The organism is Pseudomonas sp. SWRI154 (assembly GCF_014268645.1).
GTDB classification, from domain to species: Bacteria; Pseudomonadota; Gammaproteobacteria; order Pseudomonadales; family Pseudomonadaceae; genus Aquipseudomonas; species Aquipseudomonas marvdashtae.
This window is the reverse complement of record NZ_JABWQW010000014.1, coordinates 56,974-111,351: the sequence shown is the minus strand read 5'-3', so window position 1 is coordinate 111,351 and position 54,378 is coordinate 56,974. Positions and strand designations below refer to the sequence as shown.

Sequence of the window (54,378 nt, the reverse complement as noted above, 5' to 3'; positions counted from 1 at the left end):
CTCGCGGGCTCTTTCTGAAGAACCCCCTGAGGCTGCCAATCAAGGTCGAAGATACTCAGGTAATCAGCACCGAGTTCGTCGCGCACGTAAGTCAGCAGCGGTTCGGTGCGAAAGGCGGCGGCAAAGCTGTACGCCATGTAGCCGACAATGCTGGCGGTATCTTCAGCGGTGAACGGACGCTTGGGAATGCCCAGTACATCGAACTCCAGCGGCCGGGCATGGGTTTGCTGATAAGTGTTGATGCCGTCCAGGTACGCCTGGGTCGCGATCCAGGCCGGGGACTGGCGATCCTGCTCGGCAACGTAGCTGGCGGCGCGCTCACGAATGCGCAGGCTGCGCATCAGCTTGTCGGTGTCGAGCAGTTTCGGCCCGAGGACCTCCGCCAGTTCACCGCGGGCGAGGCGGCGCATGATCTCCATCTGGAACAGCCGGTCCTGGGCATGGACGTAACCGAGGGCGCGATACAGGTCTGTTTCGTTCTCGGCGCGGATATGCGGCACGCCGCGCTCGTCGTAGCGCACCGTCACCGAGCCTTGCAGCCCTTGCACTTGAACCGTGCCCTGGCGGGTGGGCTGCTTGCTGTAGAGGTAGCCGCCCGCGACGATGACGGCGGTGACGACCAGTGACAGGAAGGCGATGAGGGTGCGTTTCATGAAAAATTCCATTTCCTAATTGCCGAAGGTTATCGATAAACAACGTAGAGCATTGATCTAAAACAAACAATAGCCCGTTAAGTGGCTAGATTCCTACAAGAACAAAACTTGTCTTAGGAAGCATCCCGCATGTCTATCGGAATTGCACTACAAGAATAGTGTTGCCGGTGCTTTCATATCTAATCTATAAAAGATGAATGGTTTTTCAATGCATTCTGGTCGGCGATTTGGGGCGCAGGTTAATGATAGTGGTGGAAGTCAGATGATAAGTGTCAAAGAGATAAGGGAAGACTTGGGAAGAATGAAGGCTAACTTATCCGCAAGGGGGCTAAGCTTTGATTTGGATCGGTTTCTTTCTTTATATGACGATGTGAAGTCGCATAAACAGAAGCTCGAGGAAATGCAGTGCAAGCTAAATGCAGTTTCTAAGATTATAAAAGATGGTCTATGGAAGGATGACTCTCAGTCGATGCTCTCCGACGCGTCAGTATTGAAGGGCTATATCCTGCGCGCCAAGGAGTCTTATAACTTGCTAATTGAGGAGTTTGATTTGCTTTCGCAGCAACTGCCCAATTGGACCTCCCCAGACGTACCTGTGGGGAAAACTGATGATGATAATTTAACCATCAAATATAAGGGGCAGATTCCAAAATTCGATTTTTCTCATAAGGACCATGTTCAGTTAGGTCAGGAATTAGATTTAATCGATTTTGATTCGGGTACAAAAGTAGCGGGTTCAAAATTTTATTTTTTGAAGAGTCAGGCTGTCTTTCTCCAGCACGCACTTAAGAGTTTTATTTTTAATAAGGCATTGAGTGCTGGATTCACACCATTGCAAACTCCGGATGTCTCTTTCAATCATATTTTGGAAGGTGTTGGCTTCGCTCCAAAAGGTGACGAAAGTAATACTTATGGTCTTGAAGGTCTGGATAAAAGTCTTATTGCTACTGCCGAGATTTGCGTTGCCGGGATGCATGCTGGGAAAATATTGACGAATCTAGGTTACCTCTGCTCTACATCGCTGAAAGTCATTGTTTTAGGCGTGAGGCTGGCGCTTCCGGGAGATCAAGTAAAGGGCTTTATAGAGTCCATCAGTTTGAGAAATTGGAGCTGTTTGTCATATGTAAACCGGAGGATAGTGTTAAATATCATGACAAAATTCTTGCGTTGCAAGAGGAAATCTATAGTGAGTTAGGCATTCCCTATAAGGTTGTAATAAATTGCACTGGGGATTTAGGAGCGCCAGCATATAAAAAGTATGATATTGAAGCTTGGATGCCAGGGAAAGGCATCGCCGGGGAGTACGGTGAGATTACTTCCGCCAGTAACTGTACCGACTATCAGGCTCGGCGACTGAATATCAAGTACAAAGATTCTGCTTCAAAAATTAATCGGTATGTTCATACTCTTAACGGTACTGCATCTGCGTTGGGCAGAACGATGGTGGCCATTTTAGAAAATTATCAGTGTGCTGATGGCTCGGTGAAGATGCCTGAAGCGCTGAAGCGTTACCTTGACTTTGACCAGATTGCGCCAGTGGTCAACGACTCCCATAGAGCATAAGCCTGGGCGGAGCAAACCCATCTTTTACTTGAGGTGGGTTTGCTCATTTGCTCGACTCAGCCCAAGGACAATAACAGCCCACCGCCAACGTGTGAGTAGCGTCAACTTTCCGGCCGACACTCAAAGCCTCGAGAATCGGTTCGATAAAGCTGTTGCTCGAGTTGCAAGTCAGTCCTTCGCTGTAAGGACCGAAATACGCCAGCTTGCCGCTGCGGTCCCAGATTGCCACGGCGGGGCTGGCGGGGATCTGTCCCGAGCCTGGCAATGCCGCCAGGGCTTTGAGATTGTTCAGAGTGCTCGGCAAGTGGCCTTGGCTGCCGCTTTTTTGTACAGCGAAGAACTCGACGCCCTGGGGTGCGTATTTTTCGATCAACTCGGAGAGGTGCTGCTGATTGCCGACATTGCATGGACAGGCCGGATCCCAGAAATGCACCAGGCGAATTGCGCCCGGGCCGGCCAAATCGGCAGGGAGGCTTAGAGGATCACCGGAAAAGACCGCCGTATGTTGGCTGAACGCCCGCAGGAAACGTCCCTGGAACCAGTCGTAGGCGAACCACAGCATGACGGCGCACCCTAGGGCGAGGAAGCAGGCAAGCAAGGTCGTGCGGTGGGGCGGGCGCATGGAGTCGTTCCTCTGAAGCCGCGTAGCTTGCCATGCCCGGCGCGACAGATGAATATCACACGTCTATAAAGCCTGTTTTCGCGCGATGCGCATTTGCCTGGACTATTGATGCCCGCCTCTTTCGACCCTGATCACCTGCGCGCCAGCCTGCAACCCTTAGCGCATTGGCAGCCGCTGTCTGTACAAGCGCAGGCCTACCAGCATTTTTATGGACTCGACTTTGCGACGCGCACCTTGCGCAGGGGGCTGGGCCGTTTCGAAATACCGGGATTCGAGCTGGTTAGCCAGGTCTGGTGGCCGGAAAAGGCCGTGGCGACGATGTTCGTCTTCCATGGTTACTACGATCACATGGGACTGTACCGGCACCTGATCGAATGGGCGCTGGAACAGCGGTTTGTGGTGATCAGCTGCGATTTGCCAGGGCATGGCCTGTCCAGCGGCGAACGCGCCAGCATCGGCGATTTCGCTGATTACCAAGCGACGTTGCAAGGTCTGCTGAGTGAAGCCCAGACACTGGGTTTGCCGCAACCCTGGCACCTGTGCGGACAGAGTACCGGCGGAGCCATCGTGGTGGATCATGTCCTCAACCACGGCGTGGACAGTCCGGCCCAGGGTCAGGTCATCTTGTTGTCGCCGCTGGTCCGGCCTCGGGCCTGGGGCTGGTCGCGCCTCAGCTATTACTTGCTCAAGCCTTTCGTGACCGGCATCGCCCGGCGCTTCAGCGAGAACTCCAGCGATCCGGATTTCCTGCCGTTCCTGCAGGCCGATCCGTTGCAACCGTTGCGCCTGCCCACCGCGTGGGTCGGTGCGCTGGGGCAATGGATCAAGCGCATCGAGGCGGCACCGAGCAGTTCGCGCCAGCCCTTGATCGTGCAGGGGCAGGCTGACATGACGGTGGATTGGCGGCATAACCTGCAAGTGCTGCGCGGCAAGTTTGATCGGCCACAGGTCTTGATGCTGCCTGAGGGGCGGCATCACCTGGCAAATGAAAGGCTGGCGATGCGCGAAGAGATGTTCGGGTTCTTGACCAAGCGGATGAGTGTGACCGGGCGAAGCTGAAGTTCTACTGCCCCAGGCTTTGCCCCACCGCCAACCCCGCCCGAATCGCCTCCAGGGCCGCTTTGTAATAAGCCTGGCCCTCGGCCGATTCGGCGAAGGTCGCGAATTCTTCCAGCTCGGTATCGCTCAAGTCGCGGTAGACGTACAGCAGCGTGTTGTTCAGGTCCGTGCCGATCTGGTCCATCAGGCGCTGGCGTTGGCCATTCAACATGCCTTGGGCCTGGCCGCCGCCGAGCAGGCCGGGAATCATCGAGCTCAGGCTGTCGGCCGCCACACCGGCGATGGCCAGGCTGACCTCGGCGCCGGCTTCGCGGGCGGGCAGGGCCTGGGCCAAGTGGCCGATGATCAGCAAGCGATTGTCGCTGGCCTGCATCTTGGGCAGGCCCTTGGCATTCTTCGCCAATTGATCGCGGCGGGTGGCCAGTAGCTCGGCTGCGATGATTTTACGGCCCAGCGGCGATTGAAAGAAGGTCAAGGCGGGTGTCGGGTCGGCGAGATTCTTGCGTAATTGCGCTTCGGCGCGCTGGTCCATGGCCTGGGGCGCAAAACGCTGGTTGCTGTTGTTCACCAGCGCCTGGAATACCGCCGGCGGCAGGCTGCTCTGGTATCGCTGCTGCGCGGCGTTCAAGGCGTCATTGAAATGCGCCCGTTGTTCCGGCCAGCCGGCGACCTTGTACAACTGGTCGTAGCTGTCTGCCCAGGCGGGCAACACGCAGAACATCAACAGTGAGAAAAGCAAACGGCGCATAGGGACTCCTGTCAGCAGCCGACTATTCTCCGTGGGGGGCGGGAACTTGTCGAGAATTCGTATCAAGTTCGTACGGCGTTGCTACTTCGGTCGGCCAACCTGCTGCGCGGCGCTGTCGGTTTTTCAGGCACAGGAATACTATGCGCGCCATGCAAATACCTTCTGATCATCCGTTGCTGTTACGTATCGTCGACGACCTGGCCGAGCGCGGTTGGTCGCAGCAGAATATCTTCCTGCCCGATGCGCTGACGCGCGCCCTGGCGACCGAGTGCCGCCAGCGCGCCGCCGAGGGCGAACTGGCTCCAGCTGCCGTTGGGCGCGGACCGTTTTCGGAGATCCGTGAAGGAATTCGGGGTGATCGCATCCAATGGATCGAGCCCGGCCAGGTGCAAGCCTGCGATCGTTATCTGGCGCTGATGGACAGTCTGCGCGAGGCCTTGAACCGTGGGCTGTTCCTGGGCCTGGAGGATTTTGAAAGCCACTTTGCCCTGTATCCGCCCGGCGCTTTCTACCTCAAGCATGTCGACCGCTTTCGTGATGACGATCGGCGCATGGTCTCGGCGGTGCTCTACCTCAACGACGCCTGGCTGCCGGAGCATGGCGGCCAGTTGCGCATGTACCTGGACGAAGGCGTGGAGCATGACGTGGTACCCACGGGCGGCTGCCTGGTGGTGTTCCTGTCGGGGGATATCCCCCATGAAGTCCTGCCGGCCACCCGTGATCGACTGTCCTTGACCGGTTGGTTCCGACGCCGCGGCAACGAGCTGTTCTGAACATGGAAAAGATTCTCGTCAGTCGCTGCCTGCTCGGCCATCGCGTGCGCTACGACGGTGGCGCGAGTGGCCCATTCGACCGGCTCCAGCAATGGCTCGACGAAGGCCGGGTCGTGCCGCTGTGCCCGGAAGTCGCTGGCGGCTTGCCCACGCCTCGGGCGGCGGCGGAGATTCCCGGCGGACAGGGCGCGCAGGTGCTCGACGGTAATGCGGCGGTCATCACCACGGCAGGCGAGGATGTCAGCGCGCAGTTTCTGTCGGGTGCGCATCAGGCGTTGGATCTTGTGCGGAAACACGGCATCCGCATTGCCGTGCTCAAGGCCAACAGTCCGTCGTGCGGAAACCTGCTGACCTATGACGGGACGTTCAGTGGTGTGAAAGTGCCTGGCGAGGGCGTGACGGCGGCGTTGCTAAGGCGCCATGGCGTCCAGGTGTTCAGCGAGTTGGAGTTGGTTGACGCGGCGTTGGCGCTCGATGCGTTGAGCAAAACGTAAAGGCGCACACGACCGCTCTTCGTGGCGAGGGAGCTTGCTCCCGCTGGGCCACGCAGTGGCCCCCAGCATTTTATCCTGACCCACCGCTGTGTCTGGTTTGGGGCTGCTGCGCAGCCCAGCGGGAGCAAGCTCCCTCGCCACAGGATTTGTGGCGTCTATAACTGCTCGGCCAACTGCTCGATCTGTTCCTGTCGCTCGGCTTGGCTCAGTCTTGGCTGGGGATTGAGCGACGACCATTGCGGATACGCCCGGGCCTTGCCCAGGGCCTCGGGCAGCTTGCCTTCGCGCCAGGTCTTGTCCTGGGGCGCGTCGATGCGGATGCTGTCCATCGCCGCATGGCCGCGCTGATTGATCGCTTGCAGCAATTGCCGCTGACGCAAGGCCAGCAGGCGCAGCACGTTGTCGTCCACCGTCAACTCCCGCTGGCCCTTGAGCTTGCCCATCAATCGGTTGCCATAGCTGCGTGCCGTTTGCAGCGCGCCGCCGGCAATCGCCCCGGCCAGGGCGGCGGCGCCAAGGGTCAGGCCACCGACCAGCAAGTCCACACCCGCCCCCGCCGCCGCGCCCGCGGCGATCCCGCCACCGACCCGTACGCCCAACTGTTTGAGTGTGTCGGGATTGAATAGATCATCACCCCAACGGCCATCCAGCAGCGGCAGATCGCTGGCGGCGGCGTCCTGGGGACGGAAGGCATACAGCTTGAGCAAGGCCTCGACGCAACGTTGCTCGCGCTGACGCACTGCGTCGCGCAGCTGGCTGATGGCCTGGCGCTCCAGGTCGGCATCGCTGGCGACGCTGCGTCGGCAGGCGGCGCAGTCGATCAGCAGTTCTGCGATCAACCGTTTTGCGCTCTGCTGGCGAGCCTGACGCTGGGCCTGTTGATCGACGATCAAGCGCTCCAGTGGTTCGCGTGCGCTTTCAAGCAGCAGTGCAAGGCTCTCATAAAGGCGCCGTTCGCCGTCCTCGGGCGGCGCGACGCTGTCGAAACGCACCAGCGCATGCAGGCCCAAACGCGCCAGGGCTTCGCGCCAGTCGGGTTCGCGATGGTGGGCGCTGCTGACGAAGTTGAGTACCGGCAGTAACGGTTTTCCGCAACTGGCGAGGACTTCCAACTCATCTCGGTATTTGGCGAGTACAGGTTCACGGGCGTCGATGACATACAGCCCGGCGTCGCTGGCGAGCAATTGCCGCAGCACCTTGGCTTCCTGTTCGAAGCGTTGCCTGGCCTCGCTGCCGTCGAGGAAACGCGCCAGGCGCGCCGGGCCGTCCAGGCGTTCACCGGGTCGTTCCAGGCGTTCGAGATAATCGAGCAGGGCGATAGCGTCTTCCAGGCCCGGGGTGTCGTAGAGCTCCAGCAACGGCTGGCCATCCACTGATAGGCGGGCACCTTCGACGTGCCGGGTCGTGCTCGGGCGGTGGGACACCTCGCCGAAGCCGACGTCCCGCGTCAAAGTGCGCAGCAGCGACGTCTTGCCGACATTGGTGTGGCCGACGACGGCGAGTTTCAATGGCTTGATGGAGTCAGTCATGGCCGGTCTCCAGCCAGTTCAACGGCGCACAGTCGGCGAACGGCAACTGCAATTGTTGCAGCGCGTTGTGCCAGTCCCCCAGGCGCTCGCCATCCAGCGCTTCGCCGGGCGGCGCCTGCAGCAACCAGACGCGGGTGGCGCTGGCGCTGCGCGCCAGTTCGGCGATCAACGCCAGGCTGCCGCGGTCTGGCGAGCGCCGGGGATCACAGGCAATCGCCAGACGCGCGGGTGGAAAGCGCGACAGTTGTTCGAGGAGTTTGTGGCGCGACTCGCGGCTGTCGAGGATGCCGGCGTTTTTCACCGAGTCCGGCAGCTTCGGCGGCCAGGGCCGATCATCCAGCTCGATCGCCACCAGCAGTGCGCCGTCACTCTCCATGGCACCGACGGCGCTTTCGATTTGATGCAACTGCGCGGGCGCGGCGTCGTTGACGCCCAGGCGTTCGCTGCTGGGCATCAGCCGTTCACGCAACTGGGCGTAGCCGGGCAGGTTCAAATCCAGGCGCAATGTGGCGCGACCGCGTCGCCAGCGCCACAGGCACAGCAACGCCAGGCCCAGGCGCGGCAGCAGGCCATAGACCAGCAGCACGCCGACCAGCCAGGCGGCCCAGGCCTGGCGGGCGCTTTCGATGTTCAATGCAGCGTCGCCGCTGGCGCGGATCATGTCCACCGTCGGCACGCTGAAACCCAGCAGTGCCGGCAGTGCGCCGAGGGCCTGGGTCATGGCGACGAATGTTTCGCTGCCCAGCAGGGTGGTTTCCCAGACGAAGCCATAGCGCCGGGTCGCCATCAGCATCAAGACGATCACCATTGCGCTGAGCATGGCCAGCAACCACAAACCGTTGACCAACACCCCGAGGGCCCAGCGATTGAGCTTGTGCCGTTGCAGCAACAGCAGGAGGGCCGGTGCCAGTTGGGCAGCCTTGGCGTCGCGGGCGAGTTTTTCGCTGAGCCACAACCACAGGCGACCCAGCGCAGCACCTTGTTCCCCTGCGAATATCAGGCCCAGCACCCAACCGATGAGCAGCACCAGATTCAATCCCAACAGACTGCCCAGGGCCCAGAACACGTTGACCGGCGCGCGTCCATCGCCAAGGGCTGCGAACCCCAGGCCGGCGCCGCTGACTGTGGCGAGCACCGCCAGCACCACTAGCGCCAGCCGCGCCCCTTGCAGCCAATGGCGCAGGGCCTGGACGAGGCCATCGCGTTCGGCCAGCGAGCGGGCGCGGTGGCGGATACGGTTGGACAAATCGCCTCCCGCCGCGCGGGCCAGGCGATTGGCTTCCTGGTCTTCAAGCGGGCCGGCGTGTTCTTCACGCAGGCGTACCGTCTCGGTCAACCAGAGGTTTTGCAGTTCAGTCACGAGGGCTTCCGTTGCTCGAATGAGGAATCAGCATAACCGCTGTGGCGCCAGTCCGGGCCTCTGGTATTCTCGCCGTCATGAAAAAAACTCTTCCCTTAAGCCTGATCGCAGCCCTCGGTGATAACCGGGTGATCGGCATCGACAACAGCATGCCCTGGCACTTGCCGGGGGACTTCAAATATTTCAAGGCCACCACCCTGGGCAAGCCGATCATCATGGGACGCAAGACCTGGGATTCCCTCGGCCGACCGTTGCCGGGGCGCTTGAACATCGTAGTCAGCCGCCAGCCGGATCTGATGCTTGAGGGGGCGGAAGTGTTTTCCACCCTGGAGGCAGCGGTGGCACGGGCCGAAGCCTGGGCGCGGGAGCAGGGCGCCGATGAGCTGATGCTGATCGGCGGTGCCCAACTCTACGGGCAGGCATTGGCACAGGCGGATCGGCTTTACCTGACTCGCGTGGCGCTGAGCCCGGAAGGGGATGCATGGTTTCCGGAGTTCGATCCGAGCCAGTGGAGGCTGGTCTCGAACCAGTCGAACCCGGCCGAAGGGGACAAGCCGGCCTACAGCTTCGAGGTGTGGGAGAAGCGTTGAGTCAGGCGTAGACCTTAGATCGTTCCCCACGCTCTGCGTGGGAATGCAGCCCGTGACGCTCCGCGTCACTGGACGCGGAGCGTCCCTTGAGGCATTTCCACGCAGAGCGTGGGAACGATCAATCTCCGGTGCCGCCGGTCAAGCGTGCACCAGTTCTCCATGTTCGTCAGCTTCCAGCAGCGCCTTATCGGTCTGCTGCATCACCTGGCTGGTAATCGCCCCGGCGGTGATCGAACCGCTGACGTTCAACGCCGTACGGCCCATATCGATCAGCGGCTCGACGGAAATCAGCAGCGCCACCAGCGAGACCGGCAGGCCCATGGCCGGCAGCACGATCAGCGCGGCAAAGGTTGCGCCGCCACCGACCCCGGCCACCCCGGCCGAACTCAACGTCACGATCGCCACCAGCGTCGCGATCCACACCGGGTCCAGCGGATTGATGCCCACAGTCGGCGCGACCATCACCGCCAGCATCGCCGGATAGAGCCCGGCGCAACCGTTCTGGCCGATGGTGGCGCCGAATGATGCGCTAAAGCTGGCAATTGCCCTGGGAATGCCAAGGCGGCTGGTCTGGGCTTCGATGCTCAGGGGAATGGTCGCGGCACTGGAGCGGCTGGTGAAGGCGAAGGTCAGCACCGGCCAGATCTTGCGGAAGAAACGCAGCGGGTTGATCCCGGCGGCGGACACCAGCAGGCCATGGACCAAGAACATCAACCCCAGTCCCAGATACGAGACCACAACGAAGCTGCCGAGCTTAATGATGTCCTGCAGGTTGGAACCGGCCACCACTTTAGTCATCAATGCCAGCACGCCGTACGGGGTCAGCTTCATCACCAGACGCACCAGGCGCGTCACCCAGCTCTGCAAGGTGTCGATGGCGTTGATCACTTTCTGGCCTTTCTCGGCGTCATCCTTGAGCAGTTGCAACGCCGCGACACCGAGGAACGCGGCGAAAATCACTACGCTGATGATCGATGTCGGCTTGGCCCGAGCCAGGTCGGCAAAGGGGTTTTGCGGAATGAACGAAAGCAGCAATTGCGGGATATTCAGGTCGGCGACCTTGCCGGCGTAGTCGCTCTGGATCACTTGCAGGCGCGCCAGTTCCTGGGTGCCCGCCACCAGGCCCTCGGCGGTGAGGCCGAACAGGTTGGTCAGGCCGATGCCGATCAACGCGGCGATGGCGGTAGTGAACAGCAGCGTGCCAATGGTCAGGAAGCTGATCTTGCCCAGGGACGAGGCGTTATGCAGGCGGGCCACGGCGCTGAGGATCGAGGCGAAGACCAGCGGGATCACGATCATTTGCAGCAACTGCACGTAGCCGTTGCCCACCAGGTCGAACCAGCCGATCGAGGCCTTGAGCACCGGGTTGCCGGCGCCATAAATCGTGTGCAGGGCGATACCGAACACCACGCCCAGCACCAGGGCCAACAGCACTTTCTTGGCCAGGCTCCAAGTGCGGTGACGGGTTTGTGCCAGGCCGAACAGCAAGGCGAGGAAAACCAGCAGGTTGAGGATCAGCGGCAGATTCATCAAAAGAGACTCCGATAAGACGTGCCAGTCGCCTGAAGCCGCGACTGTGAGCCGGGAAGCCTAACAGCCTGATATGTAATGAATTAATACTAAAAAGGCATGTTGATTGTCGTTTATGGAATAAGGACCTGGCGTTTGCGGGTATGCCGCTGGCGTGATCAGGACGCAAGCGGTCGCGGCTGGGCGAGGACTGTCACGCGCATTTGTTAGCGTCGAGCTCTTTGAACCCGGGAGAAATGCCGATGAAGCTCGCACCTCGTTTTCTCGCTGTCGTCTTGAGCCTTGGCCTCGCTGGCCAGGTACTCGCCACCGAACTCAAGCACTGGCCGGCAGAGCAGGCCAAGGCATTGGACGCGATGATCGCGGCCAATGCCAACAAGGGTAACTACGCGGTGTTCGACATGGACAACACCAGCTATCGCTACGACCTTGAAGAGTCGTTGTTGCCGTTCATGGAAAACAAGGGCCTCATCACCCGGGAGACCTTGGACCCGTCCTTGAAGTTGATGCCGTTCAAGGACACGGCCGACCACAAGGAAAGCCTGTTTAGCTATTACTACCGTCTGTGCGAATTGGACGACATGGTCTGTTACCCGTGGGTGGCCCAGGTGTTCTCCGGCTTCACGCTCAAGGAGCTCAAGGGCTATGTCGATGAGTTGATGGCGTCCGGCAAACCGGTGCCGACCACTTATTACGATGGAGACAAGGTGGTCCAGTACAACGTCAACCCGCCGAAAGTCTTTACCGGCCAGGCCGAGCTGTACAACAAGCTGATGGAAAACGGCATCGAGGTCTATGTCATGACCGCCGCTTCCGAGGAACTGGTGCGCATGGTCGCCTCGGATCCTAAATATGGCTACAACCTCAAGCCGCAGAACGTGATCGGCGTGACCACGCTGCTCAAGGACCGCAAGACCGGCGAGCTGACCACCGCCCGCAAGCAGATCACCGCGGGCAAATATGACGAGAAGGCCAACCTTGGCCTGGAGTACACGCCCTACCTGTGGACCCCGGCGACCTGGATGGCCGGCAAGCACGCGGCGATCCTGACCTACATCGATGAATGGAAAAAGCCCGTGCTGGTGGCGGGTGATACGCCGACCAGTGACGGCTATATGTTGTTCCATGATGTAGACGTGGCCAAGGGCGGTATCCACTTGTGGGTCAATCGCAAGGATAAGTACATGAAGCAGATAAACGAAATGATGGCCAAGCACGCGGCGGCCCAGGCCAAGGAAGGGTTGCCGGTGACGGCGGACAAGAACTGGGTGATCGTCAAGCCTGAAGATATCCAGTAACCCGGATCAGTTACCACTTCCGTGGCGAGGGAGCTTGCTCCCGCTCGGCTGCGAAGCAGTCGTGAACCGGCGGGTGCGGTGTTTCTGATGCTCCGCATTTGCCAGGTTTTAGGGCCGCTTCGCAGCCCAGCGGGAGCAAGCTCCCTCGCCACGGGAATATCGTTGGTCCAATAAAAATGCCCCGCACTTGGCGGGGCATTTTTATTATCGCTGTCGACGCTTACAGCCCGTCGAGCATCGCCTTGTTGCGCACCGCGCCTTTGTCGGCGCTGGTGGCGAGCAGGGCATAGGCCTTGAGGGCTGTGGTGACTTTGCGCGGACGCACTTCCACCGGCTTCCAGCCTTTCTTGTCCTGCTCGGCCCGGCGTTCGGCCAGTTCTTCATCGCTGATCAACAGGTTGATCGAACGGTTCGGAATGTCGATCAGCACCTTGTCACCATCGCGCACCAGGCCAATGGCGCCGCCCGCGGCGGCTTCCGGCGAGGCATGGCCGATGGACAGGCCCGACGTGCCACCGGAGAAACGGCCGTCGGTGAGCAATGCGCAGTCTTTGCCCAGGCCCTTGGATTTCAGGTAGGAGGTCGGGTAGAGCATTTCCTGCATGCCCGGGCCGCCCTTCGGGCCTTCGTAGCGAATGATCACGATATCGCCAGCCTTCACTTCATCGGCGAGGATGCCGCGCACGGCGCTGTCCTGGCTTTCAAAGATCTTGGCGTTGCCTTCGAACACATGGATCGACTCGTCGACGCCAGCGGTTTTCACCACGCAGCCGTCCAGGGCGATGTTGCCGTACAGCACGGCCAGGCCGCCTTCCTTGGAGTACGCATGCTCGACGCTGCGGATGCAGCCGTTTTCACGGTCGTCGTCCAGGGTCTCCCAGCGGGTCGACTGGCTGAATGCGGTTTGCGTGGGGATGCCCGCCGGACCGGCCTTGAAGAAGTGATGCACGGCCTCGTCGGTGGTCTGGGTAATGTCCCACTTGGCGATGGCGTCGGCCATGGTCTTGCTGTGTACCGTCGGCAGGTCTGTATGCAACAGGCCGCCACGGGCCAGCGACCCGAGGATGCTGAAGATCCCGCCGGCGCGGTGCACGTCTTCCATGTGGTACTTCTGGATGTTTGGCGCGACCTTGCACAGTTGCGGCACGCTGCGAGACAAGCGGTCGATGTCGCGCAGGTCGAAATCGATCTCGGCTTCCTGGGCGGCGGCCAGCAAATGCAGGATGGTATTGGTGGAACCGCCCATGGCGATGTCCAGGGTCATGGCGTTTTCGAACGCCTTGAAGTTGGCGACATTGCGCGGCAATACCGACTCATCGTTCTCGCCGTAGTAGCGCTTGCACAGCTCGACGATGGTCCGGCCGGCCTGCAGGAACAACTGTTCGCGATCGCTGTGGGTGGCCAGCGTCGAACCGTTGCCCGGCAACGCCAGGCCCAGGGCCTCGGTCAGGCAGTTCATCGAGTTGGCGGTGAACATGCCGGAGCAAGAGCCGCAGGTCGGGCAGGCGCTGCGTTCGTACTCGGCGACCTTCTCGTCGGAGGCGCTGGAGTCGGCGGCGATCACCATGGCGTCGACCAGGTCCAAGCCGTGGCTGGCGAGCTTGGTCTTGCCGGCTTCCATCGGACCACCGGAAACGAAGATGACCGGGATGTTCAGGCGCAGGGCGGCCATGAGCATGCCAGGGGTGATCTTGTCGCAGTTGGAGATACAGACGATGGCGTCGGCGCAATGGGCGTTGACCATGTATTCGACCGAGTCGGCGATGATCTCGCGGCTCGGCAACGAATACAGCATGCCGTCGTGGCCCATGGCGATGCCGTCGTCCACGGCGATCGTGTTGAATTCCTTGGCGACGCCGCCGGCGCGTTCGATTTCACGAGCGACCAGTTGTCCCAGATCCTTGAGATGCACGTGGCCCGGTACGAACTGGGTGAAGGAGTTGGCAATGGCGATGATCGGCTTCTTGAAGTCGTCATCCTTCATCCCCGTGGCGCGCCACAATGCGCGGGCGCCGGCCATGTTGCGGCCATGGGTGGATGTCTTGGAACGATAATCAGGCATGGAGCACTCCGGGCGGCTAATCAGGTACTTATCAGGTATCAATGGGGAAGTGAGCTTCTGTTGACGTCCGGAACACCCGGGATTGGCGGTGTGTCCGGAAGTGGCCGATGACTGTGCAGGATCGCTGCGCGCCTCAGCATGAGCTCATAAACCCGCCGGGGATGAATGGCGATGAATGTCGCGATTCTACACCGCTGGCGCCAGGATGAAATGACGCAAAGCGCTGATCGAGACCAATGTCGCGCCTGGAATGACGACTGGCAGCGTTCAGCCGCAAGATAAGCCGAACGGCATCGACCGGGGAAGTGCTCGCTATCGATCAGCGGGGCAGGGCCGTAGCCCCGTCCCGCCCGGCCTCAGCTATTAGGTAACAACCGGCAAGTGATGCTCTTGATATAGCGGGTTTCGGCGATTGCCGGGTGCACCGGATGGTCTGGTCCCTGGCCGCCGCGTTCGAGCAGTTGAATGTTGCGGTCCAGGTGACGGGCGCTGGTCAGCAGGATGTTCTGCAGATCGTCTTCGGGCAGGTGCATCGAGCACGACGCGCTGACGAGGATGCCGTCTTTGCTGAGCAGGCGCATGGCTTGCTCGTTGAGGCGGCGGTAGGCGCCTTCGCCGTTCTTCAGGTCTTTCTTGCGTTTGATGAAGGCCGGTGGGTCGGCGACGATCACGTCGAAGCGCTCTTCGCTGGCCTTGAGTTCCTTCAGGGCTTCGAAGACGTCGCCTTCGATGCAGGTCAGCTTCTCGGCGAAGCCGTTCAGCGCGGCGTTGCGCTCGACACCGTCGAGGGCGAAGGCCGAGGCGTCGACGCAGAACACTTCACTGGCGCCGAACGCTGCGGCTTGCACGCCCCAGCCGCCGATGTAGCTGAACAGATCCAGTACACGCTTGCCCTTGGCATACGGCGCCAGGCGTGCGCGGTTCATGCGGTGATCGTAGAACCAGCCGGTTTTCTGGCCTTCCATGACCGGCGCTTCGAACTTCACGCCGTTCTCTTCCAGCGCCACCCACTCCGGCACGAGGCCGAACACGGTCTCGACGTAGCGGTTCAGGCCTTCGGCGTCGCGGGCGGCGGAGTCGTTCTTGAACAGGATGCCGCTGGGTTTCAGCACCTGGGTGAGGGCGGCGATCACGTCCTCCTTATGCGCTTCCATGGTCGCGGAGGCGATCTGCACGACCAGGATGTCGCCGAAACGGTCGACCACCAGGCCCGGCAGCAGGTCGGAATCACCATAGACCAGGCGATAGAATGGTTTGTCGAACAGCCGCTCGCGCAGGGACAACGCTACGTTGAGACGATGCACCAGCAGCGACTTGTCCAGTGGCAGCTTCACATCTCGGGACAGCAGGCGCGCGCAGATCAGGTTGTTGGGGCTCATCGCAACGATGCCCAGCGGCTTGCCGCCTGCAGCCTCGAGGATTGCCTGGTCGCCGGCCTTGAAGCCGTGCAGCGGGGTGGCGGCCACGTCGATTTCGTTACTGTAGACCCACAGGTGGCCGGCGCGCAGGCGACGGTCGGCGTTGGCTTTGAGGCGCAGGCTAGGCAGGGACATGACGTCGCTCCGGAAAAAAGAGCGGGAGTATACCGTGTTGCGGAGATTGGCGGGCTTGAAGGACGATCGGTGGCCTGTATCGGATCCATCTTTAAGGGTTAGAATCCTTGCCTGGCCCAGAGTGCGTACCCATGTCCAAAGAGCTTACCGCCGAACAGATCCAACAGTCCCTTCAAGGCATCAGCGTGCCGCCCCAGCCGCAGATCATGGTGGATTTGCAGATGGAGCAGTACATGCCCGATCCGGACCTGGAGACCATCGCCAAGCTGATTTCCCAGGATCCGGGACTCTCGGGTGCCTTGCTCAAGATCGTCAATTCGCCCTATTACGGCTTGAGCAACAAGATCACCTCGATCCAGCGCGCCGTGAACCTGCTGGGCAGCCGCTCGATCATCAACCTGATCAATGCGCAATCGATCAAGGGCGAGTTGCACGATGATGCGATCGTGGTCCTGAATCGCTTTTGGGACACCGCCCAGGACGTGGCTATGACCTGCCTGACCCTCGCCAAGCGCGTCGGTCTGCAGAACGGTGACGAAGCCTACGCGCTGGGGTTGTTCCATGATTGCGGCGTGCCACTGATGCTCAAGCAGTTCCCCACGTACATGAGCGTGTTGGAGGAGGCCTATGCCAACGCCAGCGCCGAATGCCGCGTGGTGGATACCGAAAACCGCGTGTTCAACACCAACCATGCGGTGGTCGGCTATTACACATCCAAGTCCTGGCGCCTGCCGGATCATGTCAGCCAGGCCATCGCCAACCATCACAATGCGCTGGCAATTTTCAGCGACGAGTCTTCGCGCAATAACAGCCCGCTGAAGAACCTCTTGGCGATCCTGAAGATGTCCGAAAACATCTGCGCGTCCCATCGGGTATTGGGCAATCAGACCGAAGATCGCGAGTGGCAGTGCGTCGGGCCGCTGGTACTCGATTACATAGGGTTGTCGGAGTACGACTTCCAGACCCAGAAACAGGAAATTCGCGACCTGGCCACTCGTTGAGTGCCAACCGTCGCCTGACTCGAGAACCCCATGCCAGAACTGCCGGAAGTCGAAACCACTCGTCGCGGAATTGCGCCGCACCTTGAAGGGCAGCGGGTCAGCCGCGTGCTGGTGCGCGATGGCCGCTTGCGCTGGCCTATTCCGGAAGATCTCGACGTGCGGCTCTCGGGGCAGCGCATCGTTCAGGTGGAGCGGCGCGCGAAGTACCTGTTGATCAATGCCGAGGTTGGCACGCTGATCAGTCACCTCGGCATGTCCGGCAACCTTAGGCTGGTTGAAATCGGCATGCCCGCCGCCAAACATGAGCATGTCGACATAGAGTTGGAGTCCGGCCTGGCCTTGCGCTATACCGATCCTCGGCGCTTTGGGGCGATGCTCTGGAGTCTCGACCCGCTCAACCACGAACTCCTGATTCGCCTGGGGCCGGAACCGCTGACCGACCTGTTTGATGGGGAGCGACTTTTCCAGCTTTCGCGCGGGCGTTCGATGGCGGTCAAGCCGTTCATCATGGACAACGCGGTGGTGGTTGGCGTCGGCAACATCTATGCGACAGAAGCGCTGTTTGCCGCCGGGATCGATCCGCGTCGCGAGGCGGGCAGCATCTCTCGGGCGCGTTACCTGAAGCTGGCGATCGAGATCAAACGCATCCTCGCCCATGCCATCGAGCGTGGCGGGACCACGCTGCGGGACTTCATTGGCGGCGATGGCCAGCCCGGTTATTTCCAGCAGGAATTGTTCGTGTACGGGCGGGGCGGGCAGTCATGCAAGGTTTGCGGCACGGGGCTGCGGGAGATCCGCCTGGGCCAGCGTGCGAGCGTCTGGTGTCCACGCTGCCAGAGCTGATTCGTCCTACGGTCTATAGTCAGTAGTCATACTGTCTAGCCGAAGGATCGCCCCCATGAATCTGCTTCGACCTTTAGTTCTGGCACTCTCGCTGAGTGTCGGTATGCCTGTCCTGGCAAACACTGAGAGCGGTGACCCGCGCTATACCATCCAGAATCCGCCTGCCTTCGCCATGATCGGCGACTTGCTGATTGCCCGTCCGTTGCTACTCGCGGCCACCGTGATCGGTGCCGGGGCGTTCGTCGTATCGTTGCCGTTCACCGCGTTGGGTGGCGGAGTTGGCGACGCGGGGAAGGCGTTGGTGGTTGACCCGGCGAAAGCCACCTTCGTACGCTGCCTGGGGTGTATTGGAGAAGGGTTTGAGCGGCAGGAGTGAGCCCTGTAGGCTCGTCCGAAAACTCAAGCCTTGCCGGTAATCTTGCGGTATTTCTCCATCAGCTGTTCTTCCGTCTCCGGATGAGCCTCGTCTAGCGGGATGCAGTCCACCGGACAGACTTGCTGGCACTGGGGTTCGTCGTAATGGCCGACGCACTGAGTGCACAGGTTCGGGTCGATGACGTAGATTTCCTCGCCTTGGGAAATGGCTTCGTTCGGGCACTCGGGTTCGCAGACGTCGCAATTGATGCAGTCGTCGGTGATGATCAGGGACATGCAGACTCCGGCCGGGGCGTTGGGCCCGGGCAGTTGAAAACGAATAGGCGCAATTGTGCCGCAATCAAGAGCGCAGTGCACGCAGGGGCGATGGGCTGCGCCTGCTTGGCGGTCTGGCCGCGAAGTGAGTCGCGACCAGAGAGGGCTATTTCTTGAAGCGCAGGGTCAGCGCATCGGCCACGGCTGGGTGCACGAACTTGGTGATGTCGCCGCCCAAGGCCGCGATTTCACGCACCAGGGTCGAAGAGATGAAGGAATAACGCTCCGACGGCGTCAGGAACAGGCTCTCGACGTCCGGCGCCAATTGTCGGTTCATGTTGGCCAGTTGGAATTCATATTCGAAGTCCGATACCGCGCGCAGGCCCCGCAGGAACACGTTCGCGTTCTTTTCCTTGGCGAAATGCGCCAGCAGCGTCGAAAAGCCAACCACTTCCACGTTGGGCAGATGCTTGGTGACCTCACGCGCCAGCTCCACACGTTGTTCCAGCGGGAACAGCGGGTTTTTCTTCGGGCTGGCGGCGACGGCAATGATTACATGGTCGAACAGGCGCGAGGCGCGTTCGACCAGATCGCCATGGCCCTTGGTAATAGGGTCGAAGGTACCTGGGTACAACACTCGGTTCATCGCGTCGTCCTGGCGGGAGTCCGTTGGGGAGTCGGATGGTATCGCAGCCTTCTCGGTCGGCCAAGTCGGCTGTTGGGTAAGAACGCACTATAGACGTTGCGAATATTCGATATTTTCATGTTTTTTCCAACCGTTCGGCCAGGGCAGTCGCCAGTTGCGCGGTCAATCCATAGACCGACAACTGCGGATTGGCGCCGATGCTGGTGGGAAACAGCGAGCCGTCGTGGATCGAAAGATTGTCCAGTTGATGATGACGTCCGAGGCTGTCGGTCACCGCGGTCTTTGGCTCTTCGCCCATTGCGCACCCGCCCATGACATGGGCGCTGCCCAGGCGGGTGCGGTACAAGGCAAGGTCGAGTTCGTCGATCAGCATGCGAGCTTCGGCCAGGGTTTTCACATACCGCGCATCACTGTGCATTGGCATGACTGCCCGGGCTCCGCCGGCGAACTGGATCTCGGCCATGCTGTGGAATGCCCGGCGCAAGCCGTCCCAGGCATACGGCGAAACGTGGTAGTCGAGCACCGGCGTGCCGTCGCTGCGCAATTCGACGCTGCCGCCAGTGCTGTCCGGATGAAAGCCATCGCGTAGCAGCGCCAGCATGGCATGGGTATGAGGCAGTTGCGCCATGTGCAGGGCGTTTTCGCCGCCGAACCCGCCCAGCAGCGTAGCGGCAAGGGCCGGGTGCAGGGGTGGGACTTCGAGCTTGTAGGACATTTTGCCGGAGACGCCGTCCTGCCATTGGAAATGATCCGAATAAATTGACTGCGGCGCGCCGTAGAACGGGTTGATGACTTCGTCGAATTGCCCGGCGGACATGTTCACCAGATGCAGGAAGGTGCGCTTGCCAAGGCGTTTATGCGGGTCCGGCGCATCGGAGCGCAGCAGCAGGGCTGGGCTGTTGATGCCACCGCCGGCCAGTACGTAATGCCTGGCCCTGACGGTGATGCGCCGCCCGGTGGGCGCTACGCAGCGCTCGTCCATGGCTTGGCACTCCAGGCCGGCGACCGCATCGTTCTTGATGACGAGGCGCTCAACCCGCGCCAGGTAAAGCAGCGCGCCGCCCTTGTCCAACGTGGCGGGTATGGTGGTGACAAGCATTGATTGCTTGGCGTTGGTCGGGCAGCCCATGCCGCAGTAACCCAGGTTCCAGCAGCCGCGCACATTGCGCGGGATGACGTGCCAACTGTAGCCCAGGCGTTCACAGCCTTTGCGGATCACGTCGTTGTTGGCATTGGGTGGGATCAACCACGGCGCCACGCCGAGGCGCTGTTCCATCCGCTCGAACCAGGGCGCCATCTGCGCCGGGTCGTGCCCCTTGACGTTGTGCTCGGCCGCCCAGTGGTCGAGGGTTTGCGCCGGCGTGCGGAAGCTGGAAGTCCAGTTGATCAACGTCGTGCCGCCCACTGCCCGGCCTTGGAGAATGGTAATGGCGCCGTCCTTGCTCATGCGACCAAGGCCTTCTTGGTACAGGCTGGTATAGGCTTGGTCTTCGAGCAGCTTGAAGTCATGGCTGGTCTTGAGCGGGCCTTCCTCGATCAGCAAAACGTTGAAGCCGGCGGCGCTGAGAATTTCCGCCGTGGTGCCACCGCCGGCGCCGCTGCCGATAATTGCCACGTCCGCTTCCAGCGTCAGGTCCTCGGACAATTGCGCGCCGTTGTAGGTGGTCCAGCCACGGGCGAGGCCTTCGCGGAACGGGTCGAGTACGGGCATGCTCGGGCTCTCTTGTTGGCATGGGGTTGCGATGGGGCATTTTCAGGAGGGGCGTGCCTGGCTTTCAGATCGCTGGCGGCCCCGGATACCCGCAGTGGGCCCAGGACTCGGGCCGGCTGTACCAGGCCATCATGACCATTTGCAGCAACGAGCTGTGACCTTGGCGCAGCAGGCTCAGCGAGCTGTTTTCCCAGCGCGACAGAAAATCTTGGATGTCATGGACGCTGGCGTTTTCCCACGCGCCCCAGACTCCAGTCAGCGGTCCGCGGGTTACTCCCAGCGTGAGTACGTCGAATAACTGGCGCGTGAGCTTGAGCATGGACGGCGACAGATGCGCCAGTCCACGATCCAGGCTTTGCAGCGTGGCACCAGCGGCGGCGGGGATTGTTCCAGCCGCCACGGCGGCGTCCAGCATCACTGGAATGACGGCGTGCAAAAATGGCAGGTCGCTATCGCGCAGGGCCAACAATCCATTGGCCGGCTGACTGGACGAGCAACCGCTCAGGCTGGCGCCCACACCAACGGTTGCCAAAAAAGCGCTGGCGCCCAGGCTTAATTGCAGCAGGCCGCGTCGTGACAGGGCGGGCGTATCGGTCAGGCTTGGGTTCATTATTGTTATTACCCGGGAGACCATCGTTAGCGGATGAACAGCTTTTGGATCAGCTTCTGCAGCGGCTTGCCATAGGGCGGATAAATCAGCTTCGCGGCGTTGAATCGTTGTTTGGTCAGCACGCTCTTGGCCTTGCTGAAGGTCAGAAATCCCTCGTGGCCGTGATAATGCCCCATCCCCGAGGCGCCAATGCCGCCAAACGGCATGTCGTCCTGGGCCACGTGCAACAGGGTGTCGTTCAGGCATACGCCGCCGGAATGGGTGTGTTCGAGCACGCGATTCTGTTCGGCCTTGTTGTAGCCGAAGTAGTAGAGCGCCAGCGGACGTGGCCGCTGGTTAATGTAGGCAAATGCCTGGTCGAGGTGCTCGTAAGGCACGATGGGTAGCAGTGGCCCGAAGATTTCGTCCTGCATGACGGTCATGTCATCGGTGACGTTGAGCAAAAGGCTGTGGGCCATGCGTCGGCCCTGGCCCTGGTCGAACAACTCGATCAACAGCGCGCCCTTGCTGGTGGCATCGCTGATATAGCCGTTGAGTCGCGCCAGTTGTCGTTCATTGATAATCGCGGTGTAGTCCGGATTGTCGCTCAGCGTCGGATAGAACCCGCGAACGGCCTCGCGATATGCCTCGACAAACGCCCCGACACGATTCTGGGGGACCAGCACATAATCCGGCGCCACACAGGTTTGCCCGGCATTGAGGGTCTTGCCGAAGGCGATGCGCTCGGCGGCGTCCTTGAGTGGCACGTCGTCTGAAACGATGGCGGGAGATTTGCCGCCGAGCTCGAGGGTCACGGGGGTCAGGTTTTCAGCGGCGGCACGCATCACGTGCTTGCCGATGCTGGTGGCGCCAGTGAACAGCAGGTGGTCGAACGGCAACCTGGAGAACGCGACGCCGACATCCGCCTCGCCAAGCACGACGCACACCAGATCCTGGGGAAAGATCCGCGCCAGCAATTGCTTGAGCAACAAACCAGTGGCGGGGGTCGATTCGCTGAGCTTGAGCATCACCCGGTTACCCGCCGACAACGCCCCCACCAAGGGACCGATGGCCAGGAAAAGTGGATAGTTCCACGGCACGATGACCCCGACCACGCCCAGCGGCTGATAGACCACTTTCGCCGACGCCGGCTGGAAGGCGAGGCCGACCTTGCGCCGGGAAGGCTTCATCCAACCCTTGAGGTGTCGGCTGGCGTAATGAATGCCATGCAGGCTCGGCATCAGCTCGGCCAGCAACGTTTCGTCTGCGCTGCGGTGGCTGAAATCCTCGCTGATGGCATCGATCAGCGCCTGCCGTTCGTTGCTCAACAGTTCACGCAATGCCTTGAGCCATTGCAGGCGTTGTTCGGCCGGTGGCATCGGGTGAGCGGTGTAGGCTTGGCGCTGGGCGGCAAAGAGTGCTTGGAGTTCGTCCAGGTGCTGTTGAGACTCGTGCAAATATGCTACGTCGGCAGGCATGGCGGCACCGGATAATTGTTATAGTCGCTGCTTTCTAGAGTTTATGCTCTAAAAAGTCAAATGAGCGGTGGAAAATGGCTTGGGTTTTATCCTGTGTCCGATAGGTCGTAAGATGCCCTTCAATTACTTTTTCATTAAAGCCCAAGCCATGGCCCCACGAATAAAAACCAGCGAGCGCATCGTGCAGAACAGCCTGGAGTTGTTCAACCGGCAGGGCGAGCGCAGCATCAGCACCAATCACATCGCCGCCCACATGGACATGTCCCCGGGGAATCTCTATTACCATTTCCCCAACAAGCAGGCGATTATCGCCGTGCTGTTCAGTGAATACGAAAACCTGGTGGACAGCTTCCTGCGCCCGCCTCAGGGGCGGCTAGCCACGGTGGACGACAAGCGTTTCTATCTGCAGGAACTGCTATCGGCAATGTGGCGCTACCGCTTCCTGCATCGAGATCTGGAGCATCTGCTCGACAGTGACCCCGAACTTGCGGCGCGCTACCGACGGTTTTCCCAGCGCTGCCTGATTCATGGCACCGCTATCTACGAGGGCTTTGTTGCCGCTGGCATCCTGGAGATGGACCGCGTGCAGATCGAGTCGCTGACGCTCAACGCCTGGATCATCCTGACCTCCTGGGTACGGTTCCTCTGCACTACCCGGGAAAACTCCAGCCATCTGAGCGAACAGGCCATCAAGCGTGGCGTGTATCAAGTGCTCGTGCTGGAGGCGGGTTTCGTGACCGATCAAGCCCGCGAAGCGGTGAGTGCATTGTTCAAAGAATATTATGTCCCCCTGGCCCAGACCCTGGAGGAAGGGCAGTAGGATCGGACCCTCTGAACCCGTTACAGGAGCTCATCATGCCCATCGCCCAACTCATCAGTCCCCAAGGCCTTGAACAGAGGCGAACAGATCCCGGGCTGGTGATTCTCGATTGTCGTTTTGCCTTGGAGGATCCGGACTACGGCCAACGCAGCTACGCCGAAGGCCATATTGCCGGAGCGTCGTTCGCGGACCTTGAGCGGGATCTGAGCGGGCCGGTGATCAAGGGTGTGACCGGGCGCCATCCGCTGCCCGATCCTGAAGCCTTGATAGCGCGCCTGCGTGCCTGGGGCATCGGCAATGACAGCGCCATCGTGCTGTACGACGATGGTCCCGGCGCCTATGCCGCCCGGGCTTGGTGGCTGCTGGTGTGGCTGGGCAAGCGTGACGGTGTCTACATCCTGGATGGTGGTCTCAAGGCCTGGCACTCGGCCGGCTTGCCGCTGAGTCTCGATCCACCTGCACGTCAGCCTGGGACGTTCAGCGGTTCGGCGGACGCGAATCTGCTGTTCGACGCCGAAACATTGCAACAGCGCCTCGGCCAGTCGGACATGACGCTGCTGGATGCACGGGCGCTGCCCCGTTTCAAGGGCGAAGTCGAGCCGATCGATCCGGTCGCCGGGCACATTCCAGGTGCGCAATGCGCGGCCTTCACCGACAACCTCGGCACGGATGGACGATTCCTCCCGGTCGATCAGCTCAAGCAGCGCTTCGCTACAAAGCTGGGCGATCGCTCACCGACCGAATTGGTGGCCTATTGCGGCTCCGGCGTGACGGCCTGCCACAACCTGTTTGCCCTGTGCCTGGCTGGGTATCCGTTGGGCAAGTTATATGCGGGGTCCTGGAGCGAGTGGATCAATGATCCGCAGCGGGGCGTTGCGAAGGGCGAGTAATGCCATGCGAGGCCAAGCTGGCCAGCCATTCAGGTATGCGTCGTTCGAGATAGTAGTCCGGACGCCGCAATGTTCCGTCGACAAATCCGACATGTCCGCCCTGGGCATGTAATTCGAGTTGGGTGGAGGCTGACAGCTCCGCCGGTTCGGGCAAGCTGTGGGGGAACACGAACGGATCGTCGGCGGCCTGGATAAGCAGGGTCGGGGTTCTTATCCCGGTGATGAAATAGCGGCTGGAGGCGCGACGATAATAATCAGCCGCATCCGAGTACCCGTGCAGCGGCGCGGTCACTCGGCCATCGAAATCCCAGAACGTGCGCATGTTGTCCAGCGAGCCCAGCGCGGCCAGGGCGGCAAGCCCTTCATGACGCCCGTCATGTTGGAATTGACGCTGTTTGTTGCGCACGTAGGCGAGCATTTCTCGCATGAAATGAGCTTGGTAGAACTTGGAAAACCCTTGCCCGATGCGGTCGGCGCATTGATCCAGACGGAACGGCACTGAAACCGCCACTGCTCCCTGCAACTGACTGTCGTTGCCGGTTTCCCCCAAATGCTTGAGCAACACGTTGCCGCCGAGTGAATAACCCACCGCGAACAACGGTGCCAACGGCCGCCGGGCCCGAAGGTGAGCGATAGCGGCGGCCAGGTCTTCGCTGACGCCCGAATGATAGCTACGGGGCAACAGGTTGGGTTCTCCCGAGCACCCGCGCCAGTTCAAGGCGACGCTGGCCCAGCCCTTAGCGCCGAGCGCTCGCTGCAGGCCGGCCACATAGGGCGAGTTGGAGGAGCCGGTGAGCCCATGGAGTACTAACACCAATGGTGCGTCGGCACTGTGCGGGCCGTGCCAGTCGAGATCCAGGAAGTCACCGTCTTCAAGCCACAGCCGTTCGCGCTCGCGTTCGATGTGGACCGTCTTGCGCCAAAGCGGCCCCCATAGCGTCTGCAGGTGTGGATTAGCCAGGCCGAAGGCCGGTGTAAATCTTTGGCTGGACATAGAGAAGTCTACAGGCACGTCGGATCTCGTCATTTCAAGCATAGGCGCCAGGCGTGGAGGTGCGCTTGGCGCGGCAGCTCTAAATTGCCATAAAGGCCTGCGCGACGCGACATCTGTTCTGTGGAAGGGGATCGGTCGACGGTGGCACTGGCGCTGGCAAGGGTTGCTGCTCGACCGTGGGGCCCACCGTCACAACGTGCCAGGCGTCGGCTTCGAAATGGCGGTTCAGTGTGTCCTTTATTTGCCTGGGGGCCAGTGTCTGCATCTGTTGGACGGTGTAGTCCAGATCCAGCGGCAGGTCATCTCGATTTATCCTGACCAATTGATCGAGAATCTGTGCATTGTTGGCGCTGTCATGAGCAATCGAACTCCGCATCCGGCCTTTCAGTTGGTCAACTTCCTGTTGCGTTGGCCCGCCGCGCAGATAGTCGGTGAACATTGAACGCACCAACGCCTGAGTGCCTTGGTTGAAGTGTGGACTGGTCCGAAGTGAGATGATCGCCAGGGCGCCATCGGCCCAGTCCCAGTGCAGGATCTCGGTGCCATACACCAGGCCGCGCTTTTCCCTCAGCTCCGTCATTAACCGGTTCTTGAAAATCATGTTCGCCGCATCCAGCGCAAGATAGTCGGCATGCTTGCGCGGCACGCTGGGCTGGGCGAGCAGAAGTTGGGTTTGTTGCTGCGCCCGTTCCAGATGGCTATTGGTTGGCGTGCCAACCGAGGAGGGGGCGTTGGGACCGTCGGCCTGGCTGGTGCCGGGCAAGGCGCTGCTGATTTGTTGGCTGATCAGTTGGGCCTGTTCGAGCGTCAGGTCGCCGACCAAGGTGACCTGCGCCGTCGCAGCCGAGTAGGCTTGCCGATGGAAGTCCTGTACCGCTTGGCGTGTCAGAGCGTCCAGCGCCTCGTTCGTGCCGAACATCGGTTGGGCATAGGGGTGCTTGGGGGCCAGTTGTTCCTTGAGGTGTTGGTGCGCGATGTCCGTCGGGTTCTGTCGGTCACGCAGAAGTATGTCTTTCGCCTCGTTTTTCACCCTTGCCAATGCTTCATCACTGAGCAATGGGTTGCCCAATATTTGCGAAAACAACCGCAGGGCTGGGGTGCGCTTTTCCGTTTCGCTCAAACTGCGCAAGGAAAATGCGCTGCGTTGCGAATCTATCCCCATGCCGAGCCTTGCCCCCAGGCTCTGAAAGGTGTCGATGATCGCTTGATGGCTTTCCATGCCTGGCACGCCTTCGTTGAGCATGCTGTAGGTTACGCCGGCGAGGCCGGGGATAGTGCTCCGGGCGCTTCCCGCCTCGAAGCTGACATGGACATCGAACATCGGCGATGCCGTCGTACGGACGAACAAGACCTTGCTGCCTGCTGTTGTCTTCCAGCCCTTGACGGCCAGGGGGCGCGGCTTTGCTGCGACGATGCCAGGTTCAAGCAGCGATTGCAGGCGCACAGTGGAGCCATTCGAAACGGTATCGGCCAAGGCTTGCGCGCAGCAACCCAACAGTGCGATGCCCAGCATCGCAAGACAGCCAACCTGAGCTGATTTATTCATGGGTTTGCTCCCCTTGAATGTGCGCTATGGTCAGGCGATCACGGGTCAGATAGGTCGCGGCGGCTTGTCGGATGTCATCCGGGGTTACTTTTTTCAGCTCGGCAATTTCGTCGTTCATCAATCGCCAGGGCAGTCCGTTGCTCACCAAGGAGCCGAGGAAATGGGCCTGGCCCTCTATTGAGTCCTGGCCGTAAATGTTTTGTGCGATCAGTTGCGTGCGGGCACGTTCCAGTTCATCAGGCGCGGGGGGATCGGTTCGTAGCTTGTCAAGTTCTTGCCACACGCGCGCCTCGGCGTCATTGAGCGAGCCGGTGTAGGCATTGGAGATACGGCCGTCGATCAACAGAAGAGCGTCGCCACGTCCCAGCCAGTTGTAATGGGAGGATAGGGCGGAGAACAGCGGAGTCTTGAATTGAAGCTGCGATTGCAGTCGGGCGCTGCTTGAGCCTGCCAGTAGCATTTGGAGCAAGCGCAAGGCGTACACGGTCCGAGGAGGCTCAGCGGTCACCAGCACCGGGACATTGAATGCCATGAGAAATTGCGTAGCGGAGTCGGGTACGTCGAGGATGAGCCTGCGTTCGCCGGGTCGGTCCAGCTCCAGCGGTGCCCGCGACGCGGTGAAAGGACGGGCGGCTACCGCCCCAAAGTAAGTTTGTGCCAGCAGCTTGACTTGCTCAAGCGTGACATCGCCAACCACGACCAACACGGCATTGCCGGGCGCATAGCGGGTTTGATACCAGTCGCGCAAGTCAGCAATGTCGAGTCGCCGCAGGTCGTGCATCCAGCCGATGGTGGGCGTGCGGTAGCCACTTGAAAGATGGGCCAGGCTAAGAAAGCGTTCCAGGGCCAGCTCTCCGGGGTGGTCCTGGTTCTCGCGCCGTTCCTCCTGGATGACGGCAATTTCCGGCAACCAGTCTTCGGCGCGCAGGTGAGCGGTCGACATGAGGTCTGCCATCAGTTCGAACGCGACACCCAGGTGACGAGGCTCAAGGGTTTGATGATGTACGGTGAAATCTTCCCCGGTAAAGGCATTGTATTGGGCGCCCAGGGTATCCAGGGTTTTCATGGCCTCGCCCGCACAACTCTTGTGGCTACCTTTGTAAACCATATGTTCCAGCGCGTGAGACAGTCCCGAGCGGCTCGGCGCTTCGTCGGCCGAACCGACTTTAAACCAGAGTTGCGAGCTGACCAGAGGAGCACGATGATCTTCGCGCACGACCACTTTCAGGCCATTGTCCAGGGTGAACTCGTGGGTGGGGGGAGAATCGGCTACCGCCACTAGCGGTACCAACCAGAAGAAAAGCAGCATCCTGCTGCGAAAAACGTCCATGGGTAAAATCGTCCTCAGTGGTTCACAAAATTGTGTCACTCACTGTGGCGTTTCCAGGATGGCGGCGTGCGGTAACTAAGTACCGCACCTTCCAAGCGTTTTTCGGTTCACGCGGGTGCGACTGCTCCAGCGGTGCGTTGCCAGAGCGCGTAGAAGACCCGGCCGGATTTCTGCTCGCGATGCAGGCGCCAATTGCTCGGCATACCGAGTGTCGAGGGCGCTGTTTCGCTTTCGGTGTAGACCCATGCATCGTCCGCCAGCCATTGTCGGTCTTCAAGCAAGGCGCACACGGCAGGCAACAGATTCTGATTGAAGGGCGGGTCGAGGAAGACGAGGTCGAAGGGCGTCGACGGTTGACCTTCCAGATAGCGCAACGCATCGGCCGTCTGCACTTGGCCGACGGTGCAACGCAGGGTGCCCAGGTGTTCTTTCAGGCTGGAGACCGCCAGGCTGCTGGCATCCAGCGCCTGCCCCATGGCGGCGCCACGGGACAGCGCCTCAAGGAACAGCGCGCCGCTACCGGCGAATGGGTCGAGTACCCTGGCACCTGCTACGTAGGGCGCGAGCCAGTTGAACAAAGTTTCACGAACCCGGTCCGGGGTCGGGCGCAAGCCTGGGGCATCCGGGAAGCTCAAGCGTCGGCTGCGCCATTCGCCGCCGATGATGCGCAACTGGTTCACTCCGTTGTGCACGGGTTTCTTGCTGGAATTGGATGGGCGGGCCATTAGTGCTCCGGGACCCCGAGCGGCTGCTCGGCAGGTTTGTCAGTGGGGGCCGGCAACGGCTCTTGCGGCACGGTCGGGCCAGCGGTGACGATGACCATCTTGTCCGTGCTCAGGTGTTTGTTCAGTGCTGCCTTGACTTGCTCGACCGTCAGCTCCTGCGACTGGCGCATGAAATCTTCCAGGTAGCTCAGCGGCAAATCGTAGAAGCCCATGGCACCGAGCTGGCCAACGATGTCGGCGTTACTGGCGGTGGATAACGGAAAGCTCCCGGCCAGCTCGCGCTTGGCATCGTCGAGTTCCTTTTGGGTCGGGCCGTTCTTGAGGTAATCGGCGAATACGTCCTGCACCAGCTTGAGCGTGCCTTCGCTCATCTGCGCACGGGTTTGCAGATTGATCATGAACGGGCCGCGGGCCTGCATGGCGGTGAAGCCGGAATAGACGCCATAGGTCAGGCCGCGTTTTTCACGGACTTCGGTCATCAACCGCGTACCGAAACCACCGCCACCGAGGATCTGGTTGCCCAGGGACACGGCTGCATAGTCTGGATCGTCCCGATCGATGCCCAGTTGCGCGAGCATCAGGTTGGTCTGCTTGGATGGGAACTCGATGTGGTGGACGCTCGCTTTCGGCTCCACCGGTGGCGGTGTTTTCGCCAGCGCGGGGCCTTTGGGCAGTGCGCCGGACACCTGGTTGGCGATGGCTTCGGCCTCGGCACGGGACAGGTCCCCCACCAACGCGATCACGGCGTTGCCAGCCGCGTAGGCCTTGGCGTGGAAAGCCTGGGCCTGGGCCAGGGTGATCGGCGGAATGCTTTGCGCGGTGCCGTCGCTGGAATGGGCGTAGGGATGATCGCCATACAAGCGCTTCATCAATTCCAGGCCCGCCAGTTTGCCGGGGTTCTGCTTCTGGTACTCGAAGCCGGCGAGCATCTGGTTCTTGATACGCGCGAAGGAATCGGCGGGAAAAGTCGGCTTGCCGACCACTTCGGCAAACAGTTTCAACGCCGGCTCACGCTTGTCCGCCGCGCTGAGGCTGCGCAGCGAGGCCACCGCCATGTCTCGAAAGGCACCGTTGCCAAAATCCGCGCCAAGGCTTTCGAACCCTTCGGCGATGGTGCCGACGTCCTTGCCAGCCACACCTTCGTTAAGCATGGCGTTGGTCAATTGCGCGAGCCCGGGAACGTCGCCGTCCTGGCTGCTGCCGGCAGCGAAGGTCAGGCGCAGGTCGAACATCGGCAACTCGCGGGCCTCGACGAACAGCACCTTGGCACCGTCAGCGGTTTTCCAGGTTTGTACGTTGAGCTGGCGACGGCTGGGTGGCTTGCCGTCCAGCTCGGCCAGTGATTGCAGCTTTTTACCGGACTTGGCGTTGTCCAGGGCCTGGCTGGCGGTGACGTCAGTGGCCGGCAGCAAATAGAACGCCAGCGCTCCAGCCACCGCGATGAATGCCAGGGAGATCAGGGGCCCCCGGCGCGATAAAATGCGCTCACTCATGAGCTTTCTCCTCGGGCAGGACGTGCGCGACGCTCAGGCGCGAGCGGGTGAAATACCGCTGGGCTGCCTTCTGGATGTCTTGCGGGGTCACGCTTTGCAGTTCGGCGAGTTCGGTGTCCATCAGCTTCCAGGACAAACCGACTGTTTCCAGCTGGCCGATGGCAGTGGCCTGGCTGGTGATCGAATCACGTTCGTACACCAGGCCGGCGATGACTTGGGCGCGCACGCGCTCCAGTTCCGCGGCAGTCGGGGCGGTGGTTTTCAATTGTTCGAGCAAGCGCCACAAACCGGCTTCGGCCTGGGCCAGGGTCTTGTTCTTTTGGGTGTTGGGCGTTGCCGACAAGGTGAACAGCGTATCGCCACGGGTGAAGGCGTCGTAATTCGACGAGCCGCCGGAGACCAACTCTTCGCCACGCTCCAGCTGTGCCGGAATCCGTCCGCTGTAGCCGCCGTCCAACAGGGCCGAGATCAGCCGCAGCGCGTTGACCGAAGCCTTGTCCGTGGCGGTGGCGATGCTTGGCACATTGAAGGCGAGCATGACACTCGGCAGTTGGGTCTGCACATGCAGGGTAATCTTGCGCTCGCCAGGCTCGGCGAGCTCCAGGGGGATTTTCGCCGACGGCACGGCGCGCCGGGCAATCGGGCCGAAGTAGCGCTGGGCCAGGGTCTTGACCTCGTCCGGCGTCACGTCGCCGACCACCACCAGGGTGGCGTTGTTCGGGACGTACCAGGATTGGTACCAGTGGCGCAGTTCCTCGACCTTCATCCGCTCCAGGTCGGCCATCCAGCCGATGGTGGGCGTGTGGTAGCCGCTGGCCGGATAAGCCATGGCCTTGAAGCGCTCATAGGCCTTGGACATTGGCTTGTCGTCGGTGCGCATGCGGCGCTCTTCCTTGATCACTTCGATCTCGCGGCTGAACTCCTCCGGCGGCAGGCGCAGGCTCGCCATGCGGTCGGCTTCCAGTTCGAAGGCCACGGCCAGGCGATCCCGGGCCAGCACTTGGTAATAAGCAGTGAAATCGTCGCTGGTGAAGGCGTTTTCCTCCGCGCCGAGGTCACGCAGGATCAGCGATGCCTCGCCGGGGCCGATCTTGTCGCTGCCCTTGAACATCATGTGTTCCAGCGCATGGGACAAACCGGTCTGGCCCGGCGTTTCGTAGCTGGATCCGACCTTGTACCAGACCTGGGAGACCACCACCGGGGCGCGATGGTCTTCACGCACCACGACCTTGAGGCCGTTATCGAGGGTAAATTCGTGGGTGGGTTGGGGATCGGCAGCCAAGGCTGGGAAGGGCAGACAAACCGTGCAGAGCAGCAGGCCTGCGGCGCAGCGGGCAAGAGCATTCATTCGTGTTTAAACCTGTTGGGCTGCCTGCCGGGTCTTAGCCTCAGCAGGCGAGGAGGTGCTAGGATAACGGTCCGTTTTACTGGCGGCCACGCCTATCGGGTCTTTTATCGGCCCAAGGTTGTTTGAGTTCCGTGCAAAAGCGTTGGGTTTGTTCGTGGATGCCCGCGTTTTCGCCGATGATGTCTTGCCAGTCCTTCGAAAAATCGAGGTTGAAGTGTCCTGGCGACATTTCGACAATCTGTTGCGCGTGAACAAGCTGGATGAAACACAGTCTGTTCAGCATCGAATATTTATCACCGAGGCGCCCTCAAGGCGCGTCGCTACCGTGAGATAGCCGTCCTCCATGTTTGGTTCCAACGACGACAAGAAGACCCCAGCTGAGGCTGGCGAGAAAAAAAGCCTGTTCGGATGGCTGCGCAAGAAGCCGCAGGAACCCGCTGTCGAACAGCCGCAACCTGAGCCCGCCGACGAGTCGGTGGTTGAAGAGGCTGCGCCCATTGTCCTGCCGATCGCCGAGCCGGTGCTGCAACCGACCCAGCCTGAATCCGAGCCTGAAGCCGAACCGGTGGTCGAGCAACCGTTGACCCCGCCCGCCGGACAGACACTCTGGCCGGCCTTGCCGGTCGCGGAGGAACCCGTCGCGCTGGTCGAGGATGCCCAGGCCGCGCAGGTCACTCCACCGATTCCGGCCCCGACGCAATCGGTCGAGACGTTGATTGCCGAGGCGCCGGCTGTCGACATCGCGCCTGCCGCTGTCCAACCGGTTCCTCAGCCAGAGTCTTTCCCAGCCGAGGTTCCCGCGCCAGACGAGTCCCCGCGCCCCGCCGAAGAAAACAAAGTCGGCTTTTTCGCCCGTCTCAAGCAAGGCCTGTCCAAGACCAGCGCCAGCATTGGCGAAGGCATGGCCAGTCTGTTCCTGGGCAAAAAAGTCATCGATGACGAATTGCTGGAAGACATCGAAACCCGACTGCTGACCGCCGATGTTGGTGTCGAAGCCACCTCGGTGATCATTCAGAGCCTGACCCAGAAGGTTGCGCGTAAACAGCTGACTGACGCTGATGCGCTGTACAAATCCCTGCAAGGCGAACTCACCAGCCTGCTCAAGCCGGTGGAAAAACCGCTGGTGATTGCCTCCCAGAACAAACCGTTCGTGATCCTGGTTGTCGGCGTCAACGGCGCCGGCAAGACCACCACCATCGGCAAGTTGGCGAAGAAGCTGCAGCTCGAAGGCAAGAAAGTCATGCTCGCCGCTGGCGACACCTTCCGCGCCGCGGCGGTCGAACAGCTGCAAGTATGGGGCGAGCGCAACAAGATCCCGGTGATCGCCCAGCACACCGGCGCGGATTCCGCTTCGGTGATCTTCGACGCCGTGCAGGCTGCCAAGGCCCGTGGCATCGACGTGCTGATTGCCGACACGGCCGGTCGCTTGCACACCAAAGATAATTTGATGGAAGAACTTAAGAAGGTCCGCCGGGTGATCGGCAAGCTCGACGCCGACGCGCCTCACGAAGTCCTGCTGGTGCTGGACGCCGGTACTGGCCAGAACGCCATCAACCAGGCCAAGCAGTTCAACCAGACCGTCGAGCTGACGGGACTGGCCCTGACCAAGCTCGACGGCACCGCCAAGGGCGGGGTGATCTTTGCGCTGGCCAAGCAGTTTGGCCTGCCTATTCGATACATTGGCGTGGGCGAGGGCATCGATGACTTGCGCACCTTTGAAGCCGAGCCCTTTGTCCAGGCGTTGTTTGCCGAGCGGGAGCATTCATGATTCGTTTCGAACAGGTCGGTAAGCGCTATCCGAACGGTCACGTCGGCTTGCATGAGCTGAGCTTTCGGGTCCGTCGGGGCGAGTTTCTATTTGTCACCGGCCATTCCGGCGCCGGTAAAAGTACCTTGCTACGTTTGCTGCTGGCGATGGAGCGGCCTTCCACTGGAAAACTGTTACTGGCCGGGCAGGACCTGAGCACCATCAGCAACGCGCAGATCCCCTATCTGCGGCGTCAGATCGGCGTAGTGTTCCAGAACCACCAGTTGTTGTTCGATCGCACGGTGTTCAACAACGTGGCGTTGCCGCTGCAGATCCTTGGCCTGTCCAAGGCCGAGATCGTCAAGCGCGTCGATTCGGCCCTGGAGCGCGTGGCCCTGTCGGACAAGACCGACCTGTACCCTGGCGATCTGTCCACCGGCCAGCAACAACGCGTCGGCATCGCTCGCGCCATTGTCCACCGCCCGGCCTTGCTGTTGGCGGATGAACCCACCGGTAACCTCGACCCGCGATTGGCGGCGGAAATCATGGGCGTATTCGAAGACATCAACCGCTTAGGTACCAGTGTGCTGATCGCCAGTCACGACTTGGCATTGATCGCACGTATGCGTCACCGCATGCTCACTTTGCAGCGCGGTCGATTGATCGGTGATGGGGAGGCCGGCGTATGAGTGCGACTCGCAGCCCTAAAGTGGCCGAACGCGTGGCCCCCAAGGGCACCGATCCGCAGCCGCCGAAGAAAAAGCGCGACGATGACGACGGCCCGGATTTCGCCACGCTGTTGCGCGCCTGGGTAGAAAGCCATCGCGCCAGCCTGCTCGACAGCTTGCGGCGCCTGGGCAAGCAGCCCATCGGCAGCTTTTTTACGTGCATGGTCATGGCGGTGGCATTGAGCTTGCCGATGGGCCTGTCACTTCTGCTGAATAACGTCGAGCGCCTAGGCGGTTCCTGGCAGCGTGCGGCGCAGATTTCCCTTTATTTGCAACTGGACGCGACATCGGGCGAAGGCCAGGCGCTGCGCGAGCAGATCAAAGGCATGCCGGGCGTAGCCGATGCCGAATACGTGGGGCGCGAGCAGGCGCTTGAAGAGTTCCAGCAACAGTCCGGCCTGGGCGAAGCCCTCAAGGAACTGCCGGAAAACCCTCTGCCGGGTGTGGTGCTGGTGACGCCGAACGAGGTCGACAAGCCCACTCTTGAAGCATTAAGACAAAGACTTTCCGAGTTGCCGAAGGTACAGCAGGCGCAACTTGATCTAGTCTGGGTCGAGCGTCTGGCGGCGATACTCAAGCTCGGCGACCGGTTTGTCTTCGGCCTGACGGTGCTTCTGGTGTCTGCATTACTTTTGGTGATAGGTAATACCATTCGTCTTCATATTGAAAACCGCCGCACCGAGATAGAAGTGATTAAACTCGTCGGCGGTACGGACAGTTATGTACGCAGGCCCTTTCTTTATATGGGGGCGCTGTATGGCTTCGGTGCCGGCATTCTGTCCTGGGGTGTGTTGGCGTTCGGCCTGGATTGGTTGAACGATGCGGTTGTGGGACTGGCCGGTTTGTACGGCAGTGATTTCGCACTGGCCGGTGTGCCAGTCGCCGACGGTCTGTCGCTCTTGCTTGGCGCGGTGCTGTTGGGTTATATCGGTGCATGGATTGCGGTAGCACGCCACCTGCGTGAGCTTGCTCCAAAATAGTATTTTTTGCGCGTATTGACCTTTCAGTTTTTGTGGGAACTTGTCCTACGGTTCCCGGTCAATTTTCGCAGTGCTGAACTGCACGAGTTATGTGAGTCGGAGGTTTTTTCGTATGACCACTTCTTTGCAACCTGCTTATGCCCTGGTCCCGGGCGCGAACCTCGAGGCCTATGTGCACACGGTGAACAGCATTCCATTGCTGACGCCCGAGCAGGAGCGTGAACTGGCCGAGAGTCTCTATTATGAGCAGGATCTTGAGGCGGCTCGGCAGATGGTGCTCGCCCACCTGCGTTTTGTCGTACATATCGCCCGCAGCTATTCCGGCTACGGGCTGGCCCAGGCCGACCTGATTCAGGAAGGCAACGTTGGCCTGATGAAGGCGGTCAAGCGTTTCAACCCGGAAATGGGTGTGCGCCTGGTGTCTTTTGCTGTGCATTGGATCAAGGCGGAAATCCACGAGTTCATCCTGCGCAACTGGCGCATCGTGAAAGTCGCGACCACCAAGGCCCAGCGCAAGCTGTTCTTCAACTTGCGCAGCCAGAAAAAGCGTCTGGCCTGGCTGAACAATGAGGAAGTCCACCGCGTGGCGGAAAGCCTCGGCGTGGAACCTCGGGAAGTTCGCGAGATGGAAAGCCGCCTGACCGGCCATGACATGGCTTTCGACCCGGCCGCCGAAGCGGACGACGACAGCGCTTTCCAATCGCCGGCCAACTATCTGGAAGACCACCGGTACGACCCGGCCCGTCAACTGGAAGATGCCGACTGGAGCGACAACTCCAACACCAACCTGCACGAAGCGTTGGAAGTGCTGGACGAACGTAGCCGCGACATCCTTTACCAGCGCTGGCTGGCCGAGGAAAAAGCCACGCTGCACGACCTGGCGCAGAAGTACAACGTGTCGGCCGAGCGGATTCGTCAGCTCGAGAAAAGCGCGATGAACAAGCTCAAGACATCCATCGCAGCTTGACCTGCGACAGCGGCAATAAAAAACGCCCCGATCAGTAATGATCGGGGCGTTTTTTATTTGTGCCATGTGTGAACGGGACGCGGAGCGTGGGAACGATCAGGTTACTGCGCCCAAGGCGCCCGCCGCGCATGATCGAGCCCCAGCAAATAGCTGTCGCCTCCCAACTGGCTCATCTGCTGGCGAATCCAGCTCGCTCGCCGCAGTACATACGGGCTCGGTCGGCTGGCGTTCCATACTCGCGGGTTGGGCAGCACTGCCGCCAGCAGGCTGGCCTGTTGCCGGGACAAGGCGTCGGCGCTTACACGGAAATGATGCCGCGCGGCCGCCTCCGCCCCGAACACACCGTCGTCCCACTCGACGCTGTTGAGGTACACCTCAAGGATCCGCTGCTTGGGCCAAAACACTTCGATCAGCGCGGTGAACCAGGCTTCCAGGCCTTTTCGCAGCCAGCTGCGTCCCGACCACAGGAACAGGTTCTTGGACACTTGCTGGCTGAGGGTGCTCGCGCCACGGATCGAACCGCCGCGCCCGTTATGGGCAAATGCGGCCTGGATCGCGCTGATGTCAAAGCCCCAGTGCTCAGGGAATTTCTGATCCTCACCGGCAATCACCGCCACTTTGAGACTGTCGGAAATCTGGTCCCAAGGCTGCCAGTCACGCTGCAGGTCGATCGGCTCGCCGCCGAACCAGGATTCAACCTTGCGCTCGATCATCAGCGCGGTGAACGGTGGCGGCACCACGCGAAGCAGCAGCACCAGCACAACGCTGCCGACGGCGAACCAGAGCAGGGCTTTAACGAATCGTCGAAACAATGTACGCAGCATAGAGATGGCTTGGCCGAACCCGTCGAGCGGGCCATTATACAGACCCTGTCCACCGAGTCTGATTGGAGTTCCCATGTTGCGTAGCTTTCTGATGCTGGCGGCGTTTTTCGGCTTCACGGGCGTGGCGCTGGGGGCATTCGCCGCCCATGGCCTGAAAAACCGCCTGAGTGCCGATTACCTGGCGATATTCCACACCGGCGTGACCTACCAACTGGTCCATACCTTGGCATTGCTGGGCGTTGCGTTGCTGGCCACGCACATTCCGGGTCGTATCGTCACCTGGGCCGGGATTTCATTTGTGATCGGCATCCTGCTGTTCTCGGGCAGCCTATACCTGCTGACACTCACGGGTATCAGCAAGCTGGGCATCATCACGCCCCTGGGCGGCGTAGCCTTTCTGATCGGCTGGTTGTGCCTGGGCATCGCGGCGTGGCGCTTGCAACTTACCGCTTGAAGCTTGCGACTCGTAGCTTGTAGCTGACCAAGGGGCTTGGGTCACCCAGACTGATCGGGCTAGAATGCCAGCCCCTAAAAATGATGGCGGCATCCGGCATGCGCATTCAGTTGAACGGCGAACCCCTTGATCTGCCCGACGGTGAAACCGTTGCGGCCCTGTTGGCCCGTCTGGACCTCACCGGACGCCGCGTCGCGGTGGAGCTCAATCTGGATATCGTCCCGCGCAGCCAGCACGCCGAAACCACGTTGAACGACGGTGATTTGGTCGAAGTGGTCCACGCCATTGGCGGCGGCTAGTCGTCTCGGTTTCGCAGCCTTTCGCAAGAACCTCACCCCAACAGAGGATTTCCCATGAGCATCGTTCGTAGCGACAAGCCCTTCGTCCTGGCCGGTCGTACCTACCAGTCGCGTTTGCTGGTAGGCACCGGCAAATACCGCGACATGGAAGAAACCCGCCTGGCCATCGAAGCCTCGGGCGCCGAGATCGTGACCGTCGCTGTGCGCCGGACCAATATCGGCCAGAACCCGGGCGAACCGAACCTGCTGGATATCCTGCCACCGGATCGCTACACCATTTTGCCGAACACAGCCGGTTGCTTCGACGCCATCGAAGCCGTGCGCACCTGCCGCCTGGCCCGTGAGCTGCTCGACGGCCACAACCTGGTGAAGCTGGAAGTGCTGGCGGACCAGAAAACCTTGTTCCCCAACGTGATCGAAACCCTCAAGGCCGCCGAGACCCTGGTCAAGGAAGGTTTCGACGTGATGGTCTACACCAGCGATGACCCGATCATCGCCCGTCAGTTGGCGGAAATCGGCTGTATTGCGGTCATGCCGCTGGCCGGCTTGATCGGCACCGGCCTGGGAATCTGCAACCCGTACAACCTGCAGATCATCCTGGAAGAAGCCAAGATCCCGGTGTTGGTAGATGCCGGTGTCGGCACCGCGTCCGACGCCACCATCGCCATGGAGCTGGGTTGCGAAGCGGTGTTGATGAACTCCGCCATCGCCCACGCCCAGCAGCCGATCCTGATGGCCGAAGCCATGAAACACGCCATCGTCGCTGGTCGCCTGGCGTACCTCGCCGGCCGCATGCCGAAAAAACTCTACGCCAGCGCGTCCTCGCCGCTGGATGGTCTGATCAAGTAAGAGCCATTGATGACTGAATCGAACGACACGCCAGTCCTGCCGGAAGACGGCGAAGAGCGCCAGCACCGCCGCATCAAGAGTTTCGTGATGCGCGCCGGGCGCATGACCGAAGGCCAGCAACGCGGCCTGGAGCAGGGCGCACCGCTTTATGTCCTGCCGCTGGCCGATGCGCCGGTGGATTTCGACCAGGTGTTCGGCCGCTCGGCGCCGCGCTCGTTGGAGATCGGCTTCGGCATGGGCCATTCGTTGCTGGAAATGGCCGCCGCTTCGCCGGAGCAGGACTTCATCGGCGTGGAGGTTCACCGTCCCGGCGTCGGTGCGCTGCTCAACGGCGTACTGACCCAAGGGCTGACCAACTTGCGGGTCTACGATTGCGACGCCATCGAAGTGCTCAACCGCTGCGTGGCCGACAACAGCCTCGACCGGTTGATGCTGTTCTTCCCGGATCCCTGGCACAAAAGCCGGCACCACAAGCGCCGTATCGTCCAGGCGTCGTTCGCTGAGTTGGTGCGCAGCAAATTGAAGGTCGGCGGTGTGCTGCACATGGCCACCGACTGGGAACCTTATGCCGAGTACATGCTGGAAGTCATGAATGTCGCCCCGGGCTACCGCAACCTGGCCGAAGACGGCAAGTGCGTACCGCGCCCGGCCGAGCGGCCGATCACCAAGTTCGAACGTCGTGGCGAACGGCTCGGGCATGGGGTATGGGATTTGAAGTTCGAGAAGTTGGCTTAAAGAAACGCCAGTGTGATGATCGCCCCACGCTAGCGTGGGGATGATGAAAAATGGCGATTTTGTTGTTCGTAAACTAACCTGTAAAGCCCAGGCATTAATTGTCCATTTTTGCCTCTGGTCCAGAGTCGTCCGATACACCAGCCTTGCAGTCGACAGCCGGTTTTTAGTCAGTGGCAATTCCTTAGCTGAAAGGAGTGACCAATGATTCAAACAACCGAGTTTTTCTTGCCCCAGCTACCTCGGCTGTTGTCCTTTGCCTATCATCCAAATGCGGCCCAGATCGAGTTCGCCTCCAATGGTTGGGTGCGGCAGATGCTGACGGACTGCTTTGTCGGCGAGAGTGAACTGTTGCGTTTTCTGCGCGAGCGCAATGGTCTCTACGGTTCGTTGACTGTGCCCAAAGCCAGCGAACAACGGGCTCGCGATGTTGCTGACTGGTATCAGTATGTAACTGTCATTGATACTTTAATATTGCAGATCCACAACCCACGTGAGCTGTTCACGGCGATTGTCGGCGATTTCAACTCCGATGAAGTTGATGATCGTCAATCTTATATCAAGGCTGCTAATAACCTATGGCGACGTATCAGCCCGGGATTGAGCAAGGCACAGCTCAGCAGGTTTTTGACGAGTCTTGAGGTGTTTCTGCGCGGTTGCGCGTCCGAGATTGATGTCCAGTCGACTATTAAGCCCTTCGATTACGAGGCCTGCATGGCCTTGCGGATGGAAAGCTTTGGCTGTGATTTCATCGAGTTGTTGACTGAATACGGCGCCGAAGTCGACATGAGCGACTGGCGTGATGAGATGAATAATCTGCGCTTGCATTGTCGGCGTCAGATGATCCTTGTCAATGATCTGTTGTCTTGGCGCAAAGAGCGTTTACATGGCGAAAAAATCAATCTGGTTCGAGTCCTCATTGAGCACGAAGGGTGTGATTTGCAGAGCGCGGTAAATCGCTTGGTGGTTTTGGTCGAATATCATGAGAGAGCTTATATTTCCGTCCGGGATGAGATTCTGTCCGGGACGCTGGGTAAGCGCGGCGACGTGAGAAAGTATCTGCTCGCTATCGACCATCTGATAGCTGGGAGTCAGGAATTTGAATACATGACTCCGCGCTACTTTGGAGACGGTTCAGTGTGGGATGGGAGTACGTTCGGCTGGGTCGATCTTGAGGCCGAAGTAACCCGTTTGCGTGAGCATCCGAATGCTCGCCATTCGCCTAATCTCTGACTGAGTCTCGATTTTGACAACGTGGTGCTTCAGCTATTGTCGCTTCAGACGCCCAGGATCAGCGACGATCCGCCACCACGCCAATCAACACCAGCACCACCAACAACACCGGCGCCAGGCTGTAGTTGTTGAACTGGCTCAAGCCCCGGACGATCCACGGCGTGGCGTAGATCAGTGCGGCGCCGCTGCCGATCATGCACAACAGGGCGATCAGCGGGACGCGCAAGGCGCCGGCGATGCTGCCTAAGCGTTGCTCGACCCAGCCCTTGATGTCAGCACCAAACAGCACCAGCAGGCAACCCACCAATGCCAGGGATATTTCCGACAGATTGCTTCGGCTCCAGCGGGACACGGTGGCGAGCAGGTCGAGTACCAGATCCATTCGTTTTCCTTGTTTGATCAGCTCAGAAATTTTTGCAGCAAGTCATTGAGAAACAGCTGTCCGCGCTCGGTCGCCGCCAGACGTGACGGTTCGACCTGCAACAACCCACTTTGTTCGGCCTCGCGCCGGCCTTCGGCCAGGCTTTCAAGGGGCAGGCCAGTGCGTTGCGGATAAAGCTGCGCGTCCACGCCCTCTGTGAGGCGCAGCGCGTTCATCAGGAACTCGAAGGGCAGCTCTTCGTTGGCGAGCTGTTTTTCACCGGCGAGGAAACGTTTGGCCGGGTTGAGATAGTCCTTGGGCAAGCGGGTCTTCCAGGTTCGCACGATGCGCCCGTCCGGATGACTGAGCTTGCCGTGGGCGCCGGCGCCGATGCCGATGAAATCGCCGAAACTCCAATAGTTGAGATTGTGCCGTGCCGCGCGCCCAGGCTGGGCATACGCCGAGACTTCGTATTGGGCGTAGCCGTGTTCGGCGAGCAGCGCTTGCCCGGCCTCCTGGATATCCCACAAGGTGTCGTCTTCCGGCAAAGTCGGCGGCTGGTTCCAGAACACCGTGTTCGGCTCCAGCGTCAGCTGGTACCAGGACAAATGGGTCGGCTTCAAGGCGATGGCCTGGCGCAAGTCGCTCAAGGCATCGTCCAGGGACTGATCCGGCAGGCCGTGCATCAGGTCCAGGTTGAAGTTATCGAACCCGGCCTGGCGGGCCATGCCGGCGGCGCGTACCGCTTCGTCGCCATTGTGGATCCGGCCCAAGGCTTCGAGCTTGGCCTGCTGGAAACTCTGGATGCCGATGGACAGGCGATTGATGCCCAGCGCCCGGTACGCGACGAACTTCTCTTGCTCGAAGGTTCCGGGGTTGGCTTCCAGGGTGATTTCAATGTCTGGGGCAAAAGGGACGCGCGCCTCGACACCTTGAAGCAATCGCCCCAAAGCCTGGGCGCTGAACAGGCTTGGGGTGCCGCCACCGAAGAAGATCGAGCTAAGTTCCCGGCCATATACAGCATGCAGGTCCTGGTCGAGATCGGCGAGCAATGCGTCGACGTACTCCTCTTCCGGCAGCTGCGGGCTGGCGGTGTGGGAATTGAAATCGCAATAAGGACATTTGCGTACGCACCACGGGATGTGGATGTACAGCGCCAGGGGCGGCAGCACTGGCAGCGAACCCCGTGGCGTTTGTGCACCGCCGTGGATCAGCGGTGGCGGAGCATCATTGATCATTGCAAGCCCAGGCGTTGACGCAGCAGGGCCATGGCGCGGGCGCGGTGGCTCAGTTGATTCTTTTCCACGGGCCCCAACTCAGCGCTGGAGCAATTGCGTTCCGGCACCCAGAACAGCGGGTCGTAGCCGAAACCGTGTTCTCCGCTGGCTTCGGTGAGGATGCGCCCGTGCCACAAGCCTTCGCAGAGGATCGGCAGCGGATCGTCGGCATGCCGCACCAAGGCCAGGACACACACGAACTGCGCCCCGCGCTCGGCTTCGGGCACGTCCTTGAGAGCTTCGAGCAGCTTGGCGTTGTTCGCTGCATCGCCTTTGCCATCAGCGTAACGGGCCGAATAAATGCCCGGCGCGCCGCCAAGGAAATCCACGGCCAGCCCGGAATCGTCGGCCAGCGCCGGCAAACCCGAGATACGCGCGGCATTGCGAGCTTTGAGAATGGCGTTCTCGACGAACGACAGACCGGTCTCTTCCGGCTCCACCTGGCTGAATTCGCCAATCGAGCGCAGTTGCACCGACCCGCCAAGCATGGCCTGGAGTTCCTTGAGTTTGCCGGCGTTGTGGCTGGCGAGCACGAGTTGGGTAAGGTTCATCATTGGCCCGGGAAGAGTTCCTGGTTGAAGTTGATCGTGTTGATCTTGTCACCCGTCTGCACCTTGATTTCAAAGGTGCGGGTTTCCTGCTGGTCCACCGGATACTGGGCGATGTAATAGATCGCGCCTTGTTCGGTGACCTGGCGGAAGGTGAGGGGGACTGTCTTACTGGTCAGGTCCTTCACCGTGCCGCTGACTTGGGCGATCAGTGGCTTGCCACCCTTGATCACCGAGATATTGATCACGCCTTGGTTCTTGCTGCGGATCAGCTCGGCGGCCTTGGCAATGTCGGGCGTCAGGAAGGTGGAATTGAATGTGTTGTAGTGCACGGTAACGTCACCGAACACTTCCTTGCGCTCGGCCTTGATGACGTCAGCCGCCATGGCGCCCGCGCTCAGGCAGGCGGTGATCAAAAAAAGTGCTAGGCGTTTCATGTCGTGCTCCTGAAAAGGCTGATGTTCAGACGGCGACCTGATGATCGGACAGGCCTGGGCTGCTGACTCGATAAATGCCAATTTCACCTAACAGATTAGGCCATAGCTTGCTTGCCCACCCGTGCCGGTGCTGCTGGTCCACCGCCAGGCGGTTGATGACCCGGGCTTCGCGCTCACGGCACAGCGCTTCGAAATCTTCGAAGGTGCAGAAGTGGATGTTCGGCGTGTTGTACCAGGTATAGGGCAGGAATTCCGAGACCGGCATGCGTCCCTTGCTCGCCAGATACCAACGGCAGCGCCAGTGACCGAAGTTGGGGAACGTGATGATGCATTGGCGTCCGACCCGCAGCATTTCGTCGAGGATCTTGTCGGGGTAATGCACGGCTTGCAGGGCCTGGGTCATGACCACGATATCGAAGCTGTTGCTGGCGAAGTTGCCCAGGCCCTTGTCCAGGTCCTGTTCGATGACGTTGATGCCCTTGGCCACGCATTCGGCGATGTTGTCCGGGTCGTTTTCCAGGCCATAGCCGGTCACTTGCTTGTTGTCCCGCAGCCAGGTCAGCAGTTCGCCGTCGCCGCAGCCCAGGTCGAGCACGCGGCTGCCGGCGGGGATCCATTCCTGGATGATGTCCAGATCGGCTCTCATGGCGTCCTCACAGCGTAATACGGTTCATATAGTTGCCGAACGCCTGCAAATAACGCGGGATCGGAATCAAAAAAGCGTCGTGGCCTTGGGGCGCGTCGATTTCCAGGTAGCAGACGTCTTTGCGCGCGGCCATCAGCGCGTCCACCAGTTCCCGGGAGCGGGCCGGAGAGAAGCGCCAGTCGGTGGTGAATGACATCACGCAGAATTTGGCCGTGGCATTGGCGAAGGTTTTCGCCAGGTTATCGTCGAAGTTCGCCGCCGGATCGAAGTAGTCGAGCGCCTTGGTCATCAGCAGATAGGTGTTGGCGTCGAAACGCCCGGAGAACTCTTCACCTTGATAACGCAGGTAGCTCTCGACCTGGAACTCGACGCTGTGGAAGTCGTAGTTGAGCTTTTCGCTCTTGAGGCCACGGCCGAATTTTTCGCCCATGGAATCGTCGGACAGGTAGGTGATGTGCCCGACCATCCGCGCCAGCATCAGCCCGCGCTTGGGGATCACGCCGTGTTCCTGGAACGAACCGCCATGGAACTCCGGATCGGTGAGGATCGCCTGGCGCGCCACTTCGTTGAAGGCGATGTTCTGTGCCGACAGCTTGGGCGCCGAGGCGATTGCCAGGCAATGGCGCACGCGCTCCGGGTAGGTGATGGTCCATTGCAGCGCTTGCATGCCACCGAGGCTGCCGCCGATCACCGCTGCCCATTGGCCAATGCCGAGGCGGTCGGCCAGGCGCGCCTGGCTGTGCACCCAGTCTTCCACTGTCAGCACCGGGAAATCGGCGCCGAACGGCTTGCCGGTGTCCGGGTTGAGGCTGCTGGGGCCGGTGGAGCCGTTGCAGCCGCCGAGGTTGTTCAGGCTCACCACGAAGAACTTGCTGGTGTCGATGGGCTTGCCGGGGCCGATGCAGCTGTCCCACCAGCCGGGCTTGCGGTCGTCGACGCTGTGGTAGCCGGCGGCGTGGTGGTGCCCGGACAGGGCGTGGCAAATCAGCACGGCGTTGCTCGCCGTGGCATTGAGGGTGCCGTAGGTTTCGTAGATCAGGTCATAGGCTGGCAGCGAACGACCGCAGGCCAGGGCCAGGGGCTCGCTGAAATGCGCCATTTGCGGCGTCACCAGACCAACGGAATCGGGGGGAAAGGCAGCTGGCATCGACCCTGCTCTCGTTGAAATGAGGCGTAAGTCTAAAGATCGCTGTGGCAAGCGGCAAGCAAAGGGCGGCGCTGATTGGCCGCCGCTTTACCCGTGGCGAGGGAGCTTGCTCCCGCTGGGGCGCGAAGCGGCCCTGAAAACTGCCGCCCGGGGCTGTCAGGAAGACGATGGCGCCTGGTTTGGGGCTGCTTCACAGCCCAGCGGGAGCAAGCTCCCTCGCCACAGGAAACTGCGGTGTGCTTTAGATCAGCAAACGCAGGATCTCCGGCATCATGGTCATCGCCGCCAGGTTGTTGATCACCAGCATGTCGATCAGCTTGAGCACCATGAATGCCAGGATCGGCGAGATATCCAGGCCGCCGAGGTTCGGTACGATTCGGCGGAACGGTGCCAGGGCCGGCTCGCAGATCTGGTTCACCAGCTCGGCGCCCGGGTTGTGGCTGCCCGGCGCGACCCACGACAGGATCACGCTGATGATCAGGGCGAAGAAGAATATCTTCAGAAACAGCGCGGTCACGCCAATGAGCGACCAGATCAGCAGTTGCAGCGGGTTGCCGGTGGTGCCGTAGGTCAGCAGCAGGGTCAGGGCCATCAGCGCCAGTTGAATAAGGATCGCCAATACCAGCGACGACATGTCCAGGCCGAACAGGCTAGGGATTATCCGGCGCAGCGGCTTGAGCAGTGGCTGGGTCGCCTTGACGATGAACTGACACAGCGGGTTGTAGAAGTTGGCGCGCACCAGTTGCAGCACGAAACGCATCAGCACGATCAGCAGGTACAAGCTACCAAGGGTTTGCAGCACGTAGACCGCTGCAGTGTTCAATCCAATCATGAATGGCTCCTTATTGGCCCAGTTGTTCGGCCATTTCGGCCGAGCGGTGCGCGGCGGCGCCGAGTGCTTTTTCCACCAGGGCTTCGAAGCCCCCGGCCTGGAATGATTTGATAGCGGCTTCGGTGGTACCGGCCGGAGAGGTTACGCGACGCCGCAACTCAGCGGCATCGACATCGCTGGACGCCGCCATGTGCGCGGCGCCGAGAGCGGTCTGCAAAGTCAACTGGGCGGCGACCTCGCGGGACAGGCCGAGCTTTTCGCCTGCGGCCGTCATGGCTTCGATCAGCAGGAAGAAATACGCCGGGCCCGAGCCGGAGACCGCGGTGACTGCGTCCAGTTGTTGCTCGGTGTCCAGCCACAGCGCAAGGCCGACGGCCGATAGCAGTTCTTGCGCCTGCTGGCGTTGTTCGGCGGTTACCTGTTCGGTGGCGAACAGGCCGCTGACGCCCTGGCGCAGCAGCGCGGGGGTGTTGGGCATGCAGCGCACGATCGGCTGGGCGCCGAGCCATTTATTCATGCTCGCGCAAGTAATACCCGCGGCAATCGACACCACCAGTTGATGGGGCTTGAGGTTCGGACGAAGCGCCTCGCACACGACTTTCATCGCTTGCGGCTTGACCGCCAGGACGATTACGTCCACGCCCTCTATGGCTTGGGCGTTGTCGGCGAAGGTTTCGATGCCGTGCTCGGTGCTCACCCGCTTGCGGGTCTCTTCACCCGGATCGCTGGCGCGAATCCGTGAAGCATCAAGGCCCTTGGCCCGAAGGCCGCCGATCAGGCTGGCGGCCATGTTGCCGGCGCCGATAAAGGCAATACGCGTGTTGCTCATGACGGGTCCTTATAAAGAGATGAGTGAGTCAGCTGGGCGCTTGACCGTAGTCGCGAGCCCCAAACAGGGCCGTGCCGATGCGCACCCAGGTGGCGCCTTGGGCGATGGCGGATTCGAGGTCATGGCTCATGCCCATGGACAATGTGTCCAGCGGCAGGTCCAGGCTGGCTTGCAAGCGCTGGACGGCGGCAAAAGCTGCATCCTGTTCGGCGCGATCGTCGGTTGGCTCGGGAATGGCCATCAGCCCGCGTAACTTGAGGCGTGGCAACGCATTGATGGCGCTGGCGAGGGCGGGCAGGTCCGCTGGCGTGCAGCCGGATTTGCTAGCTTCGCCGCTGACGTTGACCTGGATGCAGATATTCAGCGGCGGCAGGTCGGCCGGGCGCTGCTCGGACAGGCGTTGGGCGATTTTCAGGCGATCCACGGAGTGCACCCAGTCGAAATGTTCGGCGATAGCGCGCGTCTTGTTCGATTGAATGGGGCCGATGAAGTGCCAGATCAAGGGCAGGTCGGTGAGTTCGGCCTGTTTGCCCAGCGCTTCTTGCAGGTAATTCTCGCCGAAGTCCCGCAGGCCGGCGGCATAGGCCTCGCGCAGGGCCTGGGCGGGCTTGGTCTTGCTCACCGCCAATAGCTGGACGCTGTGTCCGGCGCGTTGGGCGGCCTGTTCCGCGGCATGGATGCGCGATCTAACCTGAGCAATGTTGTCTGCTATCGTGGTCATAAAGAAAGGCCAGCGGTCTGAGGTTCGCGGCATTCTACTGGAATTGAGGAGCGCTATGGATATCACTGAATTACTGGCGTTCAGCGCCAAACAGGGCGCATCGGACCTGCACCTGTCCGCCGGGCTGCCACCGATGATCCGTGTCGATGGCGACGTGCGGCGGATCAACCTGCCGGCACTGGACCACAAGCAGGTTCATGAGCTGATCTTCGACATCATGAACGACCGCCAGCGAGTGGATTACGAGAAGTTTCTGGAAACCGATTTTTCCTTCGATGTGCCCGGCGTGGCGCGGTTTCGGGTCAATGCCTTCAACCAGAATCGTGGCGCCGGGGCAGTGTTCCGGACCATTCCGTCGAAAGTCCTGACCATGGAAGACCTCGGGATGGGCGAGGTGTTTCGCAAAGTGACCGAGGCCCCTCGCGGGCTGGTGCTGGTGACCGGGCCGACCGGTTCAGGCAAGTCCACCACCCTGGCGGCGATGATCGATTACTTGAACAGCCACAAGCACCATCACATCCTCACTATCGAAGACCCGATCGAATTCGTCCATGAACCGCGCAAGTGCCTGATCAACCAGCGCGAGGTGCACCGCGACACTCAAGGTTTCTCCACCGCCCTGCGCTCGGCGCTGCGAGAAGACCCGGACGTGATCCTGGTGGGGGAAATGCGCGACCTGGAGACCATCCGCCTGGCGCTGACTGCCGCCGAAACCGGGCACCTGGTGTTCGGCACCCTGCACACCACGTCGGCGGCCAAGACCATTGACCGGGTGGTGGACGTGTTCCCGGGCGATGAAAAGTCGATGGTTCGCTCGATGTTGTCGGAGTCGTTGCAGGCGGTGATCTCCCAGACGCTGGTCAAGAAGATCGGCGGCGGACGGGTCGCGGCCCACGAAATCATGCTGGGAACCTCGGCGATCCGAAACCTCATTCGGGAAGACAAGATCGCGCAGATGTATTCGTCGATCCAGACTGGCGGCTCGTTGGGGATGCAAACGCTGGACATGTGCTTGAAAGACTTGGTGACCAAGGGGCTGATCAGCCGCGAGCATGCCCGGGAGCGGGCGCGTACGCCGGATAATTTCTAGAGGGGCAGGGGCGGTAGTGCAATCCCAGTGGCGAGGGAGCTTGCTCCCGCTGGGCCGCGAAGCGGACCCAAAATAATTGGGCCCACAGATATCATTGGTCTGTTTGGGGCGGCTGCGCCACCCAGCGGGAGCAAGCTCCCTCGCCACGGGAGGCCGGTGATCAGCGCTGGACGACGCGCAGCGTGTTCGGTTCTTTCGGCAGTACGCGCTTGGCAACCACGTAGTGGGTGTTCCAATACGGCTTGTTCAGCGTGTCGATGGTCACCGACTTGCCTCGGCGCGGGGCGTGAATAAAGCGGTCGTTGCCCAGGTAGATGGCCACGTGGTTGACCCGGCGGCTCTTGAGCTTGAAGAAGATCAGGTCGCCAGGCTTGAGGTCCTTGCGCTCGACTTTCTCGCCGTGACCGGCAGCCATCGCATTGGACGTGCGTGGCAGGTCGAACGTGGCGTCGTTGAAAGCGTACTTCACCAAACCACTGCAATCGAAACCTTTGCTTGGGCTACTTCCGCCCCAACGGTAAGGTGTGCCGAGTACATTCACGGCGCGGCTCAGGACATTGCTGGTCGTCTTGGTCGCCATGGGTGGCACCAGTCGGCTGTGGGCGGTGCTTACACGCTGGACGCTTTGCTTGTTCTTGCTCGAGGGAGCAGAAACATGGGATTTCGGGGTATAGCCGTTGACGTTGGGAAGACGTTGCTCACGATTGGTGGCGTGGGCGGCCAGTGGCAATAATAGGCAAATGGTTAGCCATGTCTTGAAAAATGGACGCATTAGGCAGGGCTCTTGAAGGTTAGCGCGCAACTTTATAACAGCTTTTTTTGCTATCCCGAGGCCGTTTGTCGATTCGAAACCCAGCGTAAACCCGGCAAAATGGCGACAATTTGACCTGATTGTCCGACAGAGTCCCGTATCACGGGCGTTTGCGCGACGTGAGTCGCTCAGGACCGCTTGTCGGCGAGACACAAAAAAGTCACAAAAAGTCCGAACAAATTTTTCTATCGAGGCAAAAGAGGCCATTCATGAACAGCTATCAGCAGGGTGCAATCCGCGATACCCACAGCAAAGTCATCGGGTATCTGCTGTGGATTTTGGGTTTTACCGGTGCTCACCGCTTCTATTACGGCAAGCCGGTAACCGGCACGATCTGGTTCTTCACCTTCGGGCTGCTGGGCATCGGTTGGCTGATCGACTTGTTCCTGATTCCAGCGATGGACCGCGAAGCGGACCTGCGTTTTACCCCGGGTCCGATCGAGTACAGCGTGGCGTGGATACTGCTGACGTTTCTCGGGGTGCTGGGCGTGCATCGCATGTATCAGGGCAAATGGCTCAGCGGCATCCTCTATCTGCTGACCGGCGGGGTGTTTTTCCTGGGCGTGCTGTATGACTTCTGGACGCTGAACGATCAGGTTTCGATTCGTAATGCCCAGAAGCGCGGGGCTTTCCAGTAGGACGGCCGATCGAGTCGCCTGCGTTCGCGCAGCAGGCGACTCGATTTTTCAGGCCTGGTGGGTGATCCGCCCATCCATCAGGGTGTAGCGCACCGCACCCGGCAGGCTGTGGCCGAGGAATGGGCAGTTGTCGCCCTTGGAGCGCCAGGCCTCACCGGCCACGGTGGACGCGCTAGGGTCGAACAGCACCAGGTCCGCCGCGGCGCCCACCGCGAGTTTCCCCGCCGGCAGTTGCAGCGCCTGGGCCGGGCCGGCGCTCAGGCGCGCCAGCAAGGTCGGCAAATCCAGCAAACCGTCTTCCACCAGCGTCAGGGCCAGCGGCAGCAGCAGTTCGACGCTGCTGATGCCCGGCTCGGTGGCGCCGAACGGGGCCAGCTTGGCATCGCGCTCGTGGGGTTGGTGATGGCTGGAGATGGCCGTGATGACGCCGGACTTCACCGCCTCGCGCAAGCCATCGCGGTCGGCACGGGTGCGCAGCGGCGGCTGGACGTGGTAGACGCTGTTGAAATCGATCAGCGCTTCGTCGGTCAGGATCAACTGGTATAGCGCCACATCGGCGGTCACCGGCAAACCGCGGGCCTGTGCCTGGGCAATCAACGCCGCGCCGCGGGCACTGGTCAGTTGGCTGAAATGGGCACGCACGCCGCTTTGCTCCACCAGCAGCAGGTCCCGGGCCAGGGCCACGGTCTCGGCGGTTTCCGGAATGCCCGGCAGGCCGAGGAAGCTGGCGGTCGGGCCTTCGTGGGCCAGGCCACCTTCGGCCAAGTCATGATCCTGTGAGTTGAAAACCACTGTCAGCCCGAACGTCGCGGCGTACTCCAGTGCGCGGCAGAGGGTGCGGGCGTTGCGAAAACTGTTCAAGCCGTTGCCGAACGCTACGCAACCGGCGTCGCGCAAGGCGATCAACTCAGCCAATTGCTCGCCTTCCAGGCCTTTGCTCAACGCCCCGATCGGGAAGACCTTGGTGTTGCCGGCTTCCCGAGCGCGGTCGAGGATCAGTTCGGCCACCGCCGAAGTGTCCAGCACCGGCTTGGTCTGCGGCGGGCAACACAGGCTGGTTACGCCACCAGCAGCGGCGGCCCGGGTTTCGCTGACAATGCTGCCTTTGCGGCTGTAGCCGGGCTCGCGCAAGGCGACGTTCAGGTCCACCAGGCCGGGAGCGGCCACCAGGCCTTGGGCGTCGAGGATGTCGACCGCGACGAAACCGACCGGCGCCGCGCCAAGGGCGACGATCTTGCAGGCATCTATATGGATGTCAGTCACTTGATCCAGGCCACTGGCTGGATCGATCACGCGTGCGCCGAGAATGCTGAGCTTCACTGGGCGTTCTCCTGGTCGAATTGGCGCTGGGCCGTTTGCCCGCTCATGGCCATGGACAGCACGGCCATGCGGATGGCGATGCCGTAGGTCACTTGGTTGAGGATCACCGAATGCGGTCCGTCGGCCACTGCCGATTCGATCTCCACGCCGCGGTTGATCGGTCCCGGGTGCATGACGATGGCGTCCGGCTTGGCCCCGGCCAGGCGCGCCGTGGTCAGGCCGAACAGGCGGTAGAACTCGCCTTCGCTGGGCAGCAGGCCACCGGTCATTCGCTCGCGTTGCAGGCGCAGCATGATCACCACGTCGACATCCTTGAGGCCTTCGGTCATGTCGGTGTAGACCTTCACGCCGTATTGCTCGACGCCGATGGGCAGCAGGGTTTTCGGCGCGATCACGCGGATGTCCGGGCAGCCGAGGGTCTTGAGGGCCAGCATGTTGGAGCGGGCCACCCGCGAGTGCAGGATGTCGCCGACGATGGCCACCGACAGGTTTTCGAAGCTGCCCTTGTGCCGACGGATGGTCAGCATGTCGAGCATGCCTTGGGTCGGGTGCGCGTGACGGCCGTCGCCGCCGTTGATGATCGCCACCTGGGGGCAGACGTGTTCGGCAATGAAGTGCGCCGCCCCGGAATCACCGTGGCGCACGACGAACATGTCAGCGGCCATGGCTTCGAGGTTGCGCAGGGTGTCGAGCAGGGTTTCACCCTTGCTCGCCGAGGACGTGGACACGTTCAACGTGATCACGTCCGCCGAGAGGCGCTGCGCGGCCAGTTCGAAGGTGGTGCGGGTGCGGGTGGAGTTTTCGAAGAACACGTTGCACACGGTCTTGCCGCGCAGCAACGGGACTTTCTTCACCGCCCGGGCACCGACTTCAAGGAAGGAGTCGGCAGTGTCGAGGATTTCCGTCAGCAGCTCGCGGCGCAGGCCGTCGAGGGACAGGAAATGCCGCAGTTGGCCCTGATCGTTGAGCTGCAGCGGGCGCTTGGTTTCGAGAGGCGTCATCGCGATGGACTCTTACAAGGGCAGTTAAAGGGCAAGGTCTTGCAGTTCGAGTTGCAGCGGCGACGGGCCGGAGAGCTTGACTCGCTCATCGGCGGCCAGTGTCAGCGTCGCGCCGACCACGTTCGGTCGGATCGGCAGCTCGGCGGCATCCAGGTCCAGCAGGCACACCAGGGTCACGCTGGCCGGGCGACCGTAGTCGAACAGTTCGTTCATCGCGGCGCGGATGGTCCGGCCGCTCATCAATACGTCGTCGATCAACACCAGGTGCTGGCCTTCGATCTCGAACGGCAGCGCCGAGGGGCGTACCTGCGGGTGCAGGCCGTTCTGGCTGAAGTCATCACGGTAGAAAGACACGTCCAGGGTGCCCAGCGGCGAGTCGCTGCCCAGTTCATCGAGCAAGGCCTGGGCGACCCAGACGCCACCGGTGCGAATGCCGATATAGCGCGGCTCGCTGATGCCACGTTGTTCCAGGTGCGCCGTGAGACGGATCGCCATCTGGCTGATCAGTTCGGCAGGATTGGGCAGGCTCATGCTGGCTCCTTCAGGTTCCCGGGCCGGTGGTGAGAGGCGCGGTCTATCGCTAAAAGAAAGCGCCTTGGCGGCGCTTTCAGAAAATCAGGTTTCAAACAGGGCGGTGTTGGCGTCGAGCCAACCTTGCAGCAGCAGGGCAGCGGCGATGGCGTCCACCGGGTTGTCGCGGTAACTGCCTTTCTGCCCACCGCGTACCAGGCGCTCGCCCTTGGCCTCGAAGGTGGTCAGGCGCTCGTCATGGGTATAGAAGGGCAGGTTGTAGCGGCCGTTGAGCCGGCGCGCGAATTTTTCGGCGCGCAGGCACATGTCGCTGGGCGTGCCGTCCATGTTCAGCGGCAGGCCGACCACCACGGCGTCGGGTTTCCACTCCTTGATCAGCGCTTCGACCTGGTTCCAGTCCGGGACGCCGTTCTGCGCCTTCAGTGTGCACAGCTCGCGAGCCTGGCCGGTAATGACCTGGCCGACCGCGACGCCGATCTGCTTAGTGCCGTAATCGAAGCCCAACAGCAAGCGCAGCGCCATCAGGCGTGTCCTGCCTGGCTGGTGAGCAGGCTGAGGTTGACACCCAGCCGGCTGGCCGCCGCTTCCAGGCGCAGTTCGCTGCTGGTGTTGAACAGGATATCGGCGTCGAATGGGCAGGTCAGCCAGGCGTTGTCGGCCAGTTCGGCTTCCAGTTGCCCCGGTTCCCAACCGGCGTAGCCGAGGGCGATCAGGCTTTTCTCCGGGCCGACGCCGTCGGCGATGGCGAACAACACATCTTGGGAGGTGGACAGCGAAACGCCATTCAGGTCGACGGTGGCCTGGAATTTGGGACCCGACGGATGAAGTACGAAACCGCGGTCGGTCTGCACCGGGCCGCCGATGAAAATCGGTACGTGCTGGCACAAGAGTGGCGGCTCGACCTCGGGACGCAGTTGCTCAAGGATATCCGCCAGGTTCAGTTCCTGCGGACGATTGACCACCAGTCCCATGGCCCCATTGGCCGTGTGCTCGACGATGTAGGTCAAGGTGTGGGCAAAATTCGGATCAGCCATGTGCGGCATGGCAATCAGGAAGTGATGCTTGAGGTAGGTGGGGCTGACGTTTTTCATAGTCGCTAGTGTGGCGGCGCAGGCGCGAACTGACAAGCCGGGGATGCGCAGGAAACGCTGATCACAGCCACCTTCATCCACAGCAGGGTCAGTTGCTGGAAAGCCGATCGCCGCGGGCAAACTTCCAGGTGCGGATGATTTCCAGCCGGTCGATGTCCGACAGATCCCCGGTGAACGGCGCGAACGGCGCGGCCAGGCGCACGATTCGCTGGGCCGCCTGGTCCAGCAAGGGCTGACCGGAGGATTCCAGTACCAGCACCTCATACAGCGAACCGTCGCGGTTGATCGAGACCATCAATCGCAGGTTGCCGTAGATCTGCTTGCGCCGGGCTTCTTCGGGGTAGTTGAGGTTGCCGATGCGCTCGACCTTCTTGCGCCACTCGTCCTTGTACCAGGCACCCTTGTCG

The 54,378-nt window shown here is 61.0% G+C and carries 58 protein-coding genes and 1 pseudogene (2 of these 59 cut by a window edge); 23 read left to right on the top strand and 36 right to left on the bottom strand.

The annotated features are described in order from the left end of the window. Positions 1–653, bottom strand: the 5' portion of a protein-coding gene (locus HU806_RS14870; RefSeq protein WP_186612103.1) for a penicillin acylase family protein. Its footprint begins 1,756 nt before the window's first position; only the first 653 of its 2,409 coding nucleotides appear in the window; its start codon is at positions 651–653; its stop codon lies off the left edge, out of view. Positions 654–846: 193 nt separating this feature from the next. Here HU806_RS14870 and HU806_RS26500 point away from each other — a divergent pair. After that, positions 847–1,218 (top strand): annotated as a pseudogene (locus tag HU806_RS26500) (hypothetical protein); the annotation flags it as partial. Positions 1,219–1,610: 392 nt separating this feature from the next. After that, a complete protein-coding gene (locus tag HU806_RS26495) occupies positions 1,611–2,216 on the top strand; it encodes an aminoacyl--tRNA ligase-related protein (protein ID WP_238350184.1) in 606 nt (201 codons plus the stop codon). Between the two features lie 43 nt (positions 2,217–2,259). Here HU806_RS26495 and HU806_RS14860 read toward each other — a convergent pair whose 3' ends face one another. Continuing rightward, positions 2,260–2,838, bottom strand: coding sequence for a DUF6436 domain-containing protein (locus HU806_RS14860; RefSeq protein ID WP_186612102.1), 579 nt, complete (start codon positions 2,836–2,838; stop codon positions 2,260–2,262). Between the two features lie 108 nt (positions 2,839–2,946). Here HU806_RS14860 and bipL point away from each other — a divergent pair, with 108 nt between their 5' ends. Next, on the top strand, positions 2,947–3,897 hold the full coding sequence (bipL, locus tag HU806_RS14855; RefSeq protein WP_186612101.1) for a phospholipase BipL: 951 nt from the start codon (positions 2,947–2,949) through the stop codon (positions 3,895–3,897). A gap of 4 nt (positions 3,898–3,901) precedes the next feature. On the opposite strand, the gene HU806_RS14850 is transcribed toward bipL, so the two are convergent. Then, the gene (locus HU806_RS14850) at positions 3,902–4,645 is read right to left on the bottom strand and encodes a DUF2059 domain-containing protein (RefSeq protein WP_186612100.1); all 744 of its coding nucleotides are present in this window, start codon (positions 4,643–4,645) and stop codon (positions 3,902–3,904) included. A 140-nt stretch (positions 4,646–4,785) separates the two neighbouring features. Between HU806_RS14850 and HU806_RS14845 the strand changes: the two genes are divergently transcribed. Continuing rightward, positions 4,786–5,418 carry a 2OG-Fe(II) oxygenase gene (locus HU806_RS14845; RefSeq protein WP_186612099.1) on the top strand — a complete coding sequence of 211 codons (633 nt, stop codon included), beginning with the start codon at positions 4,786–4,788 and terminating at the stop codon, positions 5,416–5,418. A gap of 2 nt (positions 5,419–5,420) precedes the next feature. Further along, the gene (locus HU806_RS14840; protein WP_186612098.1) at positions 5,421–5,912 is read left to right on the top strand and encodes a 2-thiouracil desulfurase family protein; all 492 of its coding nucleotides are present in this window, start codon (positions 5,421–5,423) and stop codon (positions 5,910–5,912) included. A 155-nt stretch (positions 5,913–6,067) separates the two neighbouring features. Here HU806_RS14840 and HU806_RS14835 read toward each other — a convergent pair whose 3' ends face one another. Further along, positions 6,068–7,441, bottom strand: coding sequence for a GTPase/DUF3482 domain-containing protein (locus HU806_RS14835; protein ID WP_186612097.1), 1,374 nt, complete (start codon positions 7,439–7,441; stop codon positions 6,068–6,070). Further along, on the bottom strand, positions 7,434–8,801 hold the full coding sequence (locus tag HU806_RS14830) for a DUF2868 domain-containing protein (protein ID WP_186612096.1): 1,368 nt from the start codon (positions 8,799–8,801) through the stop codon (positions 7,434–7,436). Before HU806_RS14830 ends, HU806_RS14835 begins: the two co-directional genes overlap by 8 nt. A 77-nt stretch (positions 8,802–8,878) precedes the next feature. Between HU806_RS14830 and HU806_RS14825 the strand changes: the two genes are divergently transcribed. After that, positions 8,879–9,391: a dihydrofolate reductase gene (locus tag HU806_RS14825; protein ID WP_186612095.1), complete on the top strand. Its 513-nt coding sequence runs from the start codon at positions 8,879–8,881 to the stop codon at positions 9,389–9,391. Between the two features lie 138 nt (positions 9,392–9,529). Here the strand turns inward: HU806_RS14825 and HU806_RS14820 are convergent, their stop codons facing one another. Continuing rightward, on the bottom strand, positions 9,530–10,921 hold the full coding sequence (locus tag HU806_RS14820; RefSeq protein ID WP_186612094.1) for an L-cystine transporter: 1,392 nt from the start codon (positions 10,919–10,921) through the stop codon (positions 9,530–9,532). 242 nt (positions 10,922–11,163) lie between these two features. Here HU806_RS14820 and pchP point away from each other — a divergent pair, with 242 nt between their 5' ends. Further along, the gene (gene pchP, locus HU806_RS14815; RefSeq protein WP_186612093.1) at positions 11,164–12,219 is read left to right on the top strand and encodes a phosphorylcholine phosphatase PcpP; all 1,056 of its coding nucleotides are present in this window, start codon (positions 11,164–11,166) and stop codon (positions 12,217–12,219) included. A 220-nt stretch (positions 12,220–12,439) separates the two neighbouring features. On the opposite strand, the gene ilvD is transcribed toward pchP, so the two are convergent. Both ilvD and HU806_RS14805 read right to left on the bottom strand, forming a co-directional pair. Continuing rightward, entirely contained in the window at positions 12,440–14,281 is a 1,842-nt protein-coding gene (ilvD, locus tag HU806_RS14810; RefSeq protein WP_186612092.1) for a dihydroxy-acid dehydratase, read from the bottom strand. A 356-nt stretch (positions 14,282–14,637) separates the two neighbouring features. Further along, on the bottom strand, positions 14,638–15,834 hold the full coding sequence (locus tag HU806_RS14805) for a class I SAM-dependent rRNA methyltransferase (protein ID WP_025215997.1): 1,197 nt from the start codon (positions 15,832–15,834) through the stop codon (positions 14,638–14,640). 185 nt (positions 15,835–16,019) lie between these two features. Between HU806_RS14805 and HU806_RS14800 the strand changes: the two genes are divergently transcribed. From HU806_RS14800 to HU806_RS14790, 3 genes are read left to right on the top strand one after another with little or no spacing between them, the layout of a single operon-like run. Further along, complete coding sequence (locus tag HU806_RS14800; RefSeq protein ID WP_186612137.1) at positions 16,020–16,835, top strand: HDOD domain-containing protein; 816 nt, start codon at positions 16,020–16,022, stop codon at positions 16,833–16,835. A 30-nt stretch (positions 16,836–16,865) separates the two neighbouring features. Continuing rightward, a complete protein-coding gene (gene mutM / locus HU806_RS14795; protein WP_186612091.1) occupies positions 16,866–17,678 on the top strand; it encodes a bifunctional DNA-formamidopyrimidine glycosylase/DNA-(apurinic or apyrimidinic site) lyase in 813 nt (270 codons plus the stop codon). A 55-nt stretch (positions 17,679–17,733) separates the two neighbouring features. Then, a complete protein-coding gene (locus HU806_RS14790; protein WP_186612090.1) occupies positions 17,734–18,054 on the top strand; it encodes a multidrug transporter in 321 nt (106 codons plus the stop codon). A gap of 23 nt (positions 18,055–18,077) precedes the next feature. On the opposite strand, the gene HU806_RS14785 is transcribed toward HU806_RS14790, so the two are convergent. The 5 genes from HU806_RS14785 to HU806_RS14765 form a co-directional block, all read right to left on the bottom strand. After that, positions 18,078–18,329: a YfhL family 4Fe-4S dicluster ferredoxin gene (locus HU806_RS14785; protein ID WP_186612089.1), complete on the bottom strand. Its 252-nt coding sequence runs from the start codon at positions 18,327–18,329 to the stop codon at positions 18,078–18,080. Positions 18,330–18,474: 145 nt separating this feature from the next. Further along, positions 18,475–18,954: a pantetheine-phosphate adenylyltransferase gene (coaD, locus tag HU806_RS14780; protein ID WP_007897855.1), complete on the bottom strand. Its 480-nt coding sequence runs from the start codon at positions 18,952–18,954 to the stop codon at positions 18,475–18,477. Positions 18,955–19,069: 115 nt separating this feature from the next. Then, entirely contained in the window at positions 19,070–20,665 is a 1,596-nt protein-coding gene (locus HU806_RS14775; RefSeq protein ID WP_186612088.1) for a GMC family oxidoreductase, read from the bottom strand. Between the two features lie 64 nt (positions 20,666–20,729). Continuing rightward, positions 20,730–21,275, bottom strand: coding sequence for a twin-arginine translocation pathway signal protein (locus HU806_RS14770; protein WP_186612087.1), 546 nt, complete (start codon positions 21,273–21,275; stop codon positions 20,730–20,732). Positions 21,276–21,301: 26 nt separating this feature from the next. After that, the gene (locus tag HU806_RS14765) at positions 21,302–22,732 is read right to left on the bottom strand and encodes a coniferyl aldehyde dehydrogenase (RefSeq protein WP_186612086.1); all 1,431 of its coding nucleotides are present in this window, start codon (positions 22,730–22,732) and stop codon (positions 21,302–21,304) included. A 148-nt stretch (positions 22,733–22,880) separates the two neighbouring features. Between HU806_RS14765 and HU806_RS14760 the strand changes: the two genes are divergently transcribed. Next, positions 22,881–23,552, top strand: a complete 672-nt coding sequence (locus tag HU806_RS14760) for a TetR/AcrR family transcriptional regulator (RefSeq protein ID WP_186612136.1) — start codon at positions 22,881–22,883, stop codon at positions 23,550–23,552. Between the two features lie 35 nt (positions 23,553–23,587). Next, positions 23,588–24,442, top strand: coding sequence for a sulfurtransferase (locus HU806_RS14755; RefSeq protein WP_186612085.1), 855 nt, complete (start codon positions 23,588–23,590; stop codon positions 24,440–24,442). Here HU806_RS14755 and HU806_RS14750 read toward each other — a convergent pair. The 6 genes from HU806_RS14750 to HU806_RS14725 all read right to left on the bottom strand — a co-directional run bounded on the left by HU806_RS14750 (position 24,405) and on the right by HU806_RS14725 (position 31,878). Next, positions 24,405–25,436 carry a hydrolase gene (locus HU806_RS14750; protein WP_186612084.1) on the bottom strand — a complete coding sequence of 344 codons (1,032 nt, stop codon included), beginning with the start codon at positions 25,434–25,436 and terminating at the stop codon, positions 24,405–24,407. The two genes, HU806_RS14755 and HU806_RS14750, sit on opposite strands and share 38 nt — an antisense overlap. A gap of 79 nt (positions 25,437–25,515) precedes the next feature. Next, positions 25,516–26,982 carry a M16 family metallopeptidase gene (locus HU806_RS14745; RefSeq protein ID WP_186612083.1) on the bottom strand — a complete coding sequence of 489 codons (1,467 nt, stop codon included), beginning with the start codon at positions 26,980–26,982 and terminating at the stop codon, positions 25,516–25,518. Further along, the gene (locus tag HU806_RS14740; RefSeq protein WP_186612082.1) at positions 26,975–28,312 is read right to left on the bottom strand and encodes a M16 family metallopeptidase; all 1,338 of its coding nucleotides are present in this window, start codon (positions 28,310–28,312) and stop codon (positions 26,975–26,977) included. Before HU806_RS14740 ends, HU806_RS14745 begins: the two co-directional genes overlap by 8 nt. Before the next feature lie 107 nt (positions 28,313–28,419). Beyond that, on the bottom strand, positions 28,420–29,037 hold the full coding sequence (gene rsmD, locus HU806_RS14735; RefSeq protein WP_186612081.1) for a 16S rRNA (guanine(966)-N(2))-methyltransferase RsmD: 618 nt from the start codon (positions 29,035–29,037) through the stop codon (positions 28,420–28,422). Next, positions 29,037–30,530 (bottom strand): M16 family metallopeptidase, encoded by a 1,494-nt coding sequence (locus HU806_RS14730; protein ID WP_186612080.1) that lies wholly within the window; start codon positions 30,528–30,530, stop codon positions 29,037–29,039. The genes rsmD and HU806_RS14730 overlap by 1 nt, the downstream gene beginning before the upstream one ends. After that, the gene (locus HU806_RS14725) at positions 30,523–31,878 is read right to left on the bottom strand and encodes a M16 family metallopeptidase (RefSeq protein WP_186612079.1); all 1,356 of its coding nucleotides are present in this window, start codon (positions 31,876–31,878) and stop codon (positions 30,523–30,525) included. The genes HU806_RS14730 and HU806_RS14725 overlap by 8 nt, the downstream gene beginning before the upstream one ends. Before the next feature lie 343 nt (positions 31,879–32,221). Between HU806_RS14725 and ftsY the strand changes: the two genes are divergently transcribed. From ftsY to rpoH, 4 genes are all read left to right on the top strand, one after another. Next, positions 32,222–33,646 carry a signal recognition particle-docking protein FtsY gene (gene ftsY, locus HU806_RS14720; protein WP_186612078.1) on the top strand — a complete coding sequence of 475 codons (1,425 nt, stop codon included), beginning with the start codon at positions 32,222–32,224 and terminating at the stop codon, positions 33,644–33,646. Then, on the top strand, positions 33,643–34,314 hold the full coding sequence (gene ftsE, locus HU806_RS14715; RefSeq protein ID WP_025215982.1) for a cell division ATP-binding protein FtsE: 672 nt from the start codon (positions 33,643–33,645) through the stop codon (positions 34,312–34,314). The genes ftsY and ftsE overlap by 4 nt, the downstream gene beginning before the upstream one ends. After that, entirely contained in the window at positions 34,311–35,333 is a 1,023-nt protein-coding gene (gene ftsX, locus HU806_RS14710; protein ID WP_186612077.1) for a permease-like cell division protein FtsX, read from the top strand. Before ftsE ends, ftsX begins: the two co-directional genes overlap by 4 nt. Before the next feature lie 112 nt (positions 35,334–35,445). Beyond that, on the top strand, positions 35,446–36,300 hold the full coding sequence (gene rpoH, locus HU806_RS14705; RefSeq protein ID WP_092395442.1) for an RNA polymerase sigma factor RpoH: 855 nt from the start codon (positions 35,446–35,448) through the stop codon (positions 36,298–36,300). 101 nt (positions 36,301–36,401) lie between these two features. Here rpoH and mtgA read toward each other — a convergent pair whose 3' ends face one another. Beyond that, on the bottom strand, positions 36,402–37,124 hold the full coding sequence (gene mtgA, locus HU806_RS14700; RefSeq protein WP_186612076.1) for a monofunctional biosynthetic peptidoglycan transglycosylase: 723 nt from the start codon (positions 37,122–37,124) through the stop codon (positions 36,402–36,404). Positions 37,125–37,197: 73 nt separating this feature from the next. Here mtgA and HU806_RS14695 point away from each other — a divergent pair, with 73 nt between their 5' ends. The 5 genes from HU806_RS14695 (at position 37,198) to HU806_RS14675 (ending at position 40,691) form a co-directional block, all read left to right on the top strand. Then, positions 37,198–37,578: a DUF423 domain-containing protein gene (locus tag HU806_RS14695; protein WP_186612075.1), complete on the top strand. Its 381-nt coding sequence runs from the start codon at positions 37,198–37,200 to the stop codon at positions 37,576–37,578. Between the two features lie 98 nt (positions 37,579–37,676). Next, positions 37,677–37,877: a sulfur carrier protein ThiS gene (gene thiS / locus HU806_RS14690; protein WP_186612074.1), complete on the top strand. Its 201-nt coding sequence runs from the start codon at positions 37,677–37,679 to the stop codon at positions 37,875–37,877. 54 nt (positions 37,878–37,931) lie between these two features. Continuing rightward, complete coding sequence (locus HU806_RS14685; protein ID WP_003177480.1) at positions 37,932–38,726, top strand: thiazole synthase; 795 nt, start codon at positions 37,932–37,934, stop codon at positions 38,724–38,726. A 9-nt stretch (positions 38,727–38,735) separates the two neighbouring features. After that, positions 38,736–39,461 carry a tRNA (guanosine(46)-N7)-methyltransferase TrmB gene (gene trmB / locus HU806_RS14680; protein WP_186612073.1) on the top strand — a complete coding sequence of 242 codons (726 nt, stop codon included), beginning with the start codon at positions 38,736–38,738 and terminating at the stop codon, positions 39,459–39,461. A 201-nt stretch (positions 39,462–39,662) separates the two neighbouring features. Next, on the top strand, positions 39,663–40,691 hold the full coding sequence (locus tag HU806_RS14675; RefSeq protein WP_186612072.1) for a terpene synthase family protein: 1,029 nt from the start codon (positions 39,663–39,665) through the stop codon (positions 40,689–40,691). A 58-nt stretch (positions 40,692–40,749) separates the two neighbouring features. Here the strand turns inward: HU806_RS14675 and HU806_RS14670 are convergent, their stop codons facing one another. From HU806_RS14670 to HU806_RS14630, 9 genes are all read right to left on the bottom strand, one after another. Next, positions 40,750–41,073: a DUF3392 domain-containing protein gene (locus tag HU806_RS14670; RefSeq protein ID WP_014340681.1), complete on the bottom strand. Its 324-nt coding sequence runs from the start codon at positions 41,071–41,073 to the stop codon at positions 40,750–40,752. Positions 41,074–41,090: 17 nt separating this feature from the next. Further along, positions 41,091–42,290 carry a radical SAM family heme chaperone HemW gene (gene hemW, locus HU806_RS14665; RefSeq protein ID WP_238350183.1) on the bottom strand — a complete coding sequence of 400 codons (1,200 nt, stop codon included), beginning with the start codon at positions 42,288–42,290 and terminating at the stop codon, positions 41,091–41,093. Continuing rightward, the gene (gene rdgB / locus HU806_RS14660) at positions 42,287–42,883 is read right to left on the bottom strand and encodes an RdgB/HAM1 family non-canonical purine NTP pyrophosphatase (protein WP_186612071.1); all 597 of its coding nucleotides are present in this window, start codon (positions 42,881–42,883) and stop codon (positions 42,287–42,289) included. The genes hemW and rdgB overlap by 4 nt, the downstream gene beginning before the upstream one ends. Then, positions 42,880–43,314, bottom strand: coding sequence for a DUF4426 domain-containing protein (locus HU806_RS14655; protein ID WP_186612070.1), 435 nt, complete (start codon positions 43,312–43,314; stop codon positions 42,880–42,882). Before HU806_RS14655 ends, rdgB begins: the two co-directional genes overlap by 4 nt. Before the next feature lie 25 nt (positions 43,315–43,339). Continuing rightward, on the bottom strand, positions 43,340–43,960 hold the full coding sequence (metW, locus tag HU806_RS14650) for a methionine biosynthesis protein MetW (RefSeq protein ID WP_186612069.1): 621 nt from the start codon (positions 43,958–43,960) through the stop codon (positions 43,340–43,342). 7 nt (positions 43,961–43,967) lie between these two features. Continuing rightward, positions 43,968–45,107 carry a homoserine O-succinyltransferase MetX gene (gene metX / locus HU806_RS14645; protein WP_186612068.1) on the bottom strand — a complete coding sequence of 380 codons (1,140 nt, stop codon included), beginning with the start codon at positions 45,105–45,107 and terminating at the stop codon, positions 43,968–43,970. Between the two features lie 241 nt (positions 45,108–45,348). Beyond that, positions 45,349–45,939 (bottom strand): YggT family protein, encoded by a 591-nt coding sequence (locus tag HU806_RS14640; RefSeq protein WP_186612067.1) that lies wholly within the window; start codon positions 45,937–45,939, stop codon positions 45,349–45,351. Between the two features lie 10 nt (positions 45,940–45,949). Continuing rightward, positions 45,950–46,768, bottom strand: a complete 819-nt coding sequence (gene proC, locus HU806_RS14635; RefSeq protein WP_186612066.1) for a pyrroline-5-carboxylate reductase — start codon at positions 46,766–46,768, stop codon at positions 45,950–45,952. Positions 46,769–46,796: 28 nt separating this feature from the next. Beyond that, complete coding sequence (locus HU806_RS14630) at positions 46,797–47,489, bottom strand: YggS family pyridoxal phosphate-dependent enzyme (protein ID WP_186612065.1); 693 nt, start codon at positions 47,487–47,489, stop codon at positions 46,797–46,799. Between the two features lie 55 nt (positions 47,490–47,544). Between HU806_RS14630 and HU806_RS14625 the strand changes: the two genes are divergently transcribed. Continuing rightward, positions 47,545–48,579, top strand: coding sequence for a type IV pilus twitching motility protein PilT (locus HU806_RS14625; RefSeq protein ID WP_186612064.1), 1,035 nt, complete (start codon positions 47,545–47,547; stop codon positions 48,577–48,579). Positions 48,580–48,739: 160 nt separating this feature from the next. Here HU806_RS14625 and HU806_RS14620 read toward each other — a convergent pair whose 3' ends face one another. Further along, positions 48,740–49,351, bottom strand: coding sequence for a C40 family peptidase (locus HU806_RS14620; protein ID WP_186612063.1), 612 nt, complete (start codon positions 49,349–49,351; stop codon positions 48,740–48,742). Between the two features lie 248 nt (positions 49,352–49,599). On the opposite strand from HU806_RS14620, the gene HU806_RS14615 reads away from it, so the two are divergent. After that, entirely contained in the window at positions 49,600–50,028 is a 429-nt protein-coding gene (locus tag HU806_RS14615) for an NINE protein (RefSeq protein ID WP_186612062.1), read from the top strand. Between the two features lie 48 nt (positions 50,029–50,076). Here HU806_RS14615 and HU806_RS14610 read toward each other — a convergent pair whose 3' ends face one another. The 6 genes from HU806_RS14610 to HU806_RS14585 all read right to left on the bottom strand — a co-directional run. Beyond that, positions 50,077–51,348, bottom strand: coding sequence for a dihydroorotase (locus tag HU806_RS14610; protein ID WP_186612061.1), 1,272 nt, complete (start codon positions 51,346–51,348; stop codon positions 50,077–50,079). Next, on the bottom strand, positions 51,345–52,349 hold the full coding sequence (locus HU806_RS14605) for an aspartate carbamoyltransferase catalytic subunit (protein ID WP_003177495.1): 1,005 nt from the start codon (positions 52,347–52,349) through the stop codon (positions 51,345–51,347). The genes HU806_RS14610 and HU806_RS14605 overlap by 4 nt, the downstream gene beginning before the upstream one ends. Before the next feature lie 24 nt (positions 52,350–52,373). After that, on the bottom strand, positions 52,374–52,880 hold the full coding sequence (gene pyrR, locus HU806_RS14600) for a bifunctional pyr operon transcriptional regulator/uracil phosphoribosyltransferase PyrR (RefSeq protein WP_186612060.1): 507 nt from the start codon (positions 52,878–52,880) through the stop codon (positions 52,374–52,376). Between the two features lie 84 nt (positions 52,881–52,964). Beyond that, positions 52,965–53,402 (bottom strand): Holliday junction resolvase RuvX, encoded by a 438-nt coding sequence (ruvX, locus tag HU806_RS14595; protein ID WP_039590497.1) that lies wholly within the window; start codon positions 53,400–53,402, stop codon positions 52,965–52,967. After that, positions 53,402–53,971: a YqgE/AlgH family protein gene (locus tag HU806_RS14590; protein WP_186612059.1), complete on the bottom strand. Its 570-nt coding sequence runs from the start codon at positions 53,969–53,971 to the stop codon at positions 53,402–53,404. The genes ruvX and HU806_RS14590 overlap by 1 nt, the downstream gene beginning before the upstream one ends. Positions 53,972–54,059: 88 nt before the next feature. Beyond that, positions 54,060–54,378, bottom strand: partial view of an energy transducer TonB gene (locus HU806_RS14585; RefSeq protein ID WP_186612134.1) — the 3' portion only. 572 nt of this gene lie beyond the right edge of the window; 319 of the gene's 891 nt are visible here — the last part of the coding sequence; its start codon lies off the right edge, out of view — the gene reads right to left on this strand; it ends in the stop codon at positions 54,060–54,062.

Excerpts from the sequence above, each read along its gene's own strand:
- HU806_RS14860 (WP_186612102.1), bottom strand. The coding sequence starts at position 2,838 with ATGCGCCCGCCCCACCGCACGACCTTGCTTGCCTGCTTCCTCGCCCTA.
- bipL (WP_186612101.1), top strand. The coding sequence starts at position 2,947 with ATGCCCGCCTCTTTCGACCCTGATCACCTGCGCGCCAGCCTGCAACCC.
- HU806_RS14850 (WP_186612100.1), bottom strand. The coding sequence starts at position 4,645 with ATGCGCCGTTTGCTTTTCTCACTGTTGATGTTCTGCGTGTTGCCCGCC.
- HU806_RS14845 (WP_186612099.1), top strand. The coding sequence starts at position 4,786 with ATGCGCGCCATGCAAATACCTTCTGATCATCCGTTGCTGTTACGTATC.
- HU806_RS14840 (WP_186612098.1), top strand. The coding sequence starts at position 5,421 with ATGGAAAAGATTCTCGTCAGTCGCTGCCTGCTCGGCCATCGCGTGCGC.
- HU806_RS14835 (WP_186612097.1), bottom strand. The coding sequence starts at position 7,441 with ATGACTGACTCCATCAAGCCATTGAAACTCGCCGTCGTCGGCCACACC.
- HU806_RS14825 (WP_186612095.1), top strand. The coding sequence starts at position 8,879 with ATGAAAAAAACTCTTCCCTTAAGCCTGATCGCAGCCCTCGGTGATAAC.
- HU806_RS14820 (WP_186612094.1), bottom strand. The coding sequence starts at position 10,921 with ATGAATCTGCCGCTGATCCTCAACCTGCTGGTTTTCCTCGCCTTGCTG.
- pchP (WP_186612093.1), top strand. The coding sequence starts at position 11,164 with ATGAAGCTCGCACCTCGTTTTCTCGCTGTCGTCTTGAGCCTTGGCCTC.
- ilvD (WP_186612092.1), bottom strand. The coding sequence starts at position 14,281 with ATGCCTGATTATCGTTCCAAGACATCCACCCATGGCCGCAACATGGCC.
- HU806_RS14805 (WP_025215997.1), bottom strand. The coding sequence starts at position 15,834 with ATGTCCCTGCCTAGCCTGCGCCTCAAAGCCAACGCCGACCGTCGCCTG.
- mutM (WP_186612091.1), top strand. The coding sequence starts at position 16,866 with ATGCCAGAACTGCCGGAAGTCGAAACCACTCGTCGCGGAATTGCGCCG.
- HU806_RS14790 (WP_186612090.1), top strand. The coding sequence starts at position 17,734 with ATGAATCTGCTTCGACCTTTAGTTCTGGCACTCTCGCTGAGTGTCGGT.
- HU806_RS14785 (WP_186612089.1), bottom strand. The coding sequence starts at position 18,329 with ATGTCCCTGATCATCACCGACGACTGCATCAATTGCGACGTCTGCGAA.
- coaD (WP_007897855.1), bottom strand. The coding sequence starts at position 18,954 with ATGAACCGAGTGTTGTACCCAGGTACCTTCGACCCTATTACCAAGGGC.
- HU806_RS14775 (WP_186612088.1), bottom strand. The coding sequence starts at position 20,665 with ATGCCCGTACTCGACCCGTTCCGCGAAGGCCTCGCCCGTGGCTGGACC.
- HU806_RS14770 (WP_186612087.1), bottom strand. The coding sequence starts at position 21,275 with ATGAACCCAAGCCTGACCGATACGCCCGCCCTGTCACGACGCGGCCTG.
- HU806_RS14765 (WP_186612086.1), bottom strand. The coding sequence starts at position 22,732 with ATGCCTGCCGACGTAGCATATTTGCACGAGTCTCAACAGCACCTGGAC.
- HU806_RS14760 (WP_186612136.1), top strand. The coding sequence starts at position 22,881 with ATGGCCCCACGAATAAAAACCAGCGAGCGCATCGTGCAGAACAGCCTG.
- HU806_RS14755 (WP_186612085.1), top strand. The coding sequence starts at position 23,588 with ATGCCCATCGCCCAACTCATCAGTCCCCAAGGCCTTGAACAGAGGCGA.
- HU806_RS14750 (WP_186612084.1), bottom strand. The coding sequence starts at position 25,436 with ATGTCCAGCCAAAGATTTACACCGGCCTTCGGCCTGGCTAATCCACAC.
- HU806_RS14745 (WP_186612083.1), bottom strand. The coding sequence starts at position 26,982 with ATGAATAAATCAGCTCAGGTTGGCTGTCTTGCGATGCTGGGCATCGCA.
- HU806_RS14740 (WP_186612082.1), bottom strand. The coding sequence starts at position 28,312 with ATGGACGTTTTTCGCAGCAGGATGCTGCTTTTCTTCTGGTTGGTACCG.
- rsmD (WP_186612081.1), bottom strand. The coding sequence starts at position 29,037 with ATGGCCCGCCCATCCAATTCCAGCAAGAAACCCGTGCACAACGGAGTG.
- HU806_RS14730 (WP_186612080.1), bottom strand. The coding sequence starts at position 30,530 with ATGAGTGAGCGCATTTTATCGCGCCGGGGGCCCCTGATCTCCCTGGCA.
- HU806_RS14725 (WP_186612079.1), bottom strand. The coding sequence starts at position 31,878 with ATGAATGCTCTTGCCCGCTGCGCCGCAGGCCTGCTGCTCTGCACGGTT.
- ftsY (WP_186612078.1), top strand. The coding sequence starts at position 32,222 with ATGTTTGGTTCCAACGACGACAAGAAGACCCCAGCTGAGGCTGGCGAG.
- ftsE (WP_025215982.1), top strand. The coding sequence starts at position 33,643 with ATGATTCGTTTCGAACAGGTCGGTAAGCGCTATCCGAACGGTCACGTC.
- ftsX (WP_186612077.1), top strand. The coding sequence starts at position 34,311 with ATGAGTGCGACTCGCAGCCCTAAAGTGGCCGAACGCGTGGCCCCCAAG.
- rpoH (WP_092395442.1), top strand. The coding sequence starts at position 35,446 with ATGACCACTTCTTTGCAACCTGCTTATGCCCTGGTCCCGGGCGCGAAC.
- mtgA (WP_186612076.1), bottom strand. The coding sequence starts at position 37,124 with ATGCTGCGTACATTGTTTCGACGATTCGTTAAAGCCCTGCTCTGGTTC.
- HU806_RS14695 (WP_186612075.1), top strand. The coding sequence starts at position 37,198 with ATGTTGCGTAGCTTTCTGATGCTGGCGGCGTTTTTCGGCTTCACGGGC.
- thiS (WP_186612074.1), top strand. The coding sequence starts at position 37,677 with ATGCGCATTCAGTTGAACGGCGAACCCCTTGATCTGCCCGACGGTGAA.
- HU806_RS14685 (WP_003177480.1), top strand. The coding sequence starts at position 37,932 with ATGAGCATCGTTCGTAGCGACAAGCCCTTCGTCCTGGCCGGTCGTACC.
- trmB (WP_186612073.1), top strand. The coding sequence starts at position 38,736 with ATGACTGAATCGAACGACACGCCAGTCCTGCCGGAAGACGGCGAAGAG.
- HU806_RS14675 (WP_186612072.1), top strand. The coding sequence starts at position 39,663 with ATGATTCAAACAACCGAGTTTTTCTTGCCCCAGCTACCTCGGCTGTTG.
- HU806_RS14670 (WP_014340681.1), bottom strand. The coding sequence starts at position 41,073 with ATGGATCTGGTACTCGACCTGCTCGCCACCGTGTCCCGCTGGAGCCGA.
- hemW (WP_238350183.1), bottom strand. The coding sequence starts at position 42,290 with ATGATCAATGATGCTCCGCCACCGCTGATCCACGGCGGTGCACAAACG.
- rdgB (WP_186612071.1), bottom strand. The coding sequence starts at position 42,883 with ATGATGAACCTTACCCAACTCGTGCTCGCCAGCCACAACGCCGGCAAA.
- HU806_RS14655 (WP_186612070.1), bottom strand. The coding sequence starts at position 43,314 with ATGAAACGCCTAGCACTTTTTTTGATCACCGCCTGCCTGAGCGCGGGC.
- metW (WP_186612069.1), bottom strand. The coding sequence starts at position 43,960 with ATGAGAGCCGATCTGGACATCATCCAGGAATGGATCCCCGCCGGCAGC.
- metX (WP_186612068.1), bottom strand. The coding sequence starts at position 45,107 with ATGCCAGCTGCCTTTCCCCCCGATTCCGTTGGTCTGGTGACGCCGCAA.
- HU806_RS14640 (WP_186612067.1), bottom strand. The coding sequence starts at position 45,939 with ATGATTGGATTGAACACTGCAGCGGTCTACGTGCTGCAAACCCTTGGT.
- proC (WP_186612066.1), bottom strand. The coding sequence starts at position 46,768 with ATGAGCAACACGCGTATTGCCTTTATCGGCGCCGGCAACATGGCCGCC.
- HU806_RS14630 (WP_186612065.1), bottom strand. The coding sequence starts at position 47,489 with ATGACCACGATAGCAGACAACATTGCTCAGGTTAGATCGCGCATCCAT.
- HU806_RS14625 (WP_186612064.1), top strand. The coding sequence starts at position 47,545 with ATGGATATCACTGAATTACTGGCGTTCAGCGCCAAACAGGGCGCATCG.
- HU806_RS14620 (WP_186612063.1), bottom strand. The coding sequence starts at position 49,351 with ATGCGTCCATTTTTCAAGACATGGCTAACCATTTGCCTATTATTGCCA.
- HU806_RS14615 (WP_186612062.1), top strand. The coding sequence starts at position 49,600 with ATGAACAGCTATCAGCAGGGTGCAATCCGCGATACCCACAGCAAAGTC.
- HU806_RS14605 (WP_003177495.1), bottom strand. The coding sequence starts at position 52,349 with ATGACGCCTCTCGAAACCAAGCGCCCGCTGCAGCTCAACGATCAGGGC.
- pyrR (WP_186612060.1), bottom strand. The coding sequence starts at position 52,880 with ATGAGCCTGCCCAATCCTGCCGAACTGATCAGCCAGATGGCGATCCGT.
- ruvX (WP_039590497.1), bottom strand. The coding sequence starts at position 53,402 with ATGGCGCTGCGCTTGCTGTTGGGCTTCGATTACGGCACTAAGCAGATC.
- HU806_RS14590 (WP_186612059.1), bottom strand. The coding sequence starts at position 53,971 with ATGAAAAACGTCAGCCCCACCTACCTCAAGCATCACTTCCTGATTGCC.